51 protein-coding genes are annotated in these 57,671 nt (G+C 44.7%); 21 read left to right on the top strand and 30 right to left on the bottom strand.

The features are described from left to right. Positions 1 to 838 (top strand): tyrosine/phenylalanine carboxypeptidase domain-containing protein (locus tag ABS362_RS12740; protein ID WP_350412867.1); only part of this gene is annotated, 838 nt, incomplete at its 5' end. Between the two features lie 39 nt (positions 839 to 877). After that, positions 878 to 1,927 (top strand): glutathione synthetase, encoded by a 1,050-nt coding sequence (locus tag ABS362_RS12745; RefSeq protein WP_350412868.1) that lies wholly within the window; start codon positions 878 to 880, stop codon positions 1,925 to 1,927. A gap of 94 nt (positions 1,928 to 2,021) precedes the next feature. On the opposite strand, the gene ABS362_RS12750 is transcribed toward ABS362_RS12745, so the two are convergent. From ABS362_RS12750 to ABS362_RS12795, 10 genes are all read right to left on the bottom strand, one after another. Beyond that, entirely contained in the window at positions 2,022 to 2,696 is a 675-nt protein-coding gene (locus ABS362_RS12750; protein ID WP_350412870.1) for a LytR/AlgR family response regulator transcription factor, read from the bottom strand. 155 nt (positions 2,697 to 2,851) lie between these two features. Continuing rightward, the gene (locus tag ABS362_RS12755; protein WP_350412872.1) at positions 2,852 to 4,369 is read right to left on the bottom strand and encodes a sensor histidine kinase; all 1,518 of its coding nucleotides are present in this window, start codon (positions 4,367 to 4,369) and stop codon (positions 2,852 to 2,854) included. 286 nt (positions 4,370 to 4,655) lie between these two features. Then, entirely contained in the window at positions 4,656 to 6,308 is a 1,653-nt protein-coding gene (locus tag ABS362_RS12760; protein ID WP_350412873.1) for a DUF3943 domain-containing protein, read from the bottom strand. A 300-nt stretch (positions 6,309 to 6,608) separates the two neighbouring features. Next, positions 6,609 to 7,421, bottom strand: coding sequence for a TspO-related membrane protein (locus ABS362_RS12765; protein WP_350412875.1), 813 nt, complete (start codon positions 7,419 to 7,421; stop codon positions 6,609 to 6,611). A gap of 147 nt (positions 7,422 to 7,568) precedes the next feature. After that, entirely contained in the window at positions 7,569 to 8,303 is a 735-nt protein-coding gene (locus tag ABS362_RS12770) for a head GIN domain-containing protein (protein WP_350412876.1), read from the bottom strand. A 325-nt stretch (positions 8,304 to 8,628) separates the two neighbouring features. Next, complete coding sequence (locus tag ABS362_RS12775; protein ID WP_350412877.1) at positions 8,629 to 9,396, bottom strand: oxygenase MpaB family protein; 768 nt, start codon at positions 9,394 to 9,396, stop codon at positions 8,629 to 8,631. Positions 9,397 to 9,797: 401 nt separating this feature from the next. Beyond that, positions 9,798 to 10,625 carry a hypothetical protein gene (locus tag ABS362_RS12780; RefSeq protein WP_350412878.1) on the bottom strand — a complete coding sequence of 276 codons (828 nt, stop codon included), beginning with the start codon at positions 10,623 to 10,625 and terminating at the stop codon, positions 9,798 to 9,800. Between the two features lie 340 nt (positions 10,626 to 10,965). Continuing rightward, entirely contained in the window at positions 10,966 to 12,234 is a 1,269-nt protein-coding gene (locus ABS362_RS12785; protein WP_350412879.1) for a putative Ig domain-containing protein, read from the bottom strand. A 42-nt stretch (positions 12,235 to 12,276) separates the two neighbouring features. After that, positions 12,277 to 21,687 carry an Ig-like domain-containing protein gene (locus ABS362_RS12790; RefSeq protein WP_350412880.1) on the bottom strand — a complete coding sequence of 3,137 codons (9,411 nt, stop codon included), beginning with the start codon at positions 21,685 to 21,687 and terminating at the stop codon, positions 12,277 to 12,279. Positions 21,688 to 22,353: 666 nt separating this feature from the next. After that, complete coding sequence (locus tag ABS362_RS12795) at positions 22,354 to 22,902, bottom strand: serine acetyltransferase (protein ID WP_350412881.1); 549 nt, start codon at positions 22,900 to 22,902, stop codon at positions 22,354 to 22,356. 212 nt (positions 22,903 to 23,114) lie between these two features. Here ABS362_RS12795 and ABS362_RS12800 point away from each other — a divergent pair, with 212 nt between their 5' ends. Further along, entirely contained in the window at positions 23,115 to 23,477 is a 363-nt protein-coding gene (locus tag ABS362_RS12800; RefSeq protein ID WP_350412882.1) for a methylglyoxal synthase, read from the top strand. Between the two features lie 144 nt (positions 23,478 to 23,621). On the opposite strand, the gene ABS362_RS12805 is transcribed toward ABS362_RS12800, so the two are convergent. Next, positions 23,622 to 24,137, bottom strand: coding sequence for an ankyrin repeat domain-containing protein (locus tag ABS362_RS12805; protein ID WP_350412883.1), 516 nt, complete (start codon positions 24,135 to 24,137; stop codon positions 23,622 to 23,624). Between the two features lie 171 nt (positions 24,138 to 24,308). On the opposite strand from ABS362_RS12805, the gene ABS362_RS12810 reads away from it, so the two are divergent. Then, entirely contained in the window at positions 24,309 to 24,866 is a 558-nt protein-coding gene (locus tag ABS362_RS12810; RefSeq protein WP_350412884.1) for a 3'-5' exonuclease, read from the top strand. 25 nt (positions 24,867 to 24,891) lie between these two features. On the opposite strand, the gene ABS362_RS12815 is transcribed toward ABS362_RS12810, so the two are convergent. The 7 genes from ABS362_RS12815 to ABS362_RS12845 all read right to left on the bottom strand — a co-directional run bounded on the left by ABS362_RS12815 (position 24,892) and on the right by ABS362_RS12845 (position 31,669). Next, positions 24,892 to 25,353 carry a tellurite resistance TerB family protein gene (locus ABS362_RS12815; protein ID WP_350412886.1) on the bottom strand — a complete coding sequence of 154 codons (462 nt, stop codon included), beginning with the start codon at positions 25,351 to 25,353 and terminating at the stop codon, positions 24,892 to 24,894. A gap of 305 nt (positions 25,354 to 25,658) precedes the next feature. After that, entirely contained in the window at positions 25,659 to 28,310 is a 2,652-nt protein-coding gene (locus ABS362_RS12820) for a cation-translocating P-type ATPase (RefSeq protein WP_350412887.1), read from the bottom strand. A gap of 194 nt (positions 28,311 to 28,504) precedes the next feature. Continuing rightward, the gene (locus ABS362_RS12825; protein ID WP_350412888.1) at positions 28,505 to 28,924 is read right to left on the bottom strand and encodes a response regulator; all 420 of its coding nucleotides are present in this window, start codon (positions 28,922 to 28,924) and stop codon (positions 28,505 to 28,507) included. Positions 28,925 to 28,951: 27 nt separating this feature from the next. Next, positions 28,952 to 29,731 carry a sensor histidine kinase gene (locus ABS362_RS12830; RefSeq protein ID WP_350412889.1) on the bottom strand — a complete coding sequence of 260 codons (780 nt, stop codon included), beginning with the start codon at positions 29,729 to 29,731 and terminating at the stop codon, positions 28,952 to 28,954. Beyond that, the gene (locus ABS362_RS12835; RefSeq protein ID WP_350412890.1) at positions 29,728 to 30,390 is read right to left on the bottom strand and encodes a hypothetical protein; all 663 of its coding nucleotides are present in this window, start codon (positions 30,388 to 30,390) and stop codon (positions 29,728 to 29,730) included. The genes ABS362_RS12830 and ABS362_RS12835 overlap by 4 nt, the downstream gene beginning before the upstream one ends. Next, positions 30,390 to 30,716, bottom strand: coding sequence for a hypothetical protein (locus tag ABS362_RS12840; protein WP_350412891.1), 327 nt, complete (start codon positions 30,714 to 30,716; stop codon positions 30,390 to 30,392). The genes ABS362_RS12835 and ABS362_RS12840 overlap by 1 nt, the downstream gene beginning before the upstream one ends. A gap of 347 nt (positions 30,717 to 31,063) precedes the next feature. Then, positions 31,064 to 31,669 carry a hypothetical protein gene (locus tag ABS362_RS12845; RefSeq protein WP_350412893.1) on the bottom strand — a complete coding sequence of 202 codons (606 nt, stop codon included), beginning with the start codon at positions 31,667 to 31,669 and terminating at the stop codon, positions 31,064 to 31,066. Positions 31,670 to 31,969: 300 nt separating this feature from the next. Here ABS362_RS12845 and ABS362_RS12850 point away from each other — a divergent pair, with 300 nt between their 5' ends. Further along, positions 31,970 to 33,265, top strand: a complete 1,296-nt coding sequence (locus ABS362_RS12850) for a PQQ-dependent sugar dehydrogenase (RefSeq protein ID WP_350412895.1) — start codon at positions 31,970 to 31,972, stop codon at positions 33,263 to 33,265. 74 nt (positions 33,266 to 33,339) lie between these two features. Here ABS362_RS12850 and ABS362_RS12855 read toward each other — a convergent pair whose 3' ends face one another. Further along, positions 33,340 to 34,014, bottom strand: a complete 675-nt coding sequence (locus ABS362_RS12855; protein ID WP_350412896.1) for a YceI family protein — start codon at positions 34,012 to 34,014, stop codon at positions 33,340 to 33,342. Between the two features lie 565 nt (positions 34,015 to 34,579). Here ABS362_RS12855 and ABS362_RS12860 point away from each other — a divergent pair. The 3 genes from ABS362_RS12860 to ABS362_RS12870 all read left to right on the top strand — a co-directional run bounded on the left by ABS362_RS12860 (position 34,580) and on the right by ABS362_RS12870 (position 35,648). Next, positions 34,580 to 34,771 (top strand): cold-shock protein, encoded by a 192-nt coding sequence (locus ABS362_RS12860; RefSeq protein ID WP_162426032.1) that lies wholly within the window; start codon positions 34,580 to 34,582, stop codon positions 34,769 to 34,771. Positions 34,772 to 34,908: 137 nt separating this feature from the next. Further along, positions 34,909 to 35,133 carry a hypothetical protein gene (locus ABS362_RS12865; RefSeq protein ID WP_199110600.1) on the top strand — a complete coding sequence of 75 codons (225 nt, stop codon included), beginning with the start codon at positions 34,909 to 34,911 and terminating at the stop codon, positions 35,131 to 35,133. Between the two features lie 59 nt (positions 35,134 to 35,192). Further along, positions 35,193 to 35,648 carry a cold-shock protein gene (locus tag ABS362_RS12870; protein WP_350412898.1) on the top strand — a complete coding sequence of 152 codons (456 nt, stop codon included), beginning with the start codon at positions 35,193 to 35,195 and terminating at the stop codon, positions 35,646 to 35,648. Positions 35,649 to 35,788: 140 nt separating this feature from the next. On the opposite strand, the gene ABS362_RS12875 is transcribed toward ABS362_RS12870, so the two are convergent. Beyond that, entirely contained in the window at positions 35,789 to 35,941 is a 153-nt protein-coding gene (locus ABS362_RS12875; RefSeq protein ID WP_350412899.1) for a hypothetical protein, read from the bottom strand. Positions 35,942 to 36,019: 78 nt separating this feature from the next. Between ABS362_RS12875 and ABS362_RS12880 the strand changes: the two genes are divergently transcribed. Continuing rightward, positions 36,020 to 37,003 carry an ABC transporter ATP-binding protein gene (locus ABS362_RS12880; RefSeq protein WP_350412900.1) on the top strand — a complete coding sequence of 328 codons (984 nt, stop codon included), beginning with the start codon at positions 36,020 to 36,022 and terminating at the stop codon, positions 37,001 to 37,003. A 385-nt stretch (positions 37,004 to 37,388) separates the two neighbouring features. On the opposite strand, the gene ABS362_RS12885 is transcribed toward ABS362_RS12880, so the two are convergent. Beyond that, entirely contained in the window at positions 37,389 to 37,802 is a 414-nt protein-coding gene (locus ABS362_RS12885) for a DUF4625 domain-containing protein (RefSeq protein WP_350412901.1), read from the bottom strand. Positions 37,803 to 38,169: 367 nt separating this feature from the next. On the opposite strand from ABS362_RS12885, the gene ABS362_RS12890 reads away from it, so the two are divergent. After that, complete coding sequence (locus ABS362_RS12890) at positions 38,170 to 38,541, top strand: endonuclease domain-containing protein (protein WP_350412902.1); 372 nt, start codon at positions 38,170 to 38,172, stop codon at positions 38,539 to 38,541. A gap of 211 nt (positions 38,542 to 38,752) precedes the next feature. Here the strand turns inward: ABS362_RS12890 and hrpB are convergent, their stop codons facing one another. Further along, positions 38,753 to 41,206 (bottom strand): ATP-dependent helicase HrpB, encoded by a 2,454-nt coding sequence (gene hrpB, locus ABS362_RS12895; RefSeq protein ID WP_350412903.1) that lies wholly within the window; start codon positions 41,204 to 41,206, stop codon positions 38,753 to 38,755. 256 nt (positions 41,207 to 41,462) lie between these two features. Between hrpB and ABS362_RS12900 the strand changes: the two genes are divergently transcribed. The 4 genes from ABS362_RS12900 to ABS362_RS12915 all read left to right on the top strand — a co-directional run bounded on the left by ABS362_RS12900 (position 41,463) and on the right by ABS362_RS12915 (position 44,461). After that, a complete protein-coding gene (locus ABS362_RS12900; RefSeq protein WP_350412904.1) occupies positions 41,463 to 42,005 on the top strand; it encodes a hypothetical protein in 543 nt (180 codons plus the stop codon). A 390-nt stretch (positions 42,006 to 42,395) separates the two neighbouring features. Further along, the gene (locus ABS362_RS12905) at positions 42,396 to 43,097 is read left to right on the top strand and encodes a hypothetical protein (RefSeq protein ID WP_350412905.1); all 702 of its coding nucleotides are present in this window, start codon (positions 42,396 to 42,398) and stop codon (positions 43,095 to 43,097) included. Between the two features lie 120 nt (positions 43,098 to 43,217). Then, positions 43,218 to 43,865, top strand: coding sequence for an SHOCT domain-containing protein (locus ABS362_RS12910; RefSeq protein ID WP_350412906.1), 648 nt, complete (start codon positions 43,218 to 43,220; stop codon positions 43,863 to 43,865). Positions 43,866 to 43,867: 2 nt separating this feature from the next. After that, on the top strand, positions 43,868 to 44,461 hold the full coding sequence (locus tag ABS362_RS12915; RefSeq protein WP_350412907.1) for a hypothetical protein: 594 nt from the start codon (positions 43,868 to 43,870) through the stop codon (positions 44,459 to 44,461). Between the two features lie 79 nt (positions 44,462 to 44,540). On the opposite strand, the gene ABS362_RS12920 is transcribed toward ABS362_RS12915, so the two are convergent. After that, a complete protein-coding gene (locus ABS362_RS12920) occupies positions 44,541 to 44,867 on the bottom strand; it encodes a hypothetical protein (RefSeq protein WP_350412908.1) in 327 nt (108 codons plus the stop codon). Between the two features lie 98 nt (positions 44,868 to 44,965). Here ABS362_RS12920 and ABS362_RS12925 point away from each other — a divergent pair, with 98 nt between their 5' ends. Continuing rightward, positions 44,966 to 45,511, top strand: coding sequence for an REP-associated tyrosine transposase (locus ABS362_RS12925; protein WP_350412909.1), 546 nt, complete (start codon positions 44,966 to 44,968; stop codon positions 45,509 to 45,511). 238 nt (positions 45,512 to 45,749) lie between these two features. Then, positions 45,750 to 46,982: a hypothetical protein gene (locus ABS362_RS12930; protein WP_350412910.1), complete on the top strand. Its 1,233-nt coding sequence runs from the start codon at positions 45,750 to 45,752 to the stop codon at positions 46,980 to 46,982. Between the two features lie 214 nt (positions 46,983 to 47,196). On the opposite strand, the gene ABS362_RS12935 is transcribed toward ABS362_RS12930, so the two are convergent. Next, positions 47,197 to 47,706, bottom strand: coding sequence for an SRPBCC family protein (locus ABS362_RS12935; protein ID WP_350412912.1), 510 nt, complete (start codon positions 47,704 to 47,706; stop codon positions 47,197 to 47,199). Continuing rightward, entirely contained in the window at positions 47,703 to 48,023 is a 321-nt protein-coding gene (locus ABS362_RS12940) for an ArsR/SmtB family transcription factor (RefSeq protein WP_340325790.1), read from the bottom strand. Before ABS362_RS12940 ends, ABS362_RS12935 begins: the two co-directional genes overlap by 4 nt. A gap of 332 nt (positions 48,024 to 48,355) precedes the next feature. On the opposite strand from ABS362_RS12940, the gene ABS362_RS12945 reads away from it, so the two are divergent. Both ABS362_RS12945 and ABS362_RS12950 read left to right on the top strand, forming a co-directional pair. Then, a complete protein-coding gene (locus ABS362_RS12945; protein ID WP_350412913.1) occupies positions 48,356 to 49,381 on the top strand; it encodes a pentapeptide repeat-containing protein in 1,026 nt (341 codons plus the stop codon). A 148-nt stretch (positions 49,382 to 49,529) separates the two neighbouring features. Further along, positions 49,530 to 50,297, top strand: coding sequence for a DoxX family membrane protein (locus ABS362_RS12950; RefSeq protein WP_350412914.1), 768 nt, complete (start codon positions 49,530 to 49,532; stop codon positions 50,295 to 50,297). Between the two features lie 347 nt (positions 50,298 to 50,644). On the opposite strand, the gene ABS362_RS12955 is transcribed toward ABS362_RS12950, so the two are convergent. Both ABS362_RS12955 and ABS362_RS12960 read right to left on the bottom strand, forming a co-directional pair. Next, positions 50,645 to 50,998 (bottom strand): DUF3140 domain-containing protein, encoded by a 354-nt coding sequence (locus ABS362_RS12955; RefSeq protein ID WP_350412915.1) that lies wholly within the window; start codon positions 50,996 to 50,998, stop codon positions 50,645 to 50,647. A gap of 112 nt (positions 50,999 to 51,110) precedes the next feature. After that, positions 51,111 to 51,878: a hypothetical protein gene (locus ABS362_RS12960; RefSeq protein ID WP_350412916.1), complete on the bottom strand. Its 768-nt coding sequence runs from the start codon at positions 51,876 to 51,878 to the stop codon at positions 51,111 to 51,113. 368 nt (positions 51,879 to 52,246) lie between these two features. Here ABS362_RS12960 and ABS362_RS12965 point away from each other — a divergent pair, with 368 nt between their 5' ends. Then, positions 52,247 to 53,149 carry a mechanosensitive ion channel family protein gene (locus tag ABS362_RS12965; RefSeq protein ID WP_350412917.1) on the top strand — a complete coding sequence of 301 codons (903 nt, stop codon included), beginning with the start codon at positions 52,247 to 52,249 and terminating at the stop codon, positions 53,147 to 53,149. A gap of 112 nt (positions 53,150 to 53,261) precedes the next feature. Here ABS362_RS12965 and ABS362_RS12970 read toward each other — a convergent pair whose 3' ends face one another. Then, complete coding sequence (locus ABS362_RS12970) at positions 53,262 to 53,945, bottom strand: hypothetical protein (protein ID WP_350412919.1); 684 nt, start codon at positions 53,943 to 53,945, stop codon at positions 53,262 to 53,264. 588 nt (positions 53,946 to 54,533) lie between these two features. Between ABS362_RS12970 and ABS362_RS12975 the strand changes: the two genes are divergently transcribed. After that, positions 54,534 to 55,094, top strand: a complete 561-nt coding sequence (locus ABS362_RS12975) for a hypothetical protein (RefSeq protein WP_350412920.1) — start codon at positions 54,534 to 54,536, stop codon at positions 55,092 to 55,094. A gap of 114 nt (positions 55,095 to 55,208) precedes the next feature. On the opposite strand, the gene ABS362_RS12980 is transcribed toward ABS362_RS12975, so the two are convergent. Together ABS362_RS12980 and ABS362_RS12985 are read right to left on the bottom strand one after the other, a co-directional pair. Further along, a complete protein-coding gene (locus tag ABS362_RS12980) occupies positions 55,209 to 55,832 on the bottom strand; it encodes a DUF4403 family protein (protein ID WP_350412921.1) in 624 nt (207 codons plus the stop codon). 371 nt (positions 55,833 to 56,203) lie between these two features. Continuing rightward, entirely contained in the window at positions 56,204 to 56,677 is a 474-nt protein-coding gene (locus ABS362_RS12985; RefSeq protein WP_350412922.1) for a DinB family protein, read from the bottom strand. Between the two features lie 144 nt (positions 56,678 to 56,821). Here ABS362_RS12985 and ABS362_RS12990 point away from each other — a divergent pair, with 144 nt between their 5' ends. Beyond that, positions 56,822 to 57,622, top strand: coding sequence for a bestrophin-like domain (locus ABS362_RS12990; protein ID WP_350412924.1), 801 nt, complete (start codon positions 56,822 to 56,824; stop codon positions 57,620 to 57,622). The last annotated feature ends 49 nt before the right edge of the window (positions 57,623 to 57,671 follow it).

Genomic DNA, 57,671 nt, shown 5'->3' on the forward strand with positions numbered 1-57,671 from the left:
CAGCAGTATGCAGTTGTTTGGGGCTGTAGATGATGATCTGTTGAAAATAGCGGAACAGTTGCTGGCAGCCTTACCCCACTCAACCCGCGAAAATGATGTAGCGCTTATACCTGTGCCAGAATTTGCAGCCCTGGCCGAGCAGGAAATCGCGTTTCTTAAAAGCCAATATAGTGGCGTAGATTCCGGTGTAGATGTGAGTGATGCTATAGTTGGGCTGATTGTTTCGAAGGGCAGGCTGAATGTAGGAACCGATGCAAAGATTCCCCGCCACCGAGCACAGGCCTTAATACAGCATGAAGTTGGTACGCACATACTTACTTACTATAACGGCAAAGCACAGCCATTGCAGCAACTATATGTAGGCAGCCCCGGCTACGAAGAGTTGCAGGAAGGACTGGCTGTACTTAGTGAATGGTTGGTTGGTGGCCTGGACCATGACAGGATGCGTACCCTGGCAGCAAGGGTAATTACCGTTTACCATTTAACAAAAGGGTGCAGTTTTTCAGATAACTTCTGGCGACTGAAGGAAAACTATAGCTTTGATGATGAGACTGCCTGGGATATAACCATGCGCGTACACCGCGGCGGCGGCTTAACCAAAGACGCCGTTTACCTGCGTGGACTTGTTCATTTGCTGAACTACCTGAAAGAAGGCAACGACCTTGAGCCCCTGCTTATCGGGAAAATACGGCAGGATTATATCCCCATAGTTCAGGAACTGATCTACAGAAATGTGCTGCGGCCAGTACCCTTAAAACCGCGTTACCTGCTTGACCCAGCCATAAAACCCAAACTTGAAAAACTAAAAGAAGGCATATCAGTATTTAACCTACTATAATCTTCTGACCAACCAAAACAAATCATAAAAGCATCACACATGAATATTGGATTCGTAGTAAACGACGTAAATACAGAAAAAGCATCTTACACCACTATTTTCCTGGCACAGCGCATGCACAACCTTGGGCACAATGTGTACCTGATGGGCGTTGGCGACCTGGCCTATTACCCTGACGGCTATATGGGAGCCACAGCCACGCAGGCCGATAGAAAACATAAATACAAATCACCGGCAACATACCTGGAAGCCCTGCATGGCGACAAAGCCATAAAAGTGCGCGTAACTGCCCCGGATCTGGACGTGCTGATGCTCCGCAACGACCCGTCTTCTGAAGGAGAAGGCCGCTCCTGGGCACAGAATGCCGGAATTATATTCGGACAGCTAGCCTTGCGCCACGGCGTTATCGTTTTAAATGACCCTACTTCATTATCGGATGCGGTAAATAAAATGTACTTCCAGCACTTTCCGGAAGCAGTCAGGCCACGCACCCTTATTACCCGCGACAAAGAAGAGATAAAGGAATTTTTTAACGAACAGAAAAATAACATCATCCTAAAGCCATTGCAGGGATCTGGTGGCTCGGGCGTGTTCATGGTTAAAAAAAATGATGCCACCAACCTGAACCAGATCGTTGAAGCGATCAGTAGGGATGGCTATGTAATTGCCCAGGAATATTTAACAGAAGCAACAGAAGGCGATGTGCGTCTTTTTGTGATGAACGGGGAAGCGCTGCAACATAAAGGAAAGTATTGCGCCATTCGCAGAGTTAATAGCAAAGACGATATCCGGAGCAACATGCATGCTGGCGGTTCTGCTGTAGCAGCCAAAGTAGACAAGCGCATGCTGGACCTGGTGGAGCTGGTAAAACCAAAACTAATACAGGATGGCATGTTCCTGGTTGGCCTGGATATAGTGGGTGATAAGCTGATGGAGATAAACGTGTTCAGCCCGGGTGCTTTGCCCGATGCCAGCGAATTGGAAGGCGTAGACTTTTCTGAACCTGTAATTGCTGCGCTGGAGAAGAAGGTACATTATAAGAAAACCTACGGCGTGCAGGTCGATAACAAAACGATCGCGATGATCTGATAAACTATAGTTTTAGCACACAAAAGCCCCGCTGCACTACACAGCGTGGCTTTTGCTTAAAAACACAATCACTAAAATAAACACTAACTAAACTTTATGCTAAATGTAAGCAGGACATATAAGATGACCCGACCGGCACGTCATTTCCTTTTATAGTTACCTGGTGGCGCTCAATTTTGTCGATCCTGTCTTTGGCCACAATGTACGACCGGTGCACCCGGATAAACTTATCAGGAGGCAACTGTTCGCTCAGTTCGTTTATCGTCATCCGCGACAGTAGCTTTTTATCTTCCAGCACAAAAGTCACGTAGTTTCCGGCTGCTTCCATGTACAGAATTTCATCATAGTAAACCTTTACCTGCTCATACCCTGTCTTCAGGAAAACGTAATCTTTGGCTGAGGTTATAGTTCCGCGTAGTTGCAGCAGTTCATGTGCTTTGTTGCATGCTTTTATAAACCTCGGCAGCGAAAACGGTTTTAGCAGGTAGTCTATGGCATCTAACTCAAAACTGGTAACAGCGTGTTCGGTGTAAGCCGTTGTAAAGATCACCATCGGCTTTTTCTGCAGGCTGGTTACAAACTCCAGTCCCGAAATATCAGGCATTTTAATATCCAGGAACAGCAGGTCTACAGGCTCATTTTGCAAGTACTCCAGTGCTTTAAAGGCATCTGTAAAGCTGGCAACTAACTCTAAATAGGGCACTTTGGCAGCGTGCATGCGCACCACTTCCAGCGCCATGGGTTCATCGTCTAGTGCTATTGCTCTCATTATCTACCTGCTTTATTTTACCCTGAAATTACTTAAAACTATAGTTAGGTTTATCTCTATTCGCTACAAAATCAGATTGTAAACTATAGTTGCGACGACCTAAGATATTGAGTCTCTACATCTCTAACACTTTCTAACTTTTTAACTTCATATAGTTACAACTCAAGTGTAAGGTGCACGAAGTATTCTTCAGGCGTTTCGCGTATAATCAGCTCGTGTTTGCTTTGGTAAAGCAGATCAAGACGCTGCTTTACATTGCTTAGCCCAATACCAGATTTATCTTTTTCCGGATCCTGTTCCAACTTCGGGTGCCTGCTGTTATATACGTCGAAATAGAGTTTGCTTTGATCGGTGTGCAGGCTTATTCTGATCCATGATCTCTCTTTCAGGCTGATGCCATGTTTAAATGCGTTCTCAACGAACGGAATAAGCAACATCGGGGCAATATATTTTTCTGCAAGCACGTCTTCTATCCGGGTTTCTATCACAATATCCGGAGACATAGACGTACGTAGTAATTGCAGATCGATATAGTTACGCATGTACTCTACCTCGCGCGAAAGCAGGATCCTGGGCTGATGGTTTTCGTGCAGCATAAAGCGCATCATGTCGCCGAGCATTTGTATGCCTTGTGCGGTACGCTCGCTGTTCTCCTGCAGGGCTGTGCCGTACAGTGTATTCAATGCATTAAAGAGGAAGTGCGGGTTTATTTGCGACCTCAGGAAATCAAGATTGGCGTTCGATCTGCCAAGTTCTTTCTTCAGCACATATACTTCTTCGTTTCCTTTGGCGTGGCGCTTAAACAGCACCCAGGTTACTGGCACCGTTACCGCTAACTGGAAAAGCAGGTTGAAAAAGCTTATGCCAAAAGCTGCATCTTCATGGTAAATAACCATCATGATTATAAAAGCAATAGGCAGAAAAGACAGGGCAAGCAACAGCAGCACACGCAATACATAAGACCTGAGCGGATTTTTAGTTGTTAAAGCCTTCGGGATCAGCGTATAAAATGAGATACAATACAACAGCAAGGCGCTTAAAGAAAACACAGCCCATACTACCGTGATCTCCTCGCCCACATCCATGATAAGTAACAGGAAAACACTCACCATCCAGAACACGAATGCAGTAAGCGCATCGCGGGTTACCATCCGGTATTTAGCCTGTATAATTGTGGAATTTGAGAGCAGGTAAAGCCCTGTGAACTTAATCGCAGAATAGAAACCGAACATCAGCAGTAGCCACAGGGTATGCCTGAAACTGTTTTGGAAAATGTAACTATAGGTTTCGTCTTCGGAATCAAATCTATTGAAAAGGTATCCTTTGGTATACGTATCAATAATACCAATAAACAGGCTCAGCACTACAAAGGAGATCAGCGTGAGGAAGATATTAAGCCAGATTTTTTGTTTAGAAATGAACCTTGGCAATATTTTGAAATTGAACAACAAAAAGGCCATGTACAGCAAACTATAGCGCAGCAGTTGTGGCCAGAAATAGTTCTCGTAGTAATGGAATTCGTAACCGGCATCCCGGAATAGATGCTCGTTCGGACTGTCGGCGGTAATGAGCGAAAACAGCGCGAATACAAAAATGGTGGTGGCTGCCCAGAACTCTACTTTATTCCGTTGTAGCGGTTCAGCGATAAAACTTTTCATTGTCAGATCATTCATGGATCAATGATAAGAGAAAGCTTTGATACAAAACAGCAAATGTGATGAAAACCCGGAAGTTTGTGACGAATGGCTGCTCTCCGGAATATTCCCCTCTTGGAAACAGGCCTGTTGAATGCTTGTAAAATATCTATTATAAAACCCTCGCTTGCCTCTGACGAGTGTGAACTATTTGGTTTCGTCCCGCTACTTATGCTGGAGGCACAGGCTTAAGCGGCCAGAGTCCGCTGGTAACTCACACCCGCCAGAGGCGAGCGAGGGCAAAGTATGTTAATCACAACTATAGTTAATGATAACCTCCACTTCGCTGAGGGGCTTCCAGGAAAAGCTGCAGGAATATTTTCTGTTCTGTTATGACCGATCTCTGATCCGGGTAATCATCCAGCCTCCTGTTAGTAGAGTACCCAAAATGCTCGTATCCCAGACTCAGGTTTTTGTACAGCTGAACAGTAGCTCTAGGCCTTACGATCCCGATCGAATTATTCCCTTCAAGCCCGTCAAAGGTATTAAGCCAGAAATGATAGTATACAAAAGCGATGGAAGCATGGTCGCTTAAAGCCAGGGTACTTTCTATTTTGCCTTGCAGACCAGTATTATAAGTGTACTTGCGGAAATTTGCCAGATCCTGAGCAGAGCGGGTGCTGTTACCGGCCAGCGGAATTATACCCACGTGAGCGTTTGTATATAAGTTGACCCGGTTACCAAACTCAAGCATCGAAAAAACGCCTCCGCCAAAACTCAGCGAGCCCAGCTCAAAATTACGGGTGTTCCAGTAGTCGTAATACTGAAAGGCGCCTGTTAGCAAAGACAATTTTCCTAGCTGCATGTTATGGCCGGCCAGTATGCCGTAGCCAGTTACGTTGTTTATGAGGCTGGCTATCGTGTCTGCTTTTCCTGAACTAAACTCCGCCCTCAGCCTGAAAAAGTCGAATGGCTGGCGCTTCATGATTTCGTAAGGTCTGCCATAGTCGAGTTGCAAACTGAGCATAGCATTGCTTTTGCCTTTCCCGAACAGATCGTTTTCCTCGTTGTTCAGGCGGTGAAGCCCGGCAAAAACCGTGACATTGATCGGTTCCGATTCATACAGGTCCTGATCTGATACCCGGAATGTTTGCCCCTGTAACAGCCTGTTTAAGCCACGAACCGGGTTTATGATTCCTGCCGCCACTTCGCGTATCGCCCGCTCTCTGCCCCTGGTTCTGTCATCCAGTATATTTGAGCTCACACGGTACAATATCTCCCCAAGGGCAGCCCCGTTCAGAGGCGTATAGATCATGTCGTTGTAAGATGGAAGCGTGTTCTCGCCAAAGTATTCCCAGGTTAGGCTGCCTGCTACAGCAAAAGGCAACGACTGCCAGTAGGTATACCCCTGCGAACGGGCCGCATTAAAATATAACGTACCCTGGTATGGATGACCGATAAAGTTTATTCCAAATTCGTCAGTGTCCCATTCCGGTTCAGAGCTGAGGTTATGTTTCCAGGTATCGAAGTTTACATAGCCATATTCTGCCTTAGCAATGTAGCGGTTATAGCCCATAAATAACAGGTTAACGGCTACTACCTGCGCAGCCGGTTTCCAAAGTGGTGCGCGGCTGGAAGCTTCCTTATCCTGCCATAAATCGTTTGGGTTGCTCTGAGCTAAATCGCCAGAATTATTTGTTGTATTTGCGTTGCTGGTTGATGATCTGAAATAAAGCTGCACTAGTTGCCGGCTTCCTGGTTTTGAGTCAGCTTTTTCATCAACTAATTTTATAGTTGAAGGATAAGGCAAAGCAACTACTTCTGCGTGCAGGTGTGCCGAAAATAAGAGGAGGTATAGTATGGTAAAAAGGAATTTCATAAGCAGGGTGCCGGGCGTATCTTTCTTTTTACAGGTACGCGATTGCAGGTTGTTGATTTGTTCTGGCACACATACGAAATCAAGCACGAATAGTGACATGCAACTATAAAACAGAACTAAAATCTGCTTTATTTTGAAACTGAGGCCACGTTTTAAATTTTTTTAAATTATTTTCTAAAACCTTACAACCATCTGAAACTTACTCCCGTATACAAGGGTGGCTAAAAGTTGAAAAGTTTTTATAAACTTATCATAAAAAAAGGCTCCCAGACGGGGAGCCTTTTTTTATTTATGCCTGCCTCACTTTTGTCTCAGACTATAAATGGTAATAGGTCATACTATACCCCCACTACCCATTTAGCAACTATTAGCTTCAGACTTAAACTATAGTTTTACTACTTAAACACTGAAGACCCTTTTACTGTGCGTTATGTTTCGGTAAACTATAAACAGTACAAGCAGCGCGACCAAAGCCAGGCAAAGCCATGCCGTTGTGATAATATCCGGGCTGGAGGTCAGCTTCAGTTCTTTATGCTTTAGGATGATACCGTAAAACGCCCAGATCGTGACCAGGCCTACGAAGGCGTTTCGTCCTTTATAAACTACAAAAAGCGTTATAGCTGTAGCAACAGTAATCATGAACATGGTCCAGAATTCGGGTGATAAACCGAAGCCATGCCAGTTATAACCGACCAGCATGGCACTGATGTTGGCTACGGTAGCAATACAGATCCAGCCAAAAAAGATACTCAGCGGAAATTGCGTAAACCACCTGGATGCCAGCGAACGCTCCGGGTTATAGATTCCTACCCTCAGCTGAATTAAGACAAGCGTAACGAGCTGTAACAGTATCAAGCCCACCGAAACCAACAGTAATTCATGCACCCAGACAATTGTCCATAGCCCTGTAGCCAGGTTATTTAACATGAACAGGTAGCCCATACGCGAAATGGCCCGGTTTGCTTCGTGAGAAGCATCTTCTTTAAACGCCCTTACAAGGTGATAAATAGAAAATGCCGACAGCGCCAGGTAGATCACGCCCCAGATAGCAAAAGTTACTCCGGCTGGCGTAAACAATGTAAAGTACTTATCTGACACTTCGCCGATGGTCTGGCCGCTCAGTAGTTTTAATTGCGTTAGCTGTGCCGGCACCAGGTGCAACAGGAAAAAGAAGGCATTTAGTATCGCAAGGGTCCTGATCCGCTTCATCATTATTTTGTTTCTGTTACACGCGGTTTACGCAGCCATGCGATTTGAGGTATAAGATGCTCCTCATTTAACCAAAACAGTTATATGAACTATAGCTGAATGTTAGCACAAAACACTGTCAATCAAAACTGCAACCTTGCTAAGTCTCAGTTATCTTTTCAATACTTTGCCAGATCCGGATATATGCTGCGTTATAGTTGGGTTGCCTTTATAGTACAGATTCCCGCTACCCGAGATCGTCACATCAAGTGCATTTATAGCCGTTACTTCGCCAGTACCCGAACCCGAAATATTTACTTTTACATTCTCAGAACTAAGATTAAACGCTTCGGTGCGGCCAGAACCGGAAATGTTAACAGTATGGACAGGCGACTCGCCCTGCAGTACTATTTTTCCAGAGCCGGTTAGTTGAGTAATGATCTTATTGGCCAGCACATCCAGTGCAATTTTGCCGGACCCATTAACTGCCACGGGCAGGTCGGTTGCTGTAATGGTGTTTTGCCCTTCTATGTGCCCGGATCCGTTCAGGAAAAGCGACTCTACTTCCGGTATGGTGATGTACACTTCTACATCGTCACTTTTTCGCACACATTCCCGGTGCGTGATCTTCCAGGTGCTGTTAGAAACGTTGGTTTCAAGCTGGCTCAGAATGTTTGGTTCACCTTTTACTTCCACTCTCTGGTTGGGCCCCTGGGTCAGGTAAACTTTAAAATTTCCGTTGGCTTCTATCCTGGAGAAAGGCTCCAGGTTCAAAATGCGTGTTTCGATGGCGCCATCGCCTTTAATACAGTTCGTATCTTCGCAGGCGCTTAACGATGTTACAGATAATACTAGTAGTAAAAGCCTCCCCTTTCCTAACCACACTTTCAGGTAATTCATTTTCATAGTTTTAATCGAGTTATGCCTATAGGATACCCGGCGGAGCAAATGGGTTGCATACACATTCGATAAAACCAGAAAAAAATAACATATAAAAGCCTGAATATTTGCCAGTTACAACTGTATCAGAATTCAAAACCCTCTCTCATGCCGGGCAAACGGGCAAAGCAAACCGGGCTGCTATAGTTTGCTTGTTCATCGTTTTTTAAAGAAGAAATACTGTTGCGTTTATAGACAGGAATAAGCTTCAAAGCCTCCTTCCGGAAGGTTTTATCAAATCTAATACGAGTTATAAGAAGTAAGCAGACCATATCAGGTACATAAACTATAGTCAGGATGATGTTACACTATCCAATGCTTTTATCTCCGACTTATATGCCGAAGGCATGATCAGCTCTTTCAACAACTTATCAGCATTGATAAAACGGCTGAGTTTATATACGCCAAGCACCGGTTTAAGCAACGACATTTTCCTGAACTCCAGTAAGGTACGCACCCTGTCCGGAACTATAAGCGTTTGAGCCTCCAGCAAAATCCGGTACCTGATTATTCCCAGATGCTTACGGTACTGTTTGAAAAGATCAATGGTGAAGTGGCTTTTTTGCAGGTTGTGCTGCAGGTGATCTTCGCGCATCGTAACCCAGTCTTTATAGTTGTCGGGCAAGTCTTTTACGCCCATCCGGTAACCAACCCGATAAAAAACCTGGAACACTTCGGCCTTTTCTGCTTCGGTTAATTTACGTTCCAGCACTTCAAAAGAGCGGATAGAGTAATCGATGAGCATAAATAGCACATCTCGGTAAGCCCAGTCCGGAATGCTGGTGCCGCGCTTTGTCTCTACGTTTGCATGTATGGCAGCCATGGCATCAATCGCGCGCCATGCAGCCTGCTTCTCCGAAAAAACAATTTTGCGGGCATATTCTACTGTAGAGAAAAGCCTGCCCAACGGGTCAGCGGGAAGCCGGCCGGTAAAGTAGAGCCAGTCCACTGCTTTATTCAGCGCGAATTCAGCAGAGGCCCCGGCAAATATAAAAAGGATCGTATCGCCTTTGCCCCAGATCTGTCGCACCACAGAGTTCTCATTTACAAAATGTTCCATATCAGTTTAACAAACTATAAGTGGTAAATGTGCGATGCTTTAATGGTATTACGGCTCTCTCCGTAAACAAAGCTATAGTTGTTTCGCAACTATGGGAAGTTACCAGTTTTTGTGAATTATCGTCGAAAAATAAAGGATGGCTGTTTCTGTAAAAAAAATTACGTTTTTTTTGAATAACCTGTAACCTTCCTGAAAACAGTACCGTAAAAGAACATGGCTAAAAGTTGAAAAGTTTTTATAAACTTATCACAAGGAAAGGCTTCCAGACGGGAAGCCTTTCTTTTTTTGTACCTGTTTTGCAGGTAATGCATATACTCCCTGAAACAAACCAAACTAAAAAAAAGGCCGCTTTACGAATTGTGAAGCGGCCTTTTGATTTTATAAAGCAGTCTGGTAACTGTTTATTTCATTTTATAGTAATGCAGGTTGATCTCATTCTTAAAACCTTTCTCGCTTAATGTAAAATAGCCGTTGTTTTTAACTGAATAAGTAACTGCCTCGCCCTGCGGCTCTGTTATGTAAGGTAATTTATGGTAGCTTTTCTGAAGTGCCTGCTCTATAGTTTCAGAGGCAGCCCGGCTATAGTACCACAGACCGGCATAGGTTTTTACGATAATGCTTTTACCATCATCAGCCAGGGTCGCGCTTACAACGCCACCATAAGCCAATGTACCAACCAGCTCGGCAGTGTTGAGTCCTGTAGTCTTGGGACTGCTTATTTTGTAGATGCGGGATGGATTTTCGCGTTTTGTGATAATGTAGATAGCTTTGGTTTCAGGGTCTACCAGCATGGCTTCGGCATCGTGAGCGCCATCTGCATATCTGAACTTTATCTTTTCGTAGCTGATAACTTTCTCAATGCCTGCCACCGGCTCCGGAAATTTATAGATCGTATAGTTCTCGTAAGCCTTGTTATTGTCGCCAATATCAGCCACGTAAAGATCATTGCCTGCCCGGGCCATATCTTCCCAGTCGCGGTTTGTGGCACCAACTATAGCTACCTGTGTGGCGGCCTCGCCATTGTGACCCAGCAAATGAAGTTGAGCAGGGTTTCCACCATCTTCGTGCACCCATAAATACCCGGGGTTTGTTTTACTGTCAGCTATGCCAGATGCCTCGGTTATGGCCGGAACTACAAGCTTGCTGACAGGCTCTGTCTCAAAAAAAGGGATTTCGGCTGGCGATTCAATTTTCTCACAGCTCAGTAAAAGCGGAGAAATAAGCAGCACAATAAATTTCGGTGTATTTTGTAAAAAAAGACTGCGTATAAAAGTAAAATCTGTAACCATACCAACTCTCCAAACTTAAATTTACCAGACCAGCGAACGTCCGCCCTTCCGAAACACTTACTCTGCTACAAAATCAAATTTAAGAAAGTTCTGCAACAATCAATATTACATTACTTTTCCGGGAAACATAAATTATAGACCAGTTTATTTATTTAACCAAAATCTGATTTAAAGTCTATTTTCAGGTATAGATGCAAATTAAAAAAGCCAACTGCTTTACCTGGGTGGTATGCAGCTGGCTTTTAATAAGTGGTTTTAAAATTAACTATAAGGCCTTACTTTATTTATCGATGATCACTTTAATAGTACTGCCTCCTGTCTTGTGCTCCAACCGGATAAGGTATAAGCCTTTAGCCAGTTTAGAACCATCTAGTTCTAACGTCCTGGATTTACCAGCTTCGGCGGTACCTTGCTCCAGCACAGAAACCATCTTGCCCATGTCATCAAACAAACTGATCCTGTAGTTTCCGCTCTCCTGCAACGTGAGGTTTATAGTTGCTTTATCAATGATAGGATTCGGATAAACCTCTATTTCCTGTATTGATTTCTCAGGAGCATTAAGCGTGGTTACTCGGTTGTATTTTGATTTATTGTAAGGCGACGTTACGATGAACTGCTCTTTACTGGTAGCGGTTCCTGCCGAAGTGGTAACTGAGATGTACATACTGGCAGGCAACGAAACACTAACCTGAGGCACATACGTTGTAATTACACCGTTTACATCAACTTTATAATTAGCTACCGAAGATCCGAACTTAACCATAGTTGTATTTTTCAGGTTCAATCCCTTAATCACAACTTTACTACCAACACCTCCCCTGCCTGGTGTAAATCCGTTTATAACCGGCGGGAAAGTGTTTTCAGTTAACACAGTAAAGTTAGTTGAACTGACAGCCTTGCCACCTGCTGCTACAACACTTACCTTACCTGTTTTAGCACCAACAGGCACTTTTGCCATGATGTGTGTGGAGTTGACAAGCGTGAAACTTGCAGACACATTATTAAAATAAACTGCCGTTACGCCTACAAAGTTTGTTCCTCTTATCACTACATCCTGGCCGACTTTACCGATGGCAGGCTGGAAGTAAGTTATAGTTGGTGCAGCAACTTGTTGTTTGGTAACAGTTATAGTTGTTTGCTGTGTGGTCTGTGCTACTCCGTCACTTACTTTAAAGATTATCTTATAACTATCTTCCTGCCCTGAAGCTGGCTTCCATGAGAACTCCCCGGTAGACGCATTCAGTACGGCACCTGTTGGCAACTTATTAGCCGAATACGTAAGTTTCTGAACTGGAATATCAGCGTCTGAAGCAGTCAGCTTAAATTGCAATGTACTGCCGAGCTTCACTTCGTAGTTACCTATAGTTGCCAGCAAAGGAGCCTGGTTCACTTCATTTACTTTTATTTGAAACTCCTCTTCATCGGTCAGGCTTCCGTCTGATACCTTGACTTTAAAAGTGTACGTTCCGGGTCCGTGCAATTCTGTAGGAGTCCAGGAGAATATACCGGTTGCAGCATCTATCTTAGCATCAGCTACTGTAGTTACCAATGAGTATGTAAGTACGTTGGCTGGAATATCTGTATCAGTGGCCTATACTGGGAAAGCTAATTTACTTTGCTCGTTTATGGATAATGTACCTATCTCGGCCAGTACCGGGGCAGTATTCACGGCATTCACTTTAACAGTTACACTTTCCACATCTCTTACCAGGCCATCGCTCACAACTACGTTAAAGCTATGCTCACCAGCGTGGCTGTTGGTTGGAGTCCAGGTAAAGGCACCGGTCTCAGCATTTATAGTTGCGCCTGAAGGAGCACCCGCTAAACCATACACCAGTTTATTTGCCGGCAGGTCAGCATCGGTTGCAGATGCCCTGAACGTTAAGGCACTACCGGCATTCACTGTTTTATTACTGATTGCAGCAAGTACAGGCGCAACGTTAACTTCTCTCACAATTACTGTAAACGTCTCTGCATCCGACAATACTCCATCTGATACCTGCACTGTAAACTCGTAGCTGCTTCCATTGCCCTGTGCTTCTGTAGGTGTCCAGGTTAGTAATCCGGATGTGGCATTTATAGTTGCGCCAGCCGGTGCTTTTACTAAAGCGAAAGCAAGGGTGTTGGCTGGTACGTCTGCATCTGTTGCCGATGCCTGCAAACTGAAAGCAACCAGTTCGTTTACAGATGCCGGAGCGACTGCCAGGCGAAGTACCGGAGCTGTATTTGTCTCGGTTACAGTAACAGTTATGGTTTCTTCGTCAGAGAGTGCAGGAGTACCATTATCAGTAACTTTAACTTTAAAAGTATGCTTCCCGCTCTGGTTTTCCCCGGGTGTCCAGGCAAACGCTCCGCTTGCTGCATTTATAGCTGCACCCGCGGGCGCATCTGTCAATGTAAAGGTCAGCGTATTTGCCGGCACATCAGGGTCTGAGGCTTTGGCTGTAAAGCTTAGGGTGCTGCCTTCTGCCACCTGTTTTTCCCCGATAGCTTGCAGCACTGGTGCCTGGTTAGCCGGCTTACTGATGTTTAGGGTAAAGCCATCACTTACACTTCCTCCTCTTCCATCTGAAGCTGTAACGCTTATCAGCAGGGATGCCGGCGCACCTACAGGTGGTGTACCGCTGAATGTTCGGGTTGCTGCCGTAAAACTTAACCAAGCCGGCAATGCCGATCTGTCTGCTAAAGCGGCACTGTAGGTCAGGGCGTCGCCGTCAGGGTCAGAGAACGTATTGGCTGCAAAAGTATAGTTGAATGAGGTGCCCACTGTTGCATTTTGGTCTGGTATGGCATTACTAACCACCGGTACTTTATTCACAGGCACAGTCACTTCAATGTTTACTACAGCAGATGTGCTCACACCACCATCATTATCAGTAGCTTTTACAGTTAGGGCGTAGGTACCTGCATCCACATTTGACCAGTTAAAGCTCCAGTTCTCAGCTACTTTTGTTCCTTCACCTAACTTTCTGGTACTGCCTTCATAAAACTCAACCTTCGAGATCGTACCGTCAGCATCTGATGCCGAAGCAGCAATAGCTATAGTTGCCGGTGCTATAAAAGTTGCCCCATTTGCAGGTGAGCTAATACTTACAACAGGTAGTTCATTAACCGGGTCAGCAACCCTTAAATTTACCGCAGCCGATGTTGTTTCTCCACCTTTGTTATCAATAGCTTTTGCCATGATAGTATAACTACCTGATACAACTCCGGACCAGCTGTAAGCATAAGGAGAGGTTGCATCTTCCCCGAGTTTTGTCTCTCCGTTATAGAATTCGACTTTACTGATAGTACCATCGTCATCAGATGCCTGTGCAGCGATAGCTATAGTTGCAGGCGCTGTAAAAGTACTACCCGTAGCAGGTGAACTGATGCTGACAACAGGCAATTTGTTAACCGCCTCATTAACGGCAGCATTAACCACTTCTGAGGTGGTAACGCCACCTTTATTGTCTGTCGCTTTGGCAGTGATTTTATAGTTACCCGCTGCAACATTTGTCCAGCTAAATTCATACGGACTGGTCACATCCTCCCCAAGATAATTCTCTCCATTATAGAACTCTACTTTACTGATTGAACCATCTTCGTCAGTCGCAATAGCTGTAATGGCTATAGTTGCCGGTGCTGTAAAGGTGCTGCCGTCAGTTGGTGCGCTAATGCTTATAGCAGGAAGTTTATTAGCAGCTTCGTTCACACTAACATCTACTTTAGCAGAGACTGTAACGCCGTTTTTGTCATCTGTCGCTTTTGCGGTTATACTATAATTACCAGCTATTACACTAGTCATGGTATACTCATAAGGAGCTGCAGTATCTTCCCCTAACTTTGTATTACCGTTAAAGAATTCCACCTTGCTGATCTCACCATCTTCGTCAGTTGCAGTAGCTGTAATGGCTATAGTTGCCGGTACTGTAAAGGTGCTGCCGTCAGTTGGTGCGCTAATGCTTATGGCAGGAAGTTTATTAACGGCAGCAGTTACGGTTACATTAATTATGGCCGAGGCTGTAACTGCATTCTGATCATCGGTAGCTTTGGCAGTAAGTTGGTACGTTCCTGCCGCAACTCCTGACCAACTATATTCATAAGGCGCAGTAGCATCCTCACCTATTTTACTTTCACCGTTATAGAACTCTACTTTAGTTACAGAACTGTTGTCGGAGGCGTTAGCAGCCATGTTTATAGTTGCCGGTGCCACAAACGACTGGTTATCTGCAGGTGCAGTTAATGCTACGGTTGGAGGCGTATTAATCGGGGCATTCACGGTAAAGCTTACAGCATCCGATGCAGTAACAGCATCTTTATTATCAGTAGCTTTTGCAATGATGCTGTAATTTCCGGCAGTTACACTAGGCCAGCTAAACTCGTAAGGAGATGTCGCATCTTCACCTAATTTGGTTTCCCCGTTGAAGAATTCCACTTTAACTATAGTACCATCGTCGTCAGTTGCGTTAGCCGTAATAGCTACAGTAGCCGGAGCTGTGAAAGTTGCCCCATTTACAGGCGCACTAATACTGACAACAGGCAGTTGATTTGCCACTGCATTTACAAGTACATCAACTTTAGCTGAGGTGGTAGTAGCATTTTTATCGTCAGTAGCTATGGCTGTAATGCTATAGTTACCCGCTGCAACGTTAGTCCAGCTAAACTCATACGGGCTGGTTAGGTCCTCTCCTAATTTAACCTCTCCGTTATAGAATTCAACTTTAGCTACAGAACCATTATCAGATGCAGTTGCAGCTATGTTTATAGTTGCAGGCGCTGTAAAAGTCGCGTTGTTTGCCGGAGTTGTTATAGCTATAGTTGGCGGCGTATTTTCGGTCGGTGCACCTGTCGTGTTAAATACAACATCTACCCAATAATTAGCACTTCCAAAAGTCTCTGTCGGGTAAGCTGGTTGCGCAGTATACAAATATACCCCGTTTGCTCCGTCAGTTTTATCAGCCAGGCCAATAAGCGGGTTTCTTTCGATAGCTGTAGATAAACCTCCACCGGTAGCAGTGTAATATCCTGCGCTGCTGTGGTATGAGATGACGTATGTTGTACCTGCTTTAATAGCAACCGGCGTGGCAAACTGCGCTTCCTGCCAGCCCGATGCAGTCTCGTTCACGTACGAAACCTCTGCCAGTATTTCTCCGGTCGTGCTATACAAGAATCCTTTATGAGAACCTATATCTGCTGCATTCTTATAGAACCGCACGCCAGTTACAAAGCCATCTACTACTGACCTGAACTTCATACCTAGTTGTATACCAGTGTCATTATCTTTTTCCGGTTTAGAATCCACACCTTCTGTTGGCAGGAATATAGTACATGGGCAGGCTATTGGGCCAGGTTCACCTATAGTAACATTAAGTGTTACAGGCGTACTTAAATTTCCGGAGTCGTCAAATGATCTTACACTGATCACCGCGGGGCCTTGTATTGTTGGGGTCCAGGCAAATGCCCAGCTGGCTGTTCCGGTTGCCAGTCTCCACGTAGTGCCACCGTCTGTAGATACTTCAACACCAGCCACTGTACCAGCATCGGTAGCAGTTCCGGTTATAGTTGCTGCCTTACCAACCGGTAACGTAGCATTCGCTGCCGGACTGGAAATAGCTGCCACAGGTGCCTGTGAATCTGTAGTAGCTGTTGCAGGAACAAGGCCTGACTGTAAGTTTTCGGGCTGCACGCCCATATCAGCAAACAGGTTTACGGTAGCCTGCTGCATCACAGGGCTTGCCGGAGCGCTACCTCGGTCGTGATTGCTGTCAAGGCCCCATGACCATTGAACAGTACCTGCCCCGAACACAAATGCCCCGCTGCTATGCTTGTACAATGACAGGTGATGCACTTTACCATCCACTATAGTTTTAGAAAGCAGAATTCTGCCAGCTGGGTATGTCGCACGGAATTGTTCCTGTTCGGGGTTCCATTCGTAGCCTATAGTTCCCTGGGTTAAGGTTACACTTCCACCGGCTCCTAACGATGCAACACTTGTATTTCTCCAGAAACGCAGGTTCTTATAATCGCTTGATACCTGTATCGGAGCTGTATTTTCAGCCCAGCTTATCTGGCCGGTCAACTCATTTTCAGGGCTGCAGGCATCTGTGGATGAGGTTCCGCAACCACTTCTCCATAGACCTGTCCACTCGCTGCTTGGGTCGCATTCTCCCTGGCAGGTGTTTTCGCCGGTTCCACCTTCTTTGTAGCAAACCAAGGTACGGTGCGATACACCATTTCCATCGATACTGTTTTCCCAGCGGGTTTTCCAGTACACTTCGTTGCCGCTAAAAAAGGCGAGGTTCGTACCATTGTTTCGCGCATCTGTTACGTGCTTACGATGTGCCCCGGACCAGTATTCGTCGTGGCCTACAGACAGGAAAACTTTATGGTTCGCGATCAGTTCGCCACGTCGGTCGCTGTCAACGTTCGTGGTATAGCTTACATCATATCCATTCGCTTCCAGCCACCGGATCATCGGATATTCCGCATTGAACAACCAATCTTCTTCAGGGCCACCTCCGCCGCCACCGCTACGTGTAACAAACGGGCGGTTATAACTTACTTTCACCGCTTTGCCCCCAGCACCAGCATACAAACTTCTGCCATTGTTATTATCACCATAAACATTGTAGGCTTGCCAGGTAGCATCAGATGTCTGGAAAAAAAGATCAGAACGGCTGGCATCGTCTCTAACTATAAATACAATATGACTCGAACCACCGCCTGCTTTGTTTAGCTTTGCAATGTAAACTCCCGATACCGCATTTGCCGGTATGGCCCAGGTAGCAGACTCGTTCCAGTTACCACAGTCTACTAACCCGGTTGCAGGATCAGTTTTACAAGCTGGTTGCGATTGTGGCAAGGTAGCAGTTATAGTTGCCGTGCCCTGCAGCCTGGCCCCGTTTCCCTGGTAATAACCAAGGCGGTAAATATTGATACTATAAGCGCTTGCATCGGTCTTTATTTTAAAACGGGCTGTTTCGCCACGGTTGTAACTCATATCCGTAGCAAAACCCTGTATCGACATATCGCCTGCCTGATTTATCTGCCACTCTGAGGCAGGGTTACCCGGCAGGTCATTTTCTGCTTTTATGCTGAGCGTTGTTCCAGGGTTGGTAACAGCAGTTACGTTTATAGTTACAGCCTGAGACTGGGTTACGGCTCCTTCATTGTCAGTAGCTTTGGCGGTAATGCTATAGTTACCGGCTGCTACATTTGTCCAGCTGTATTCGTATGGGCTTGTTGCATCTTCCCCTATTAAATTATCTCCGTTAAAGAACTCTACTTTAGCTACAGAACCATTATCTGAAGCAGTAGCAGCCAGGTTTATAGTTGCCGGAGCTGTAAAATTTGCATTGTTTGTTGGTGCTGTTATAGTTACAGTTGGCGGTGTATTTTCTGACGGCGCAACGGTCGTATTGAAAACCACATCAACAAAGTAATTACCTCCATTATAGTTTCGAGTCGGGAAAGTTGGGTTGGTAGTGTACCCAAATACTCCATTAGGTCCGTCTTCATTATTTGCCAAAGCTTTTAACGGACTGCGCACTTTTGCTGTATTCAGGTCTTCACCTTTAGCAGTGTAATACCCGGATGCAGTGTGGTAAGAGATGACATAGGTTGTAGCAGCTTTTATAGCCACCGGAGTAGCAAATTTAGCTTCCTGCCAGCCTGATGCCGTTTCGTTTGCAAATGTTACGCGGGCTAATTCTTCTCCTGCATTGGAGTACAGCAACCCAGTATTGCCACCTGTATTCTGCGCATCTTTATAGTATCTAACACCTGTCACATAGCCATCTACTTCCGACCGGAAACGCATACCCAATTGTGTCGGTCCTGCATTATCATTTAAACCAGTCAGCGTCGGAACATCAGCAGAAGTGAACACAGAGCATGGGCATTCGGCAGAAACCTTTATAGTTACAGCTGCTGAGGTGGTTACACCAGCCGAATTGTCGGTAGCTTTAGCGGTAATGCTATAGTTTCCGGCTGTTACATTGGTCCAGTTAAATTCATACGGGCTGGTGGCATCTTCTCCCAGTTTGGTATCACCGTTAAAAAACTCAACTTTCGTAATAGTACCGTCAGTATCGGCGGCATTAGCTTTTAAAACGATAGAGGCCGGCGCTTTGTAGGTCGCGTTATTGGCAGGTTCGGTTATAGCTATAGTTGGCGGGGTATTGCCGCCTGGTGGAGTTGTTCCGTTATCAAATACCACATCAACCCAATAGTTAGTTTCCTTAAAGCTTTGCGTAGGAAAAGCAGGAGTAGCACTTTCAATGTACACACCATTGGCGCCATCTGTACCTAAAGCTAAGGCTGTTAAAGGTCCCCTGCTGATTGATGTGTTAAAAAAAGCAAAATTTGTACCTGCATAATCACCTGACGCAGTGTGGTAAGATATGACATAAGTAGTTCCTGCTTTAATAGCTACCGGCGTAGTAAAGTTAGCCTGTTGCCAACCTGTTGCTGTTACGTTTGCAAAAGTTACGCGGGCTAACTCCTCGCCTGTATTCGAGTACAACAATCCTGTATTCGTGCCGGTATTATCTGCATGTTTGTAGAACCTTACACCTGTAACCATGCCATCTTCGCTTGCCCTGAAACGCATGCCTAATTGTATAGGATTGCCATTTTTAAAGAAATTCTCAGCAGAAGCAGGTGCAGCTGAAGCGCTGAAAACAGTACAAGGGCAGGTTGCTGTTACGGTAATAGTTACAACTTCCGAAGTAGATGTACTTCCCGAGTTGTCGGTGGCTTTTGCAGTGAGACTATAGCTGGCTGCATCTACATTGTTCCAGGCAAAGCTCCAGCCATCGGATTCATCTGTATCAACACCAATGCTTTTCGATCCCTGGAAAAATTCTACCTGGCTAACAGTTCCATCCGCATCCGATGCATCAGCAACTATAGTTATATTACCTGGTGCCTGAATCTTATCGTTGTTTTGAGGAGACGTGATACTAACCAGTGGCGCTTTATTTGGCTCTGCTGCTGCATCGTAAGTTGCTACATACGTACCAGGTGTAGTTCTGAAAACAGCGTATTCTATCCCTTTTATAGTTTCATTCCGGAAGGATACATTGCTACCATTCACTGTTAGGCTGATCAAACGTCCTGTGCGTTCGGTTACAGGAAGCATTCCTTCCAGGCTTTTAGCCCCGCCGCCAACACTTACCTCAAAATTCAATACACTTCCATTCCAGGTCATGTTGCTAAAGGCTGAGCCGTTACGGCCATCGAGCCAGGTAAGCAGTTGTTTCGAAGAAATTACAGGAACATTACTTGCTTTGGCCGAAGCAATAATAGCATCCGAGCCAGATGAGCTTATAGCATCTGTATGCATGTTGGCACAAAAAGTACCATAGTAGCCTTCAGGGCCGAGAGCATTTTGTATAAGGGCGTCAATGTGTTTTGACATAGTTTGCCCGGACTCGTCAGTCATCTGGGTTGCAACCTGGTAGCAATCTATAGTTTCGCCGTTAACTGTTGCAAAACGCATAGGCATACCAGAGCCGGTAAACAATCCCGGGCGGTCCTGTATCCAGGCTTCAGGCCAGTAATAGTAGTTCGCATCCAGTCTGATCCCGTTCGCTGACTCTACTTTCGGGTTAGAATCCCAGTCGCTCCAGGCAATACAGTGGTTACGGTTTGTTTCCGGTTTAGCTATACTCGGAAACTCAGTCTTGAAATCAGCTAACTGTGTTGAAAAATTTCCTGAAAGAGAGGCGTGTGTAAAATTGTTGCATCCTGTATTAAGGTGAAGCGCAATTTCAAAACCCTGGTCCTGAAACGCTTTTGCTTCAGCATCAGAGAGTGGCGTATTAGAATAGATATACGATGTACCGCGTATGGCCCGCCAGTCTGCAACCGCTTCAGCAGAGTTATCTGCACTTTCCGCTATATATTGGTTAAATCGCCCTCTTGTACCACCATTTCCATGGTCGTCACCGGTCATGATAACAGCAGCCTTTAAACCTCTTGGCAGATACCAGAAACGTGGTAGCGGCTTTTTAGAATTCGTTAAGATGATATTGGCTAATAGGCGCTGCTGCTCATCAGCCTGCGGAATTGCTACTTTGCTTAGGTCAAGCCAGTTTTGGTAATACAGGTCGTTTGACCGGATTGGGCTTGTTCCATCGTTCTCTACGCCAGCCATAGCAGGGTTTCCCTGTCGGAGATAAACCACAGAGCGGGCAAGGTCATAGGTAAAAGCAGTAGCTGTTCCTCCAAGGTCGCCAACACTGCGCATTGTTACAGCAGGATAGTTTGTTGCCGCAGATGCGCTTGTGTAGAGCGTAGCAATTTTTGTAGTTGCGCCTTCTACTGTATAAAGATCAGCTTCGCCTTTGTATTGGATGGTTTGGTTAACGATTCCTTTGCCCGGGCCATTCGCGTGTACCAGCAAATACTGATTGGTCTGGCTGCTGCCTGTAGGAGTTAAGCCCAGCAGTGGGGCCAGTTTAGCATCAGGACTTAATGCTATAAGCGCACCACCGGCGTTTGTCCAGGTGGTCAGCAATCCTACCTGACCATCAGTTAGCGGAATATCGCCAACTATAACCACGGTGTAACTGTTTAGCAGATCGGAAGTTAGTGAAGAAGCATCTGCTTTCACAAATCCGTTAAATCCTTCTGCCAGCAAAATCTCTGAAACATAATCGCTGAACGGGTTTGCTGAAGATGTTACCAGCAGGATAGAACCGTTGCCGGTAGCCGCAGTCTGCGCATTCAATTTTACTACACCAGATGTTATAGCTTTACTAATCCGGTCGCCAACGAGCATCTCTGTCTCAGAAGTTTTCACCTTTTCATGGGTAACTTCTAGTTCATTCGCTCCTGCCGCATCAATAGTAATATTAGTTGAAATGCCGACTGTTGGCAAAAGCTGTGCTAGTAACTCCTGGGTAGGTGGACTAACAAGCAGGTGGGCGTAAGCAAAATATACAAACAGGGATGGAATTAGGGTTAAAAATAATTTTCTGAATACAGTCTTGAAAAAAGTAGTTTTCGTACTCATGACACACTAATTAGGGTTAAGTGGTGTTTTTACTGGTCAGATATTAACTTAGGCTAGCTAAGGCAGAGGAATAACTTTACACAAAAAGATTCACCGCACAAATCACTTCTGAAGTGCGTGCAGTAGGTAAAAAGGATACAATTATTTTGTATGGAGTAATAGCGAAGTGTTATTAATTGAGAACAAATACTCAACTACTACATTTAAGATAAATGGGAATAATTTAGATTGAAATACTACACAATACTTATATTAAATATAATTTTTACATAAATAATATTAACTTATAGTACGAATCGAATGATTTATGGACGTCTGTTATTCCCAGATTTCATTTAGATGGACAGGTTTTGTAAGTAAACGACCTCTCATAAAAAGTTAAATATTTATACAATTTTTATATATAGTTAAACTATTTCAACTATATAGAATTCCTTGATCTTTAGTTGATGCCTGTAAACAGGAAGGAGATGAGAGCGCAATAGGCTATAGTAATTGCACTGAAAAGCAGGTTTGATATGAAGCTGAAACTATGAACTAAATGAAATAAGCTCAGTCATTTATTTACATTAAATCGAACTATAAAAACCAGAATGCAGAAGTTTAAAAACAAAAAAGCCGCCCCATTTACTGGAGCGGCTTATCTAAAAGTAAAGTATAACTGTATCAGACCAGAACTTCTGGTTGGTATGCGAGTTTAGGTTGAACAGCTATTGGTTTAAGCGTTTTAATCACTCGCGCGGGATTTCCTACCGCCACGCTGTTATCAGGTATGTCTTTTACTACTACAGAGCCGGCGCCAATTTTTACATTATTCCCGATCCTCACTTCACCGATGATACAGACATTACTACCCAACTCTACATTGTTACCGAGTATTGGGGAGCCGGTATAAGAACCATCGTCCAGCCGGATATTACCCAGCGTAGTAGAGTGCCTTATAAAACAGTTGTCGCCGATAATGCTGCAGCCGTTTACAACCAGCGCATGACCATGACCAATGTAAAGCCCCTTCCCTACTTTTGTCCAGTGGGGCAGCTCGATGCACATAAACCACTCCACCAGCAGCTTGTAAAATATGAGGTAGGGCAACCAGAGTACCCTGAAAAATTTGTTGATAGAGGCAGGACGGGCTAACCGGAAAAGAACCATTACCAGCCTACCTTTTAGGTTACCTTTGTTCGTTTCCCAATCCTGAAATATATATGAGATCATAAATGTAAGATGTTTTGAGTTCGGCAATACGAGATCCGCTTACCTGCTGTTACGCCACTCTGCAAAGTATATTTTAACTCCTTGCCCAACTCCCTTTTAGAAAATAAGATTTAGTTTACCATACGTTTTTAAATCTGCTGCACAACAACTATACTTAGCCAGGTTTTAGCGGGAGCGCATTGCTGGCCACTATAAACTTTAAATAACATACCATGAAAACGATTGCACTAATTGCACACAACAACCGCAAAACAGACCTGCTGAACTGGGTAAAAGAGAACCAGGAGTCGCTGCGGGGTTACAGCCTGATCGGGACTACCAACACAGCCAAACTGATAAACGACCTGCTGGATCTGAATGTAGAACCTTTCGGACACGGCCCAAGCGGTGGCGATATTCTGCTGGCAGCCCGTATTCTACAGGGAGAGATACACAAGGTCATCTTTTTTATTGATGCCGAAACACCGCATGGCCACGAACACGACATCCAGACGCTTATCCGTACGGCAGTTCTCAACAACATTCCGATAGCCTTGAACCGGGCCTCTGCAGACCTGATTGTACTGAATAAGTAATAAACTATAGTTGCTTTTACAACCAGTAATGGTCGTAGAAGTTTCTTGGAGGTTTTTTGCCGCCGTTGAACCGGTATAGTATGTAGATGAGTACACCTAAAAGCAACAGCAAAAAAACCAGCACTTCCATAACCCAACTATAGTTTAACTTTCTCCTGCTTTGTTAACTGCTGAATCCTGCTGCAGCAAAGGAATTGCTTCTTCGTTACCCTGTTGGTAGGCCAGGTCCAGGGCCGATAGGCCGCGCGCATCGCGTATTGTTTTATCTGCACCGGCCTCTACCAGTAGCTTAACCAGAGCATTACGACCAAACAAGGTTGCAAACATGAGAGCGGTGCCACCGTTTCCATTTTGCAGGTTAAGGTTTGCGCCGTGTGCTATCAGTAGTTTGGCTATCTCCGGGTATCCTTTAAAACTCACCCCCATTAAGGCTGTGTTACCACCGCTGTCCTGCGCGTTAGGGTCGGCGCCTGCTTCTAAAAGCAATCGCGTCGCTTCCAGGTGCTCGTCGTAACTGGCAATGATCAGAGGTGTAAATCCACGGCCGTTGGTTATGCTCAGGTCTTCGCCACTTGCAATGCATTGTTTCAGGTACTCCAGGTCACCGTTTCGGGCGGCATCAAATAACAGGTGTTCTTTACTAGTTGAGTAGAATGTCATAAAGGTGTAGGGTTAGGTTGATGTATATAAGCACGTACGGAACAGGTGCCAAAAAAGCTGCTGTGTTTACTTATTCGGCATGCAACTATAGCTCGGGAGGTAACTATAAAAGGAATGATAAAACTATAGTTTAGGTTATCTTTGTCGCAACTTTAGCCTGATTTGTTACCTATGGATTTTGTAACCTTAGATTTTGAAACTGCCACAGCGCAACGCGACAGCCCCTGCGAGATTGGGCTAACTATAGTTCGGGACCGGCAGATCGTGGAAACAAAGTCATGGCTGATAAAACCGCTGTATTACCCGAATTTTAACCATATCAATATTTCCGTGCATGGCATCAGACCAGCCGATGTAGCCAACCAGCCTACCTTTGAGCAACTTTGGCCGGTCATAAAACCATATATGGAAGGGCAATTACTGATCGCGCACAATGCCAGTTTCGACTTCAGTGTACTGCGTAAAACATTAGCTACCTACAACTTACCTCTGCCGCAAGCGCGTTTCGCCTGCAGCCTTAAGTTCTCGCGCAGCATCTGGAAAGGACTGACCGCTTACGACCTTAAAACACTCTGCAACATGCACCGCATCCATTTTCAGCACCACAGGGCCGCTTCGGATGCCCACGCCTGCGCAGCACTTACCTTAAAGGCATTAGACCATACCGGCACCCGGCACGAAACAGAGTTTCCGGAAAAGATGCTGAGCCCGATCACCCTGCTGCGTTAAGTCTAAACTATAGTTCAACTATAGATCATTTGGCGCTTTTACCTAAATCTGCGATCAGTTTATCGAGCATCTCTTTGCTGTAGCCAATACGTCGGGTATAATCCAGGCATAGCTGGTATTCTTTGTCATCCACGTTTCCGTCCTGCAGCACCATCATCACCAAAGTCTGTAGTTCCATTGTTTTCTGCATACCTTCTTCCGGAACTATAAACGAAAGGGTGGACAGGTTTTCGGCTATCGGGCTTGTATCTTCTTCACTTAAACCCAGCTGGTCCCCGATCATCACCAGGAAATCACTTTCCATGCTATCCACGAACCCATCCGAGATAGCGACCAGTATCAGGTTCTGAAAAAAAGAAAGCTTCTTTTGTTTTGTGTTAAGGAGGTTATCGATTGATGTTCCGGTTGCCATACGCGTTAACTTAAGTTTGTTTTCTGTAGTTTGGGTCTGCTGCAGGTTGCTATAGTTGATATGCTTAATCATCATTGAAAATAATGACTATCGACAACCTCAGCTTTTTACTAAACGTCCAAACCCGGCTATTGTTTATTCCGCATCAAACTATAAAAGTACCTTTTACTCTTCGCATTGCTCTCTGAAGTGCAGTGTATCTATAGTTCCTGACCCTATGCCGTCAACCTCAGCGAAATTTGTCTTCTCGACGTAAGGAGAGATCTATTTAGATCAAAGTTGAATACATCTTAAATAGATTTCTCACGCTGTTCGAAATGACACTTAGGAAATAAAACTTTTTAAGTTGAAGTCCTCGTTCATGACATGAACAGCCTGCTTCATGTAGCTTGCCGGGCCCGGAGGATCAGCTTATACAGTTCATTCACTAACAAAGGCACAAGCCCCAGCAGCACTACTGTTATCCAGCCATTCCGGTCGGGCATGCTTAGCCTGAAGGCATCTTGTGTGAATGGGATGCTGACCAAAAGCAACTGCAGGATGAGACCCAGCCCAATGGCACCTATTAAGTACAGGTTAGTGAATACACCTACCTGGAAAATGGATTTGATGGGACTACGCAAAGCAAGGGCATAATATAACTGGCAGGCTACCAGCGTCAGGAAGGCCATGGTCCGGGCATTTTGCAGTGTCTCTGTGGGCACGCTTTTATCAAACGGACTATAGCCGTGTTCATAATACCCGTACCAGAATGCAAATATCGTTAAGGCCCCGATCAGGATACCGCCAAATACTGCCCTGCCTCCGTCACCACCTGCAAAAAAGCTTTCACTGGGGTCTCTTGGCTTTTCTTTCATCACATCGGGGTCGCCGGGGTCCATGCCCAGCGCTACAGCCGGCAAAGAGTCTGTCATCAGGTTAATCCAGAGCAACTGGGTAGCAATAAGCGGCGCCTCCCACCCGATCAGTAAGGTAACGACCATGGCTACCACCTCGCCCAGGTTACAGGTAAGCAGAAAAATAACCGCTTTTTTTATGTTATTGTAAATGTTGCGCCCCTGCTCTATGGCGGTAACTATAGTTGCAAAATTATCATCGGTCAGGATCATGTCTGAAGCGCCTTTGGCCACATCAGTTCCGGTTATCCCCATGGCCACGCCAATATCTGCTGTGTTAAGCGAGGGCGCATCGTTCACACCGTCGCCGGTCATCGATACAATGTTTCCGTGGTCTTTCAGGGCGCGCACGATCTTTACCTTATGCTCCGGCGACACGCGCGCAAATACACGGTAATTATTCACATGTCTATCCAGTTCTTCCTGGGTAAGTTCTTCCAGTTCCTGCCCTGTTATGGCCTGCTCTATGGTGTCGGCTATGCCCAGTTCGTGGGCAATAGCAAAGGCGGTTGTCTTATGGTCGCCGGTTATCATGACAGATGTTATACCGGCCTGCCTTGCTTTTTCGACGGATGCCTTTACCTCTAACCGCGGGGGATCGATCATGCCGACCAGACCGATCAGAACCAGGTCTTTCTCCATTTCTTCAGCCGGCACAACAGCATCTACCGGTTTATAGGCAACCCCCAAAGTCCGCAGCGCCTTATCCGACATGTTTTCAGTAGCCTCCAGGAATTGCTGTTTGTGCGCATCTGTTATTGGTACAGCAAAGCCATCTGCCAGCACATGTGTGGCAAGGTTCAGCAGGTTATCGATGGCGCCTTTGGTGTAAACCTTATAGTTGCCGCTTTCTTCCACCAGCGTCGACATCAGTTTGCGATCCGAGTCAAAGGCATACTCTCCTACCCGTTTGTTGTTTTTTTGTAAGACTGTGCGGTCTAGTCCCAGGTCATCCCCTAAAACAAGCAAGGCAATTTCGGTAGGGTCACCGGTTCCCTCTCCATTATGGTAAGTGGCATCAGAGCACAGGATCATGGCTTTGGCCAGTAACGCACCGGTTTCAGTAGGTTGGGTTTTATTTTGCCTGTCTATCGTTACTTCACCTTCCAGGGTAAAATATTTCTGCACCGTCATTTTATTCTGGGTGAGCGTACCGGTCTTATCAGAACAGATGATGTTGACAGAGCCCAGTGTTTCGACGGCGGGAAGGCGCCGGATGATAGCGTTGTGCCGCGACATGTTGGTTACGCCAACAGAAAGCACAATGGCAACTATAGCCGCTAGCCCTTCCGGGATAGAAGCCACAGCCAGTGATACCGAAAGCAAAAACATTTCAGCCAGGTCGCGGCCCTGCAGTGTGGCTACACCAAATATCATCACACAAATTCCAATGGCCAGCTTACCAATGGTTTTTCCCAGTTCATCCAGCCTGATCTCAAGTGGTGTTTTAGCTTCTTCGGTTTGCAAAATGTCGGCTATCTTGCCTACTTCTGTTTGCATGCCGGTACCTACTGCTACACCTGCACCACGCCCATAAGTAATCAACGTAGACATAAAAGCAGAATTAGCACGATCACCGATCGGTGTCTGCTCATCGGTGCTAACCTGTTCGGCGTGCTTGCTGCTCGGAACAGATTCACCGGTCAGCGCAGACTCTTCTACCTGCAGGTTTACCGTTTCTATCAGGCGCAGGTCGGCTGCAATGTACCTGCCGGTTTCCAGTATCAGTATATCGCCGGGCACTACCTGTTCCGAATCTATCTCTTTTACAATGCCCTCACGGCGCACAAGTGCTTTAGGCGATGCAATTTTCTGAAGTGCTTCGATGGCATTACCGGCCTTTACTTCCTGCACTACGCCCAGCACCGCATTCAGAACAATAACTATAATAATGATGACCGCATCGATGTACTCGCCCATAAAAAGGGTGATAAGTACTGCTGCAAGAAGCACATAGATCAGCCAGTCGTTGAGTTGTTCTATAAAGAGCTGCAGCACGCTCTTCTTCTTGTGGCCTTTCAGTTTGTTTGGGCCGTATTTTATCAGCCTTTCTTTTGCTTCTGCCTCAGAGAGCCCTTTTGCAGGATCAACCTTAAATTCCTGGAGTACATCTTCTACTGATCGGGTAAACCACATGGTTTGGAGGTTACAGTTGCCAAAAGGACTGAAAATATACCTGTTATACTTGGAGTTACTCCGGAAAGGTTCTGATAGTGTTTAAGCCGGAATTATGGTTAAGGAATTGGCATTTTAAAGCAATGTGAAGAGGCTTAAAACACAAAAGCCACAGCGTGATGGCTATGGCTCTGTTTATACATTCTTATACTTAATTATAAGGCGATCTTTAATGTATTGTAGAAATATTTCTTGTCTTGTTTCAGGTACTGCAGGGCTTCGCGTAACTCGTCGGGTTCGGCACATTTAAGCAGGTAACCGTGTACACCCTCGTTTAACAACTTTTCTACCAGAGATTCTTCTCCATACATCGATACGATCAGAATTTTAACTGCAGGGTACTTACTTAAGATATAGCGTGCGGTAGCAATTCCATCCATCTCGGGCATCTCCAGGTCCAGCAGTACGATTTCAGGTAAGGCTGGTGCGGCTTCGATCTTTTCTATCAGTTCAGCTCCGTTATTTGCATCAGCCATAACGGTTATTTCTTTGTATGCTTTCAGTATTTCCAGCACTCCCTTCCTGAAAAGTGTGTGGTCATCGGCAATGGCAAGTGTAAGTGACTGAAAGTCCATACGTTAACATTTAATCGTTTTACTAATTTACGAAATCGGAACAGAAATAGTAGCTTTTGTACCAGAATTTCGTGCAGAGAAGAAATCAAACCTCCCATTCAGCAATTCAAGGCGTGCCTGCAGGTTCATTAAACCAAGTCCCCCGCCGGTATCTGGTTGTTTCGACAGGTTCTCGTAATCAAACCCGTTACCATTATCCTGGTAAATAAGCTGCAGGGCTTTATCAGAAAACTGAAGGTTTACCAGTACCTCAGAAGCCTGGGCATGTTTAAAAGTGTTATTCAGCAACTCCTGCACAGCGCGGTAAAGGAACAACTCTGTCTTAGGTTCTACCCGTTTTTCCGGTTGGTTGCAGTACAGCTTCATTTCTACACCCGATGCCGCAGGGATGGAACGCCGCATGGCTTCCAGGGCTTGCGGCAAGCCCATTTTCTCCAATACAACAGGCATCAGGTTATGGGAGATCTGCCTGACACTGCCCATTACTTCATCCAGCATCTTTTTAACCTGCTGCCCCGCCTCTTTATTCTCTGCCTGGGCTGTAAGCTGATGAACATTTAATTTCACCAATGCCAGCATAGCTCCAACTTCATCGTGCAGGTCGCGGGCAACACGGCGGCGCTCGTCTTCCTGGGCTTGTATGGTGGCATCGAGTAACTGGCGCTGTTTGGCCTCCTGCAGCTGGCGCAAATGCTCCTGGTGCTGCAACATGCGCCGCTGGTACTTAAACACAAATAGTATAATGCCAATGGCAAGCACCAAAAGCACCGGCGTAATAATGATCACTGGCTTCAGTATCTCAATCATGACGTAGCCCTCTTCAGGATAAATATTAAAGCAGTATAATAAAGTATATTCAGGACTAGTGTTATGGCAATGCAAATGCGGGCAGCATCATAAGAGGCAGCAAGCGCCTGGTTAAACATGGCATACGACATGGTAGTACCTGCCTTTAAAATCAGGAGGCTACAGCTTAATAAAAAAACCGGATCCCGGTCCAGGTAAGTAACGGTAAGGTCGTTGGCAACTTTATAGAAGTATAAAATGGCCATCAGCATAAGCATCGCGTTACCCGAAGCTTTTGTAAGGGAATTCATCTGGGTTATTCCCTGCAGCAGAAAGGCATCTATCAGTGAAATTCCAATAAAAAGCACAGCAGCCAGAATGATGCCTTTCCGGAACACCGGCCTTCTGAAGCTATTGAAGAAAATGGCAGATAAGATCAGGAACTCCATTAAGGTGTATATATGAACCACCCAGATGTTATTTTTTGCGCCCAGGTAAACCACTAGTTGCCCTACTCCCTCTGAAAGTAGAGAAACTATAACCAACAGGTACAGCAACCAGAACTGTTTACTTTTATGTGGTTTACGAATGAGCAGAAGCCCGGCAATAAACGGCACAATTACCCATATCGTACCTAGCTCGATCAGCCAAGGATAGATCTGCCTTAAAAAAAATTCCATTAACCGTTCAGATTACCTCCTTCATCGCAATCCGGCGGACATATTTTACTATTATCTACAACTATGTCTTCCATGTCATTCCCTTCCGCATCAGCGCCAACCAGCACCAGCTGCTTTTGTCCTTTCTCGTCGCGGGCATAGTACATCCTGATGCCCATGCAGCCTTCCTGGTCCAGTAACTTTTGCAGAATCTCCCGGCCATAGAAATGGGCTTTTGTTACCATTCCGTTGGGATCTGCTATAGCTTCTTTCCTGTAATTTGCTGTCCATGCAGCTGCTTGTTCCAGTTCTATAGCTGAACCTTCAGTACCATTAAATGTGGCCATATCTTTTTTGCAAAGTTAAGTAAACGATACTTTAAATATAGGAAATATTATATCTAATAAATACAGAATCAAGAGCTAACCTATAAAAAAGTATAATTAGCTATAAAGCAGGAATTTATACAGGACTTAGTTTATGAAGTAGAAAACACGCAACCAGGGAACAGACTTTAGCCAGATAGGCCCGGAACAGATCCATAGCGTTAAGAACTGCCAGTTACCATAACCAACGGAACTATAGTTTTAACATGAACTATAGTTTGCGGCGGTACCAATTTAAAACAAAAAGCTCTGCTACTTAACTAAATGTAACAGAGCTTTTTTACTGGTTTAATTACCTATGGTGTAACCTATTGTTTGTCTTTGGTTGGTGGCGGAGGCGTGATCATGATGTGGGCGCCATGCGTACCGGGAAACATGATCCAGGGCATTCCTGGTGCTTCTGGTTTTAGTGGCAGGCCAGTGCTTTCGGCAGTAGCATACGGAATATAAACTACATAGCGCAAGTAGCCATTTTTAACTTCTCCGGTTGTCGTATTAAAGTCTTCGTCAGTGGCAGTGTACACAAACAGGGAGGTTGGTTGCTCGGGCATTTTCAGCTTGCCGCTTTTTGCCTCCGCTTCTCGCATGTCAAATATCTCCTGGTGCGCTTTTCCTTGTTTCTTTAGTTCGCGGCCACGCGCCATAAAAGGGTCCAGGTCTTTGTAGTAGCACGACACGGAAAAGCCTTTCTGCTTCGGATCATCGGCAAGGCAAACCATTTCATTGGTACCTTTTCGCAGCAATGCCAGCTCACCTTTTTGGTTATACCCATATACTGCAGCACCAGCGCGCTTATCGGCAGGCGCGGATAGGACAGCCGCCTTTATCTGTACTTCAGCTGCCGGAATAGCTGACTGGCCCATTGCACAAAGGCCAACTATAGAAAACAAGAAAGTAGCTAACGTAAATTTCATAACGATGCTCGGGTTAAGTTTATACTATACAAGTTGCTCATTAATAGCTCTTTTGCCTATACGCGTTACACAAAAAAACAGCAAATTATAGTTGGCGCATAACATTATAGTACCCACTGTGTTTTGTAATCAAAGGCCCTGTATTTAAAGTCCGGACAAACTATAACCGGTATAATAACGGGCACTGCGCTAGTATAAACCTTATCATATAATATGTAGTACTATTATTTTCAGCATTTTAAGAAATTAGACTGATAAGCGCCGGGCATCGTCCGGAAAGAAATTAAAGCGACATAAACTATGAAAAAAACTACACTTTCAGTAGCAGCAGCTATTGTACTGGGGTTAACCGTAACAGCCTGCAACGAGCGCACCACCACTCCTGAAGAAAGCACACAAACCTCCACCGCAGATACCACTGATACCCCGACACCAGACGCACCAACCGCCCAGGCCAATACCCAACCCCTCGAGACAAGGGAGCCTAACGTACCCGAACAACAGCCAACTTTCCCGGAACAGAACCGGGCACCAGCCATTACCACTAATGCCGCCTTTGATGTAGTAGTACTGGCGAAGAACCTGCAACAGCCCTGGGCTGTTGAGCCACTTCCGAACGGGGACCTGCTGGTTACTGAAAAGCCGGGAACAATGCGCATAATAACAGCTACCGGGCAGGTAGGACAACCCATTTCCGGTGTACCACAAGTTATGTCAAGAGGCCAGGGTGGCTTACTGGATGTAGCGCTTAGCCCTAATTTTGCATCCGACCGAACGATATACTGGAGCTTTTCGGAACCACGCGGAAATGCCAATGCTACCAGTGTGGCCAAAGGCGTACTTTCTGCAGATAACAAAAGCCTGAGCCAGGTAAAAGTTATTTTGCAGGCCAAGCCGGATTATAACGGCGACAAGCACTTTGGTTCGCGCCTGGCTTTCGGTCCGGATGGGATGCTGTATGTAACCCTGGGCGAACGGTCTGACTTAGAGATAAGACCACAGGCCCAGCAAATGAACAGCCACATGGGCAAACTGCTCCGCATTACAACTGATGGCAAACCTGCACCCGACAACCCGTTTATAAATCAGCAGGGCGCCAAGCCTGAGATCTGGACTTTAGGCCACCGCAACGTACAGTCTGCGGCATTTGATAACCAGGGAAGATTATGGATAGTGGAACATGGGCCTAAGGGCGGCGACGAAGTAAACCTGATCGAAAAAGGAAAGAACTACGGCTGGCCGGTTGTTACCTTCGGCGAAGAGTACTCAGGCAAACCGATTCCGAATTCTGTTACCACCAAGGAGGGCTTTGTTGATCCGGTATATTACTGGGATCCTGTTATAGCGCCATCAGGTGCACAGTTCTACTCGGGCAGCGCTTTCCCGGAGTGGCAGGGTAATTTGTTTGTAGGCGGCTTAAAAGATAAAGTGCTGGTAAGATTGCAGCTGGAAAACGACCGCGTTACCGGCGAAGAGCATTTGCTTGGCGACCGTAATCAGCGTATCCGGGATGTGCGCCAGGGACCGGACGGAGCACTCTATATAGTTACCGACGAACAGAACGGCGAACTATGGAAGATAACTCCTAAGAAGTAAACTATAGTTTAAATCATAAAAAGGCCTCTCAGCTAATAACTAGCTGAGAGGCCTTTTTAGTAGTGCATATTTGCTTACCTGCTTTGAGTTGTTTTCGCGCCTGCATCGGCTACCAGTTTCAGGTCTATGGTAAAGTTATCGTAAATGATCTTATCGGCAGCTGTGCCCATCATCCCCGATCTGTATTTAATGTCGTATTTGGTACGGTCCACTTCTATCAGCGCTTTCGCCTCCACCGATTTACCATTTATCTGTACAGTAGCCGGAAACGTGATCGGGTTAGTGATGCCTTTTATGGTCAGGTTGCCGGTAATGTTATAGTTAGGCTCCCCTGCCTTCACTTTTGTAAGGCGGCTTACTTTAGTTATGGTAAACGTAGCAGTCGGATGACTCTCAACAGAGAAAAAGTCATCAGATTTCAGGTGGTCGGTCAGCTTTTTGTTTGATTCTGCTCTTTTGATATCCTCCACAACTATAGATCGCATGTCTATTGTAAAGTTACCACCGGTTAATTTATTCCCGCTCAGTTGCAGGTCGCCGTCGGCCAGGTTTATTTTCCCATAGTGTTCCCCTCCTACTTTCCTGGCATTCCACTTCATGGTGCTTGCCTGTGTATTAACTTTCAGGGTTGCCACTGCTACAGCAGTTACAGCAGGTTTTACAGCAACAGGATTATGGGCCGGCACAAAAGAGAACGAAAGCAGCGTAGCCAGCGATAAGGCTCCCAACAGAACAGGATACTTCTTCATAGTTATGGTTTTATAGTTGATGTTTTAATTTTCAGTTCGGTAACTATAGTTTGCAACACTTCGCTGTTGTTGGGGTTTTCACCAACTATACTCAATGCTCTTTCAGACTTTCAAGTCCGAAAGCTCTCTGCTGGGGGCTTCCAAGTCCCCGTAGAACAGCCTTGCTTTACGCGGACGTGGACGTCCGCAGCAGACAAAGTTTCGGACATCTATGTCCGAAACAGCAAAACAACACTTGCTATAGTTTAAACTACAACAAGAGCATCGGTACTATAAGTTTACAAAATTACCCACACAATCTGGTAAGCAACTTGTTAATTATCAGCAGTTATATAACTATTCCGGACAAGTGTTTCGGGCTTCAGATTTTGTATTTGCCCGTGTTTTAACGCCTATAGTTGAAAATAATTGAAGTTATTTAAAAATATTCTTCTTTTTAGTGGCATTATTCATCTATTTAGATGAGATATTAGTTTATTGTAAACTTTTTATTGTACATTGTAAGAAATAATGAACGTATATGCCACTAAACTTGTAGTAGGTATATAATAAATCAAATCACAACATGAATAACGGAACAGTAAAATTCTTCAATGACACTAAAGGTTTTGGTTTCATCAAGGAAGAAAATTCAAATCAGGAGTACTTTGTACACGTAACTGGTTTAGTGAACGAAATCAGAGAGAACGACAAAGTTACTTTTGATCTTCAGGAAGGCAAGAGAGGACTGAACGCAGTCAATGTAAAGTTAGCTTAAGCTGGCTTAATACCTTATTATAAAAAAGCCTTACGTTTAGTAAGGCTTTTTTATTTGTTTGCTCAAGTGCGTTTGGCACTTCCCTCTTTTCGCGGCCCTGGCTGCTTCATTGTTATCCAACTTAACCCACCATTATCATGAACAGAAAATACTTAGTTGACACTACCACGCGCGAGTACATATGTGTAGCCCTGAAAAAAGGCCAGGACTGGATACCGAATAATCAGGATTCATTACCTGGATTCATGGATTCCCGTACAAATAAAGACGTGGCCGACTTTGAACTGGTAACAGGCGAGTTTAGCGACAATAACTTCTTCGAGAAGTGGATACGCAATGGCACTAATTTCCTGGCTAAGTAAATAGCCAGGCTTGCGCCAACGATCACAGGAATAGAATAATAGAAATCAAAAATCAATTTATGGGTAGATCACAGGAAACTTTTAGTAAAAAAGAAAAAGAAAAAAAGAAGTTAAGAAAGAGACAGGACAAAGAAGCGAAGAAAGAAGATCGTAAAGCCAATTCCAACAAAGGAAAAGAGCTGGACGAGATGATGGCTTATGTGGATGAGAATGGCAACATTACCGAAACACCGCCAGATCCTACCAAAAAGAAGAAGGTAATTAAGCAGGAAGACATACAGATAGGCGTTTCGAGACAGGCAGAAGCTGACCCGGCTGACCTGATCAGAAAAGGCACTGTAACGATGTTTAATGGCTCAAAGGGCTATGGTTTTATTAAAGACCATGAAACCCAGGAAAGTATATTTGTGCACCAGAACGGCGTATCTGGCACTATAAAAGAGAACGACAAAGTTACTTTTGAAGTAGAAAAAGGCTTAAAAGGCCTGAATGCCGTTAAAGTAAAACTTGTATAAAATCTCCGCTGTGCTTACTGTATACTCCCTTTAACAGAAGTATACCAGCTAAGCCACGCACCCTGACATAAAAACTAAAGGTACTGGTAAGCGTGTACTGATGACGCGTTTACCATTACCTTCTGTAATACCATCAAAATTTATGGTTGCTGTAAAGCACATAACAAGCCTCTCTTTCCAGGAGCGGCTTTTTCTGTTTCTAACCAATCATTAACTATAGTTTTCAGGATCACTACTATAGCTTTCAAAAGCAATTCAAATCTATAGTTCAGCTGCTTCTTATAATTTATCATGCAACCAGGTCACTGGTATTCTACATTGCTTTAGAGTACTTTTGGGATTATAGTTTATAGTAAAGCAAACCTGCTGCCATGGCCTTTTTAGATGTTTCCGGAATTAGTGTAGTGGAAGAAGGTGTCACCATATTAGAGGATATCACCTTCGGATTGCGGGCGCACCAGAAAATTGCCGTTTCCGGTGAGACAGGTTCCGGTAAAAGTACGCTGCTGCAAACGATAGCCGGGCTGGTGCAGCCAAGTGCCGGCAAGGTAACGTTCCAGGGTAAAAAAGTGATAGGGCCGCATGATAAACTGGTGCCCGGCCACCCCGACATAGCTTACCTGTCGCAGCAGTTCGAGTTGCCCCAGTTTTTGCGTGTAGAGCAGGTGCTGAGTTATTCAAATACATTATCGGAAGAAGAAGCCCAGATGCTGTATGAAGTCTGCCGCATCAGGCATTTAGCCAAACGCAGAACCAACCAGCTTTCCGGTGGCGAAAGACAGCGCATCGCACTTGCCCGCCTGCTCAGTTCGTGGCCCGGCCTCCTGCTCCTAGACGAGCCTTTCTCTAATCTCGACATGGGTCACAAGAGCATCCTGAAGTCTGTCATTCACGACATCAGCGACGAGCTTGGTATAACCTGTATCCTTATTTCCCATGACCCGCTGGACACCCTTTCGTGGGCTGATGAGATACTGGTGATGCAGAACGGAAAAATGATACAACAAGGTACGCCACAGCATATCTATAAAGAACCTGTAAACGAATACACCGCCTCGCTTTTCGGAAAATACAATCTTATTCCGGATGGCAAAACAACAGCCTTCTCAGGTATTATTGGCAAACAACCAAAAGGCAAAGACCTGCTTATTCGTCCGGAAAGTTTTATAGTTTCCAGCCAGGATAGCAGTTCCGTTACGGGTGTAGTTACCGCCATACATTATTTTGGGAGCCACTATGAAATGGAGGTTTTGCTAGATGAGGTCAGTGTTTCTGTTAGAACCAACGAGGACAGGTTTAAGGTTGGTGACAGTATCGGTATTTCTGTTTCGGGGAACGCTGCCTGGTTTGTGTAAAGAACTATAGTTAGTGAGAACTCAGTGCCCACAAAAAACAAAAACGGACTTCTTTTCAGAAGCCCGTTTTCTATATCGAACGGTCAATCATTACAATTGAACCATCTTCAACTTTTAGCCACCCTCTTTTACGGGCATTGTTACGCAGGGGTTACAACTTCTTAAAAATTTGTGCAATTATTTTTCACTCATTTCATCATTTCCCTCTCAAATGGCTTTAAATGCAGTTTTCTTGATGAAAATAATTTTAAAGTATTTTAAAAAAAGCAGTGCAATTATGAAAGGTCCATTGTTTACCCGTAAGCAGCTTTCGAAATTCATCTAAAACAGAAGGCCCTGCTAGTTGCAGGGCCTTCTGTTTAAAATACGTTATAAGTCCTCAGACCTATTCAGTCAAAGTAACCATTACAGACTTTGTCGCTTCATTTCCGGCATCGTCCATCGCTGTTACATTTACCATCCAGTCACCCGGAGCTGCATTAGCATCAACGGTAATGTCAATGTCAAAATCAGCTTCTCTGTCGTCGTTCAGGAAATCTCTGATGGTCTCATCTGAAAGCTCTGTTTCTGTTCCGTCCGGGTCAGTCATACTAATAGTAATCTCTTCCAGCCCCTCGTTATCTGTAACAGAACCTTCCAGGTTAATTACCCCGCCAGCTGTAACTGTAGCACCATCTGTAGGAGAAGTGATCGTAATCACCGGATCAGTAGTGTCAAGTGTTACATCATCATCGTCATCATCACAGGCAACGAATGCAAAAGAGAAAAGAATCAGGAATGCCCAATTAAGTTTTTTCATAGTAATTAGAGTTTATTAAGAAATATTTCATGCTTCCTTTATGACAATTGCCATTTGGTAAGCGCATTCATTTCCTATTTAACGGCAGGAATTGTGCAATGTTGTTTAGGCGATACAAAGTAGTTGAAGAAAATGCGCCCCTTTCGGTCTTAACTGAGCAATATCAAGGCCGTTCTTGCTATAGTCATATAATTGCTGAAATCCCCCTAACATCAGAGTTACACTCACTTTTTTCTAACTCGCGTTCTCAATAGTCTTAGGAGGTGGGATTTTAATAAACTTGTAGAAGTAGTTTAAGGACTTATTCATTCTACATGGGAACAATCCTCCTCCTCGGAGGGTTAGGGGTGGGCCAACCTAGCACAGAATGAAGCGCATTGTCATCCCCTACAAGCCATACTTAAAAGAACTTGCTAAACAACTCCGGCAGAACAGCACTTTATCCGAAGTGTTGCTTTGGAATGAATTAAAGAATAGAAAACTCATCGGCAGAGACTTTGACAGGCAAAAGCCACTTGGCAACTACATTGTTGACTTCTATAGCAAAAAATTGTTACTGGCTATTGAAATAGATGGTGATAGCCATGATTACATATATAACGCAGATGTGCATCGGCAGCAGGAACTAGAAAAGTTAGGTATACGATTTCTTAGGTTTGAAGACCTGGAGGTGAAGAAAGACATTCAAAATGTAGTTCGGGCAATTGAGTCTTGGGTGTTGGAGAACCGGCAATTGTAGGAACCCATCCCTTACCCCTCCGAGGAGGGGTATTATCACCTAACGTAATTTTAACAATTGATATTGAATATCTCGTTATAGTCCTTCAATAAACTATAACTATAGAACAATTATCAATCCTCCATCATGAGCATAAATTCCCCTCCTCGGAGGGGCAGGGGTGGGTTAATCGTGCACGAATACTTCCTAAATTCTCTAACTCCCAAACTCTCTAACTTCCTCCCCTCTCCCAATCCACCTCCGGAAACACCACTTCCAACTGCCGTTTGATCACTCTATAGTTACCTTTCCAGAAACTACCCAGGTCAGATACAGTAGTAATAGGCTTCAACTCCGGCGACAGCAAAGCCAGCTCCACGGTCATCTCTCCCTCATCTACTGTCGGGCTTTCTTCCCAGCCAAGTATATCCTGCAGTCGTATCTCCAGCTTTGGCTGGCTGCCATCAGGTTTATAATCTAATTCTATAGTTGAGCTATCCGGCAGGTTTATAGTTGCCGGAGCCAGCACCTCCAGTCTTGCGCGCTGCTCGTCATTTAAAAACTTCTCCAGTATCGGCAACAGTTCCAGTTCCATCAGCTCATCCGGGTGCTCGATGTCAAACAAATATGACTTCAGCCAATCCCAGTTGGTCATGAGTAGCGTGGCGGTGCTTACGTCGGGCCAGAACTCGGAGGGGCGCCATTTACGCAGGCTCATCACGCGGTTTTGCCATTGGGTTACGTCGTGGTTGAAGTCCAGCAGGTGCTCGCCTTCGTGTTTGATGGCTTCGGAGATGGCAGGTACGCGGTGCTTCTCGTCGGGTGGTGGCAGTGGTTTGCTTTGCAGAACTATACTTCCGATGCGGGTGTCCATAGAGGCAGTCAGTTCGCCGTCGTTTACATCCCAGGTATAAACTTCCTGCTGTTTTACGAGCGGGGCCAAATCTCTCGGGTTGAGCGGCGATGCCAGGAAAATGCGGCCGGGGTTGTCGCCGGTGCCAGCGTGCAGGTGCGCGATGGCAAGCCAGGGCTCGTGCGCCAGGTCGTCGCGGTGACCGGCAGATGCGTATTGACCGCTGGCCAGTTGGAACTGTGCGTTGTTGCCGGGACGGGCGTAAGCAATACGCTCGGGGTAGCAATGCGTCAGTAGTACACCAGTTTCGTACTCATCAAATTTATCGTTTTCAGGCTCTATACTAAACAGCTGGCGGTACGAGCGGGCTATCTTCTCGATCTTGCCGAAACGCTTGCCCTGCCCCTGCTCTTTTCTATACCTTCTGAGGGCTTCTATTCTCAAATTAATGTCGATACCGGCATTGCGGTCCAGTGGGTCGCGCTCTTCCAGGATGGCGGCAATATCACTTGCCAAGGCTACCTGGTCGGTTTCCTCGGCTTTGAGCAGCATGTGCGCGATGCGCGGGTGGCACGGCAGCGTGTGCATTTTCTTGCCATGCTCGGTTATGCGGCCATGCTCCAGCGCCTGCAGCTGGTGCAGCATTTCGGTGGCCGATTGCAGGGCAGCGCGCGGCGGCGGGTTCAGCCAGGTCAGGCCACGGATATCAGTAATGCCCCATTGCGCCATGTCGAGCACCAGGTTGGCCAGGTCGGCTTCCATGATCTCGGGCGTGCGGTGCGGGGCCATGCGCTCCTGCGTGGTCTTGCTCCACATGCGGTAAGCCGTACCTGGGCCCAAACGACCGGCACGACCGGCACGCTGGTCGGCGGCGTCTTTGGAAATGCGCACTGTTTCGAGCCTAGACAATCCGGACTTTGGATCGAAGCGGGAGGTTTTGCCGAAGCCCGTATCCACCACCACCGAAATGCCTTCTATGGTTAAGCTGGTCTCGGCTATACTTGTGGCCAGCACCACTTTGCGTTTGCCTTCGCGGTTGGGCATAATGGCGGCGTACTGCTTGTTAAAAGGCAGCATACCGAACAGCGAGTGTATCTTAAAATCGCGCAGCTGCCTGCGGAGTAATTCTTCTACTTTCCGGATGTCGTTTTCGCCGGGCAGGAACACGAGGATATCCCCTTCCTGCTCCTTGGCAGCCTGCTGCACTACGCGGGCCGTCATTTCAGGCAGCATACGGTCGTCGGCGTCGCCGGTATAAATGGTCTCTACGGGGTATTGCCGCCCCATACTTTGCGCCACCGGGGCCTTCAATATACTGGTGAGCTGGGGCATATCCAGGGTGGCCGACATCACCATAATGCGCAGGTCCGGGCGAAGCGTGTGCTGCGCTTCCCGGCTCAGGGCCATGGCCACGTCGGCATGGATGCTGCGCTCATGAAACTCGTCGAAGATCACGATACCTATACCTGTGAGCGAACGGTCGCTGTGGATCATGCGGGTGAGGATGCCTTCGGTTACGACCTCGATGCGGGTTTGCTCGGAGATGCGGGTCTCGAAACGGATGCGGTAACCGACGGTCTGGCCTACCTCCTCGCCAAGTAGCTGCGCAAGGCGCTCGGCAATGGTTTTGGCCGCCAGGCGCCGGGGCTCCAGCATGATGATCTTCTGATCTTTCAGCCATACTTCATCCAGTATAGCCAGTGGCAGCAAGGTGCTTTTACCGGCTCCGGGAGGGGCGTTTACGATCAGCGTGTTCTGCGCCGCTAGGTGCTCTCTTACGGCAGGTATGATTTCCCGGACAGGGAGGTCTATGGTAAAAGGGTTGAAGGGCAAGGGGGAATGAATAATTATAATTAATAAAAAACTAGTACGTTATTTACAAAATATAAAATTATATCTTTACTAAAAATAATCCATTAATAACTCAAAATAATAACTGTTTAACAGTTAATACAAAACTAAGAAATAGTTTTTATTGTAAGATAAATATGAAGTTAAGATTACAAATCTCGGGTTTATGATATTAATGTATCACGTTATATAATCACAAGCCTTTGTCTTAATTACTTAAAAATATTATAAATCAATAATGAAAAAGCTCACCTTAATCATATTCTGTATTTTCAGCGTTTTCACAACATCTTGTGATGAAAAGTTTGATAATACAGAATTCATAGGTGAATGGAAAGCAAACGAGCAAATTCCAGAAGATGAAATCTTTGTCCAGTTTGGTAAAATACCAGAGACTGGTGAGGTTAAAGGAAGAATTGTATCAGAATTACAACTTATGGGAAATGGCAGGTTTACGCATAACATAAGGGTAATTTATACAATGCTTAACAAGCAAGGTAGTGTTTTTAGAACAGGAGAATACATTGTTGAGACCAGAAGTACTGGTGAATGGGATATATCCTTTGGCAAATTACGCCTTGAACCTAGTAGTCTTGAAGTATCTCCTATTTCGGAATCCGCTAAAGATTACTTTAATAAAAATCCTGAAATACCTGAACAATTGGAAAAGGAATTTTTAGCTGAAAATTTCGCACTAAAAATAATTGATTTTACATCTAACAAATTTGTTACGGAAGGTTCATGGGGGTATGGGACTGTTACACATTATAGGGTTCAATAATATTGTTTGATCACTATAAATCAAGCACTATTAACTAAGTAGACTAGTAATTTCATAATAAACGTAATTACCACAAAACCATTATCAGATCTATTATATAACAGAGAAATAATTATTATCATGAAAATAAAAAGAACAGCAGGAACAATATTGCGTTTTTTAGGTGGCAGTTGGATGTTTCTTTGGTTTTTTATCTACTTTATAAATGGGTTGAACGGTACCAGCATTAATTTCAAAAGTCTAGGTTTTTTACTTTTAATTGGATTTGTAATTGTTGTTATAGGCGAAGCACTGAGAACAAAGTCCGAAAAATAGTTAATCTTATAATAACTAAACAACCAAGATTTTATACTAATGTAGTTGTAATGATTTCACTATTCTCGTTTTATAATGCATCCCGAAGAAATCAAGGCGAAAATTTATAAATCAATAGATGATTTAAATATTGATTTAAAAAGTATGTCTGATCCGTCCAGATATTACTTGCAAGAATTTATTGACTCACTTACACTACATAATAATGGATCTCTTGCAAATCATATTAGAGATAGGGAATCAAAAGAATTGTCATTAACTGTTTGTGTGTTTATACTTTCCATCTTAGGACTTTATTTATTTCAAGATGCTGCAAGGAGTTTTCAAAATATACTAAGTCTAAAATGGTACATAGGAATTGTTATTGTTGCTGTTACGGGAGGTGGATTTGTTGTTGCATCACTACAATTCATTTTAGAAAATAATTTCTTAAAAAGACAAAATAATATTGAGTTTGTTCCAAACTGGCTGTCAGGACTAATAACTGGTTATTTAGAACGTACATTTTTTGGTGTATGCGTTGCTATAGACTTAGGAGGAGTTATTGGTGGAATGATAGCGTGGACGGTACTAAAGGATACAGCCTTATGGTCTCAGTTTTTTAAAAATCCAGATGCTAAACCAAAAAATAGGCTTAAAGACTTTAAACGTGCTTATACAGCACTTATCCTTGGCTTCACCTCAATGTTTTTTGCTCTTATTGGAGGTATAGTTTGCTCCAATAAGCATGCTGACTTGGGAGAAAAACTAGTAAATTTAATTCATAGCTTGTATTAAAAAAGTCTTTATTTTACAAAGTAGGCACATAAAATAACAGCTTTACTTTACTCATTTTTTGTTTTTAACTTTTGCTAAAGACTGAAATAATATAACAATGTGAAATAAAAATTTAATTAAATGATACAACACGAATATTGTAGCATAGAAATTAGAAAAACAGATAAAGAATATTATTCAGATCTAGTTGCTTATAAATACACACCAAGCGGTTTGGTTGAAATAAAGTCCACTGGTCCTCACGATAATAATTCTTTAACAAAGAATATAGATAATTTTGGAAACCAACTTCTTACAGAAGGTTGGAGTAAGATAGGATTCACAGCCTTCTCACGTCCAACTACTGAGGCAAATTTTGATGAAATATATGAATATTGTGTTGTTGAATTAGATAGTAATACAGTTAAAGGATCCGGATTCTTTTCGAAAGAAAAAAAAACTTACAGACATACAGCTTACAAGCTATCACCTCAAGAACTTGTACCTATCGAAACATCTCCCCTTTATGATAATTTAGTTGATTCTCTTTACCATGATTTAAAGGATCGCTTAATGAATAATAATTGGGAAGTAATGAATGGTCAAACTGACATCTTTATACGAAAGATTGATAACCAAGAAAGTGCTGATTCAGAAACTCAATCTAATTTTACTCAGCAGAAAGACCCCATTGTACTATTAAAGCAACTTGCAGAGTTACGTGACTCGGGTGTTCTTACAGAAGAAGAATTCGAAAAGAAAAAAAGTGAGATTCTGGATAAAATGTAGCTATGATAATGGATCATGTTAAACCTTTTTTATTTGTTGTTAATTTTTCTGTATTCCTATTACTTCTAACTGGATGCAATTCCTCTGAAAAACGAAAATTCACAAAGGATCTTCAAAAGGATCTTCAAATAGAGCCGAAACATATTGTTGGCCTATGGGAAACTAGACTTGTAGGAGAACGAAATGGAGAGCTTGTGTCCGGTGGGAATATATATGTCGCATTCACTAAACCAAACAGATATGGAAAAGGAAAATTGATATACTTGTTAGAAGAGAATGAAAGTTTATATGCTGAAGAAAATTTCTATCAAATTACTGATACTTATAATGACGGAAAATTTATTGAATTTGATCATTTGACAGATGTCACGAGCTTTGAAGAAACTTTTGAAATTATAGATAAATACGGTGCGTCTGCAGTTTGGACGGAAGATAATCGTGAGGTAAACAAATTAATCACAGAACTAAGTACAGAAGAATTGGGAGCAGCAGATGTACCTGCGGATGATTTCCCAAAAACGCATTATTATCGTGTGCTTGACCAAGATTTGATTGATAAAGCTGCAATTGCAATTGATCAACAGAACAATGAATAAGAAAACAAGTGATATCTCCTGCTTGCAGCTCGTGCCTTTTCAACTAAGCCCGCACTATTAGAATTCAGCTTTATATATTTCAAGGTTTCCGATGCATAATAATTGGTCCATTCACTCCCTCTGTAACTATCCTATCATCTGTTATATCATCTACTTTAAGCATCATCTCTGATTGATTATCATATAAAAACTCCTGCTCCATTTTCTTAAGAATATCATTAGTAAAAATGATTTCACTATAAGCAGAAGCTGGTACAATATTTATAGTTCTTACTTCTACATATATAATATTTGAAGAAACGTCCCACTCGCCTGTCATCTTCATCTCTATTCCAAATGGCACCCCCCGCTGGCGCGAGCTTGTAGCTCGTGCCTTTTCTTTTCCATGCAGCCAAACCTTCAGCACGAGTAACAGTACTAGCTGCAAGCTCGCACCAGCACATTTACTCGCACTAGCGTACAAATTCCTAAACCCGCAAATTGCTAATTAAAGTATAAGCTTTCATGAGCAGGAAGTATAAATTTCATAACAAGGAAGGGCTATACTTTGTGAGTTTTGCGGTGGTGTATTGGATAGACGTTTTTACGCGGGAGGAGTACTTTGACATACTCACAGACAGCCTGGATTATTGCAGTAAAAACAAAGGCATGGAAATCTATGCCTGGTGTATCATGCCCAGTCACGTACATCTCATCTTCCAAGCCAAAGACAACAACCCCAGCGTACTACTAAAGGAACTGAAAACTTATACTTCCAAACAGCTGCAAAAAGCCATTACCGAACACAACCAGGAGAGCAGGAAAGAATGGATGCTATGGCTGATGGAGAGAGCCGGACAGAAAAACAGCAACGTGAAACACCGTCAGTTCTGGCAACAGCACAACAAACCTATCGAGCTGTGGAGCGCAGCCGTAATAGACCAGAAGATCGACTACATCCATAACAACCCGGTAGAAGCCGGCTTTGTGTCGGAATCGCACCATTGGAAGTATAGCAGTGCGATAAACTATAGTGGAGGTAAAGGTTTATTGGAAATTGATCTGGTTTGAAGTAAGGAGTCACGAGCTACAAGTTCGCGCCAGCTAAGGGCAACTGCAGTACCCGGCATTTAATTTCACCACTTTCCGGCTATCACGAACTTGAAGCCAAATGGTATAAACTCTACCACATTACACCTACAATGAGCACAGTTCACATGTTTGAGTACATTAATATAAGTTAACGTTTTAACGAAAGTAAAGAGTTTTATTTATATTTGAATATTAGAATATTACTTAACTTAAACCTATGCGCAAACTTATACTTTCAAGCCTACTCTTTATAGTAACTCTTTCAAGCTGTGAGACAGAAAAAGATGAATTACCACAACCTTCTTCTCATGATTATGATATCAACTTCCAGTACGACACCCCCTCCAAAGATATTAAAGACATAGAACTTATCTTATCACAGGAGAACGGTACAATTTTACTGGACACCATACTTGCCTCCACCAAAAAACATTCGCTGAAAGTCAGGACTACAGATACTAAAATTTATCTTACAACTATTCATTACAATGCATCAAGTAACGAGTATTTTATAAGAACTTATGTGAAAGTTAAAGCTCCTACAGACTGGCATATCGATGAATTTGCAGATCCCAGTACAGCCACGAGTCAATATGAAAGAGCTAAAATAATTTACAATAACCTTCCTCCTTACGATGCTGGTTTTCATTACATGACAAGAGACCCAGGCAGTACCAGGACATCTTGGAGCGGAAGCACCTTATCGATCGATTATGACAAGTTGTTACCGACAGATGTTGCTTATTTATTATTGCCAAAGTATGGTAAGTACATCCTTACTGAATTAACATCAGCTCAAACAACTATAGATTTTTCTGGTTCCTCTAATACTATTAAACAAAAGTACAACAGGCCTGCAGGCGCATCAAATTATATGATTTTTTTAAATGGGTTTTTAACTGCAGGTAATTATAGTAAGCCCTTAAATCTTTACTGGCCAGCAATAGCGGCAAGCAATGAATACGATTTACAGTATCCATCAAAGGGTATTGCAGAATTTGACCTTCAGGTACAGTATACAGCTGCTGATAACAGCAGACACACTTATTTATATTCTGGATCGACTGTACCCGATGACATAGACTTAGCTCCTAAAGCAGAATCTTCTGTTATTAAATCAGGTTATGATGCCTTCAGCATAGCATTTGGTCAAGACAAACCTAGTGTCTACAGTACACTTTGGTCTTTCAAAAACCCAGAATTCAACGCCAAATGGATAGTTTACTTTTCTCCCGATGAAACAAACTTTGCTCCAGAAGCATTTTTAGCTAATCTGAAGAGTCAAAAATTACAAGGAAAAGTTTTATCACCAGGCAGGCTCGCTAACACATTTACTCAAAAAGCTCCTGGCTATAGTTATCAGGCATTTCTTGACTATCAGGCTAATCCTGATGCACAAAAGAAAAAGGAAATGAAACAAATAAGGAAAATCGGTACGTATTTCAATTGATAACTGATTCCAGATGCCGCGAGCTTGTAGCTCGTGCCTTTTCTTATCTACGAAACTATAGCTACAGCACGAGTAACAGTACGAGCGACACGCTCGCACTAGCAGACGATAAATGAGTACTATAAACTATAAAAGCAGGGCTCTTTGGTTATGCACCAGCCCCGCTTTTATGGTATGCTATTAAATGTGATTTCTTTTCTGCAGCTTACAGACCTTAAGCCTCCTGTTTCTGAGCAGCCAGTATTTGATCGAGATTTTCCATTGCCATAGTCAGGCCTTCTTTAAAGCCCATCTGGATGGTAGTTTCGAGCTGTGCCAGGTCATCGAATGTGATCAGGTTCACTACTAAGGTAACCTCCTCTTTAGGTGTAAAGCTTACCTCCCACTTCGATTGCGGCATTTCTGTGTTTACCACTCCTTCGGCATCTGCAAAACCATCCAGCGCGGTATAGCGCTTTTTAGGATCAATGGTCTTGTAATTAGTTAATCCCCAATGCTCTTCCCCTTCCGGACCAACCATGGCATAGTGCCAGTAGCCACCTTCTCTGAAGTCCATCGATTTGGTGCGCGATTTCCATGGTTTAGGCGCCCACCACTGGTCCAGTATCTCGCTTTTTGTGTAAGCATCCCACACAAGCGGGAGCTCAGCTGCAAACTCTCTTTTAACGGTGATCGTTTTGTTATCCTTGTTCACGGAGAACTCAAATGCAAGGTCGTGTTTCATGGCTTATTTTGTTTTATGTTAGAAAATATAGTGTCGAGTTGGTTAAAGCGGTCTTCCCAGATCTTACGGAACTGTTCCAGCCATTTGTCAATCTCTTTCATTTTAGCAACCTCCAGCTGGTAGTAAATTTCGCGCCCCTGCTGTTCCTGTTTTACAAGCTCGCACTCTACAAGTATCTGCAGGTGCTTTGAAACAGCTTGCCTGCTGGTGTCAAAATGTTCGGCTATGGCATTCGGCGTCATCGCCTGCAAGGCAATCAACCCAATAATGGCTCTTCGGGTAGGGTCTGCTATCGCTTGGAAAACATCTCTTCTCATTTCTGTATTAAAATGTGCAACCGTTTGTTTGCCAATATACGTGCAACTAATCGGTTGCGTATAATATTTTTGATTAATTTTTTCCTAACTCACTGAAACAGGAGCTTTAAGGTGTAAATAGTATGGAGTTGTTTTGATTTACCAAACCATCCGCTGGCACGGTCTTACAGCTCGTGCCTTAGCTCCCACCCAGCTGTACTATTAACATACGAGCGGTTCAAGTTACTGCCTTTCCCTATCAGCCCAAATCCCCCAATCAATATTATATACTTCTATAACAACTGTCTCTCTATCAGGAAGTATACATACTATAAGCAAACTGCTTCTCCCCTATGAGCAATAAGATCCAGAAGCCTTCCAAACCAGTAACTGGTTCTATGTTGAAAGCTCCGTTTCTGTGGATGGAGTGGGGAATGAACTGGCTCACTTACTGGATGAGCCACCTGGCTGTATTTAAGCTTCTGAAGTATGTGGGCAAGCTGGCTATATTGGTAGCTATTATTGGCTGGTTTTGGGAGGCACCCACACGCCGGAATGCCTCCATTCGCGAGAACTGGGCTGTACTTTACGAAAAAGGGGGCGGCCGCATGGAGGCTTTGCTGTTCCTGCGCCAGGAAGGCGTTGATCTCAGGGGCTTTAACGGGGAGTATGGCTTTTTTGAGGGTATTGACCTGCAAGGGGCTAACTTATACGGAGCCGACCTATCGAATGCAAAGCTGGCAAAGGCAAACCTGAGCCACACCACTCTCACCAATTCCGAACTGAACAAAGCCGTGCTGGACAGCGCCAATTTTACAGCCGCAAAACTAGCTAACTCAGACCTGGAAGGTGCCTGGCTCCGAAACAGCAAACTAGACAGGGCCGACCTAACTTTCACTAATTTAAGTCGTGCGTTCGTGAACGGAGCCAGCCTGCGTAGAGCCAACTTAAATGAGGCCAGGTTAAGCCATGCCTTTTTCCCTGCGGCAGACCTGAGCGGTGCTACCTTCCAGTTTGCCAAGTTAGACAGTACCGACCTGAATGGGGCAAAGCTAAGAGACGCCGATCTGTCGCTGGCCGACATGCGGGGTGTGAAGTTATTTGATGCCGATCTTACAAACGCCAGGTTCACGTTTACCATTTTAGTAGGTGCCGACTTAAGCGGTGCTGTGCTACGCGGTGCAGACCTGCAAAATACCATCCTGATAAACGCTAACTTCGAAGACGCTGTGCTGGACAGCACTGATCTAAGAGGTGCCAACCTGCGTGGCGTAAACCTGAAAAATGCCAGCCTGCGCGGCGCAGATCTGCGAAGCGTCCGCTTCCTGAGCGACTCTGCTTTTATAGATGCAGATACGACTGGAATACGGCTGCGTTAATGGCAGGAGCAAAATCTCTCAAACTATCTGATTCATCTTGTGTTAGCAGTGTTCTTCCGGGTGTTGGTCTAATTTATTTTTATGTGCAGGTAAAAATGTTTGTTTGCCTACATATATAAAATACACACGCTACCAACACTATAAAACTATGCTGAAGAATAAAGACCTGCTCGCACTCCTGATCCGTATTTTTTTAGGCTACATTTTTCTCTCTGCCGGTATCTGCAAACTTACCCACGGCAACTTCGGACAAATAATAGGGCCGCCCTGGCTGGAGGAACGGCTGGCAGAATACGGTTTGGGCCTGTTTGCGCAGGTAGTAGCCGTAAGCCAGGTGGTGTGTGGTGCGCTGCTGCTCTCGCAGCGGTTTAGTTTGCTGGGTGCCGTTATGCTGGTGCCCATGAACATATCCATACTTGCTGTAACGATCTCGCAGCAATGGGCGGGCACACCAAGCATCAACGCTGTACTGTTGCTGCTCAACCTTTCACTGCTGGCCATGGAGTACCCCAAATTCAGGTTTTTGCTGCAGGCCAACACAGCTTTCAAAATCAAACCGACACGAATAGACCAGATCGGGCAGAATATGTTCAGTTGGCTGGGCTTAGCCTTTTGTTTCCTCGCGATGGCAGCTGCTTCCTTTAACCTGGTGCTCACCAATCTGTTTGCCGTACTAGCCTTCTCAACGTTTGCCCTAACTATTATCCGTAAAGGCGTTCAGGATAAGCTTGATGTGGTACTACTGACCTTGCCCTTTGTGACGATGATTGTTCTGACGCTTGGGAGAGTAATAATTTTTGCCGAACCCCTTCTGGCTTTGCTGGTACTGGTTGAGGCGCTGCTCCTGGTTGTAAGGCTTTTCTTGGGGGCAAGAAGAAAAAGAGAAACTACACAGCCTGAAGCCGCTTTGTCCTGATAGCAGGAGGTCTTTGCAGGTGTAGAATGTCCGCAGGTGTAAGTCATGCCCTACCCCCAAGAGGGACATTTTTTCTGCTATTGGTAATTTATACTTTCTGCTTTGTAGGGAGTCAAGTAGCAAGTGTATCTATAGTTTAAAGTACTCGCGCTGTGCATGTCCCCCTTTGAAGGGGGTAGGGGGATGTTTTACACCAACGAACACTTTATCTCTTCCGAAAAGCTCCCATCATGTAGATGATACTATATAGTTCAGACATTGGCTACCTGATTGACAAGTGTGTGCAGATAAAAGAATACATCAAGCAAATGAAAAGCTAAGTTTAGTTTTCGCTAACTGTAATCTACTTACTGCTTTTTGGGTTCGTGGCCCCAGTTTTTAAGGGAATAGCGCCAGGGCGTATCGTCTATGTTGCCGGAAGGGCGCTGTGCGGTGTGCCGGTGCACGTAACCCACTACCTTCCGCATGTGGGCGTAATCCTGATCGGTTAAGTCGGCTTTCTTCTTGTGCAGTATCTGTATGATCTTCCTCCCCGACTCATGCCCTACCGACTCGCTGTCATCATCTTCCTTGTAACCTACTTCTTTGGACTCGTCGGTTTTCAGCCATTTCTCCAGCTCCGAAGGCGTCATGTTAACGGCTTCTTTAAAATCCTTATAAATCTGTTCGCGCGCTTCTTTATCAAAGTCTGTCTGTGCCATAGCATTTGTTTTAAAGTTAGATTCAGTATGCTTACCAGCAACTCAGGGTATTTGTTTATAGGCTACACCTTTTGCTTAGCGTGTTTAGTTGGGGAGTTTAACTAACTGGCCGTTACTCGTTTCCAAGTGTAAACTCATACAATACCCTGAGCGATGCATCCCAGTCGGGGCGGTTAAGGCTGCGACGTACACCGGCTATTATTTCCCAGCCACGTAAATGATTAATGGCAATTCCGGTACCTGCATACCAGTCTGCGGATTCCTGGTAGGTGCCTGTTATCTCTATAAGCGGGTGCCAGCGCCCGGTTCCGTATACCGCAGCAGCACTATAAAACCAGCTCGTTTCATCTGCCTGTAATTCGGTGCCGCCACTCAGGTGCAGCTGTGTATTGCCAAACTGCCGGGCATAGCGCAACGAAGGCGAATATGACAATTCGTCCTCTTCTACTCCTTCTACAACTATGTCAGGTTTATTGAGCGGAAATTCAACTTCCAATGCAAAGGTTGCTGCCTGCCGGGGAGAGTTAAAGATCCGAACCATGGTGCCCATTTCCAGGCGGTGCGAAGTATAATTTCTGTCTGTGCCTTGTAGCAGGTTGTTCTCTAACTCCGCAGACACCTGTATCCAATCTGTGATGCCGTACTCCAGGTCCAGGCTCAGCGAGTTACCCACCTGTATATCAAATTCAGTCCGGAAATAACTTAACGTAGCCTGTACTTCGCGGCGCTCCTGCAGATACACAGCTTCCGTAAACGAGAATTCCTGTATCAGCTGCTGCAACCCCGGCTCGTCTTCTTCCTCTTCCTGGGCAAAGACGATAGTAGTACTGCCAACATAGAAAAACAGGAAAAGCAACAGGAACAGGTGGTAGGTCTTCATGGTATCGTAGCGTTTGCTAAACTTGTACCTGAACACTGTTCCTGAAGTTACTTTGTACTGCTGCCATGATTTAACAGCACTTGACTTTCTACGCAGCTACACTTTCTGCACAAGTAATGCTTCAGCATTAAGCCTGCATCAGCAAACGCTAAAACAACAAAGAGCTATAGTTTGTAATTGTTATACCAGTGCAACAGGTGATCAGGCCAAAGCAGATGGAAAACCAACGTGCTAACCTAAAACCAATGTAATACACCTGCTGCAACTGTAAGCACATGCTGCCGTTAATGGAAAACAGGTACACACGCACGCAAACCACAAAATTGCATAGCCTACAGTATCTGCATCTCAAACCAAATACCCTGTATATGCAAGAAAGCATTAGCAACTCCACAACTGACCTGATCACGGTCCTCAACCACTACTGGGAAAGGTTCCTGTTCCTGATACCGAACATCCTGATCACCATCGTCATTTTTATTCTGGCCGTGTGGCTGGCCGGTAAGATTAAAAACCTGCTCGAAGGCAGACTAACTTCCAAATCGCATGACGCAATAACTGGCAGGTACATTGCCATGGTTGCCCGGTGGGTCATCATTTTTATTGGTTTATTGCTGGGCTTACAGGCACTGGGGCTGAGCGGAGTAGCGGGCGGCTTGCTGGCGAGCGCAGGTTTATCGGCATTTGTGATCGGCTTTGCTTTCAAGGACATTGCCGAAAATTTCCTGGCCGGTCTTATACTTGCCTTTAACAGGCCTTTCGAGATAAACGATACGATAGAAATAGAAGATACCATTGGCAAGGTAAAAGACCTGCAACTGCGCACGACCCACCTCCTCACCTTCGATAGCCGCGATGTGTTCATTCCTAATGCCAAAGTGCTAAGCTCAACAGTAACGAACCTTACCAAAAACGGCCGTATCCGGATGGATTTTATAGTTGGCATCGATTACAACGACAATGCACAGGACGCCATCGACCTGATAGAAAGAACAGCGCTGGGTGTAGAAGGCGTTTTACGTGAAGACCCTCCCTATGCCACTGTAAATGAGCTTGGGACAAACACATTAAATATCAAGGTATTTTTCTGGGCCGAAACCGATGATTATAAAAAAGGAGTTGTGCTATTAAAAGGCAGTATCATGCAGGCCGTTACCAAAGCGCTACTGGAGCATGGCTTCGGACTTCCGGCCAATATACAGGAGATCAAACTATACGATTACCAGAAAGACCTTCCTATCCGGATGGTAGAGAGGTCGGCGCAGGAGTAAATCCTATAATTACATCAAAGCTAATTTCTCGCTGGCGAGAGCTTGTAATGCATACCTTTCCAGTTGCATGCAGCTCTACCTACAGCAATAATAACTTTCTGCTGAAACTAACCTACTGCTTTACGGCCGCATTAATAAACGACTGCACGATCAGGGTATCTCCTGCGTTAAGTTCAGTCAGGCCCGCAGCATCGAAAACGTTTGATGTAGCCGATGTTATAGTACTGCCGTTGGTACTTTTGAGGGTGATGAACATGCGGGGTAATTGCAGCTCTTTGTTCTTCAGGTGTGCGTAGAACCTGTTCTTTGTTTTGTACGTGTAGGCATACCCGGTTGCCGGTGCAAGTTGCTGCCATTCTGTTATAACAGGCTTGTACTTTGAAACAGCAAACTGCACATCCCTGAAGTGCGCGCTGCCTGTAGTTACGGTTACCGTACCTTCTGTTTTAGAGGTAAACACAAACAGGTCGCCTTCCTTGTGCACATCCAAACTATTGGTTGTACCATTGCTGCTACTTTCCGCTTCTTCAGCCGACAGCAATTTAAGATATTGCTCAGAGGATGGCGCCTGTTCCTTATTTTCCAGGAAGTACCAGTCACTGTACCTGTCTGCAAAAGCATTTACCCTGGCCTGATCTTTCACTTGCCCCCCACTGGTATACATAATAACGGGAGTGGTGTTATAAAACCTGATGGTCTTGTAAGTAGATGGATACGTAATATCCGGAGACACATTTTCTTTATCACAGCTTACAAACAAGCCGGCACTCAACAACAAAAAGTATAACTTCTTCATATAAGGGTCACTGATCCAAAATACAATTATACTAAAAAAGCTATACTTACACAGGTGTTGTTTTGATGAATTTCAGGCACAATTAAAGCCTCATTCCTACTATGTTTTTGTGTCTCGTTTCTTATAAGCAGTTTTTAAATATGAACGATAAGTTTAGACCAGGCAAATGTGGGAGAGTGTAATGGAGGTGTCAGGAGAAGTCGTTGATTTCACCGGCAACTATAGTTCACGCAATTTTTGGCTGTTCCAAATACTAAGGCCAATTAATAAAGGCATAGTAAAATGCATTAAATCAACAATAATTTGTCTTTTTATTCATCCATTATTAAAATAACAGCGTAGAATTTCTAATATACTTCCTGAAGTAACCCTTTCTAACTTCTTGTACCCGATCTATTGCTGCAGCATATACCCTGTTTGCAGCTAAATCCTGGATATCCCTCTGATTAAATCCTGTTCCGGACAGTTTTCGCAGAAGCATTACATCCGGCTTGCTGCCACTTTGCTCTTCAGCCATCTTTCACCCCGCACCTGGCTGATACAGTTCGCTACAATTATTTCAATTTATATCCACTTAATAGTAAAACTATGAAAGAACAGATGTTACAATTTATGAAGCCAACTATAGCTTGTATGTTGGTTTTGATTACTTTCCTGATGGGTTGCGACATGCAGCAGGACGAAGTAGAGCCACAGGGATTAATGGCTGATGAACAGGTATCTGAAGCCCGGCACGGAATGTCGCATGTTACGCTACAGGAAATAGCAATGCTACGGGCAGCTGTTGCCCGTTATCATGACATAGATAAAGCCATAGCAGACGGGTATTATGATGAGTTTACAGGGTATCGTAGCCGCATGGGATATCACTATCTGTATCCTGAGCTGTTGGACTACGAGTTTGAGCTGACCCGTCCGGAAGTTTTGGTGTACGCACCATCACCAAATGGTGGCCTGCGCCTGGTAGCAGTTGAGTATGCCATGAAAGTTGATGATCTGAAAAACCCTCCGCCTGCCCCGGAAGGCTATACCGGAGATGCGGATGTCTGGGCACTAAACTCTGAATTCAGCGTATGGACCTTACACGTTTGGATAGGCCTGAACAACCCGGATGGTATTTTTGCACCACGCAATCCGCGGCTTCCGTAAGTTGCTGACAACTAAAGTTGGGAAAAGGGCACGGGCTTATAGTTCGTGCCTTTTTTGTGAGTAGTAATTTGGGCTGTAACTGGCGCCAGCCTAACCAAAGTGAAGTATGATTGATTATATTACTACCGAAGGCAAAAATCCGGAGACATCTTCTACTTTAATTTCCAGGTTACCTTGTGCCAGCACTCGTAATGTAAGCCGGTCTGGTTTAGGGTCAATATCCTGCACGGTTACCGCCTCAACGGCACCCTTTAGTTTCAGTCCTTTCAGCTCCAGGCCCTGCTCCAACTGGCTGTTCACTTTTTCCAGCTCTTTCGCGATAATATCCTTAACATCCACTCTGGCTTTTTCAATGATCTGGTTATAGGCAACTTTGTTTACCAGTACCTCCAGGGCCGTGTTGTAAAACCCACTTGTAGTAGCTGACTCCATCGAGAACTGCTGCACATATACCTGTTGGGTGGCATTGTCGTAAGCCAGCGACACCGAAGCGTAAAGGTCTACATTGTCCCGTTTCAGGACCGTGCGCAGTATATTAAGCTGTACCCGTAATTGTAAGTTGTGCACTCCTGCCCTGCTCCCCGTTATTCCAACATCCTGCACCTGCGCATAGGGGTTTGTAGTGACACCTTCTTCGGGTTGAGGAATATACATACCGACCAGCTGTTGTTGCAGTACACTCTCCAGGGCAGCGTAAGAAATGGTAAGGGGTATGTTCAGTTGTACAGAGTTTTCCATAGTGTAATGTTCAGGAGCTTTAGCACGCAGTATCGGGCGATATAGTTACATCCTAACGGGCAATCAGCATAATTGCTTTGCCGGTATGTTGCCTAAAGGTAAGCAGAGATGTGTGGCAGGGCAAGTTATAGTTCCTTCTTTGTCATTACAGGCATTAGCCCATGGATTGTCTGTAGTTTATAGTTCAGGATTTACACAACTGGAAATTGACGCAAAAAATTGCGTCTCTACATTCTGTAACCCAATGGACAGGACCTTACTATAGAACGATACTTACAACTATAGCTGTTGCAGAACTGTCACTTAAAGGACAGCGTCGTTTCATATTGAGTCAGTAGACCCGGGCCAGCGTAAATTTCTTACTATGCCAACTATAGTTTATGAAACAACCTACGTAGCAGGACAATCTGACCGAGGTGGTAGGCATTGTGTTCGGCAACCAGCATGGCTTCGCGCAATAAGGTTTGTCCTGTGCCGTGCGGAAATGGTCTGAACAGATCGTTGGCTGGGTCCTGTACCAGTTGTATCATTTCTTCCAGGTCAGTGGCGAGGCTGTCAAGCGTTTGCTGCAGGTGGGCTTCGTCTTCAGGCGATGTTGCTTCAGGCCAGTAGTCATCGGGCCAGGCGGGTTCCTGGTAATCCGGATTCCGGCTAAAATCAAGGATATCATGTTGTGTAAAACGCAGGTGGTCCAGTAACTGCCATATTGTGTAAGGTAAGCCTTCTACTTTTCTTCCGGCTTCTTCTGCTGTCAGTCCTTCCAGCAACTCCTGCTGCGTCCGGAAAGCCTGCCCTCCGCACATCATTTTTATCAAATGTTCCCTCAATTGTTTGTCCTGTTCCATAGTTTCATTTACTACTTATAATGATGGCTTATAGTTAACGCATAAAGAACAATTCAACAGGGTATTACTCTAAATACTTTCGCTATCGTATACAGCAAAAGCCTTTGGGCAATAGTAGCTTACGACGTTTATAGTGTAGTGTTAATGGACTTTTCACGAGAGATCATGTATGACCAGAACAGTATCCTGATTGTTGCTATTTTGTTTGTGATGATCTTGCTTGCGAACGAGGCAGGCTACCGGCTGGGCCATTATTACCAAACCAAAACAGACCCGGACGTAAAGACACACACCAACACCATACAGGCCGGCACTCTTGGCTTGCTGGCGCTTATACTGGGCTTCACGTTTAACATGGCGGTGCAGCGTTTTAATAACCGCAGCGAAGCCGTGATAACAGAATCGAATACGATAGGCACAGCCCTGCTGCGCACCAACCTCCTCCCCGAGCCTTACGACTCGATCACCTACGACCAGTTACAGCAATACATCATTCTCCGGCTACAGGTTAGCAACACCCAAAATGCCCTGATATCGGAACAGGAAAGCCTGGATAAAGCAACCCGGAAACTGCAGACGGATATCTGGATAAATGCCGTGAAAGCAGCCCGCATAGACCCGAGATCTGTTACGACAGGATATTTTATAAGTGCCCTGAATGAAATGATAGATGCTTATGGAAAACGGAATGCCTTGTTGTCGCTGCACGTGCCGGAAGTTATCCTTTACTTGCTGTTCATAGTTTTTATAATGTCGGGGGCAATGATGGGATACGCCAGCGGACTGGGGAAGAAACGAACTACCTTACCTGCCATGATGATGACCTTCCTGATATGCCTGGTCGTGTTTATTGTAATAGACCTGGACAGGCCAAAGCGTGGCATTATAAAAGTGAAGCAGGATAGTATGCTGCTCCTGCGGGGAGATGATTACGAGAAGAAATAAAAACAGCCGCTACCAATTGGCAGCGGCTGTTTCTTTTACAGTTACTTAT

Source organism: Pontibacter populi (genome assembly GCF_040278685.1).
Taxonomy (GTDB): domain Bacteria; phylum Bacteroidota; class Bacteroidia; order Cytophagales; family Hymenobacteraceae; genus Pontibacter; species Pontibacter populi.

What these genes read in the sequence shown, in the direction of transcription:
- ABS362_RS12745 (WP_350412868.1), top strand. Translation starts at nt 878, where the DNA reads ATGAATATTGGATTCGTAGTAAACGACGTAAATACAGAAAAAGCATCT.
- ABS362_RS12750 (WP_350412870.1), bottom strand. Translation starts at nt 2,696, where the DNA reads ATGAGAGCAATAGCACTAGACGATGAACCCATGGCGCTGGAAGTGGTG.
- ABS362_RS12755 (WP_350412872.1), bottom strand. Translation starts at nt 4,369, where the DNA reads ATGAATGATCTGACAATGAAAAGTTTTATCGCTGAACCGCTACAACGG.
- ABS362_RS12760 (WP_350412873.1), bottom strand. Translation starts at nt 6,308, where the DNA reads ATGTCACTATTCGTGCTTGATTTCGTATGTGTGCCAGAACAAATCAAC.
- ABS362_RS12765 (WP_350412875.1), bottom strand. Translation starts at nt 7,421, where the DNA reads ATGATGAAGCGGATCAGGACCCTTGCGATACTAAATGCCTTCTTTTTC.
- ABS362_RS12770 (WP_350412876.1), bottom strand. Translation starts at nt 8,303, where the DNA reads ATGAAAATGAATTACCTGAAAGTGTGGTTAGGAAAGGGGAGGCTTTTA.
- ABS362_RS12775 (WP_350412877.1), bottom strand. Translation starts at nt 9,396, where the DNA reads ATGGAACATTTTGTAAATGAGAACTCTGTGGTGCGACAGATCTGGGGC.
- ABS362_RS12790 (WP_350412880.1), bottom strand. Translation starts at nt 21,687, where the DNA reads ATGAGTACGAAAACTACTTTTTTCAAGACTGTATTCAGAAAATTATTT.
- ABS362_RS12795 (WP_350412881.1), bottom strand. Translation starts at nt 22,902, where the DNA reads ATGATCTCATATATATTTCAGGATTGGGAAACGAACAAAGGTAACCTA.
- ABS362_RS12800 (WP_350412882.1), top strand. Translation starts at nt 23,115, where the DNA reads ATGAAAACGATTGCACTAATTGCACACAACAACCGCAAAACAGACCTG.
- ABS362_RS12805 (WP_350412883.1), bottom strand. Translation starts at nt 24,137, where the DNA reads ATGACATTCTACTCAACTAGTAAAGAACACCTGTTATTTGATGCCGCC.
- ABS362_RS12810 (WP_350412884.1), top strand. Translation starts at nt 24,309, where the DNA reads ATGGATTTTGTAACCTTAGATTTTGAAACTGCCACAGCGCAACGCGAC.
- ABS362_RS12815 (WP_350412886.1), bottom strand. Translation starts at nt 25,353, where the DNA reads ATGATGATTAAGCATATCAACTATAGCAACCTGCAGCAGACCCAAACT.
- ABS362_RS12820 (WP_350412887.1), bottom strand. Translation starts at nt 28,310, where the DNA reads ATGTGGTTTACCCGATCAGTAGAAGATGTACTCCAGGAATTTAAGGTT.
- ABS362_RS12825 (WP_350412888.1), bottom strand. Translation starts at nt 28,924, where the DNA reads ATGGACTTTCAGTCACTTACACTTGCCATTGCCGATGACCACACACTT.
- ABS362_RS12830 (WP_350412889.1), bottom strand. Translation starts at nt 29,731, where the DNA reads ATGATTGAGATACTGAAGCCAGTGATCATTATTACGCCGGTGCTTTTG.
- ABS362_RS12835 (WP_350412890.1), bottom strand. Translation starts at nt 30,390, where the DNA reads ATGGAATTTTTTTTAAGGCAGATCTATCCTTGGCTGATCGAGCTAGGT.
- ABS362_RS12840 (WP_350412891.1), bottom strand. Translation starts at nt 30,716, where the DNA reads ATGGCCACATTTAATGGTACTGAAGGTTCAGCTATAGAACTGGAACAA.
- ABS362_RS12845 (WP_350412893.1), bottom strand. Translation starts at nt 31,669, where the DNA reads ATGAAATTTACGTTAGCTACTTTCTTGTTTTCTATAGTTGGCCTTTGT.
- ABS362_RS12850 (WP_350412895.1), top strand. Translation starts at nt 31,970, where the DNA reads ATGAAAAAAACTACACTTTCAGTAGCAGCAGCTATTGTACTGGGGTTA.
- ABS362_RS12855 (WP_350412896.1), bottom strand. Translation starts at nt 34,014, where the DNA reads ATGAAGAAGTATCCTGTTCTGTTGGGAGCCTTATCGCTGGCTACGCTG.
- ABS362_RS12860 (WP_162426032.1), top strand. Translation starts at nt 34,580, where the DNA reads ATGAATAACGGAACAGTAAAATTCTTCAATGACACTAAAGGTTTTGGT.
- ABS362_RS12865 (WP_199110600.1), top strand. Translation starts at nt 34,909, where the DNA reads ATGAACAGAAAATACTTAGTTGACACTACCACGCGCGAGTACATATGT.
- ABS362_RS12870 (WP_350412898.1), top strand. Translation starts at nt 35,193, where the DNA reads ATGGGTAGATCACAGGAAACTTTTAGTAAAAAAGAAAAAGAAAAAAAG.
- ABS362_RS12875 (WP_350412899.1), bottom strand. Translation starts at nt 35,941, where the DNA reads ATGATAAATTATAAGAAGCAGCTGAACTATAGATTTGAATTGCTTTTG.
- ABS362_RS12880 (WP_350412900.1), top strand. Translation starts at nt 36,020, where the DNA reads ATGGCCTTTTTAGATGTTTCCGGAATTAGTGTAGTGGAAGAAGGTGTC.
- ABS362_RS12885 (WP_350412901.1), bottom strand. Translation starts at nt 37,802, where the DNA reads ATGAAAAAACTTAATTGGGCATTCCTGATTCTTTTCTCTTTTGCATTC.
- ABS362_RS12890 (WP_350412902.1), top strand. Translation starts at nt 38,170, where the DNA reads ATGAAGCGCATTGTCATCCCCTACAAGCCATACTTAAAAGAACTTGCT.
- ABS362_RS12900 (WP_350412904.1), top strand. Translation starts at nt 41,463, where the DNA reads ATGAAAAAGCTCACCTTAATCATATTCTGTATTTTCAGCGTTTTCACA.
- ABS362_RS12905 (WP_350412905.1), top strand. Translation starts at nt 42,396, where the DNA reads ATGCATCCCGAAGAAATCAAGGCGAAAATTTATAAATCAATAGATGAT.
- ABS362_RS12910 (WP_350412906.1), top strand. Translation starts at nt 43,218, where the DNA reads ATGATACAACACGAATATTGTAGCATAGAAATTAGAAAAACAGATAAA.
- ABS362_RS12915 (WP_350412907.1), top strand. Translation starts at nt 43,868, where the DNA reads ATGATAATGGATCATGTTAAACCTTTTTTATTTGTTGTTAATTTTTCT.
- ABS362_RS12925 (WP_350412909.1), top strand. Translation starts at nt 44,966, where the DNA reads ATGAGCAGGAAGTATAAATTTCATAACAAGGAAGGGCTATACTTTGTG.
- ABS362_RS12930 (WP_350412910.1), top strand. Translation starts at nt 45,750, where the DNA reads ATGCGCAAACTTATACTTTCAAGCCTACTCTTTATAGTAACTCTTTCA.
- ABS362_RS12935 (WP_350412912.1), bottom strand. Translation starts at nt 47,706, where the DNA reads ATGAAACACGACCTTGCATTTGAGTTCTCCGTGAACAAGGATAACAAA.
- ABS362_RS12940 (WP_340325790.1), bottom strand. Translation starts at nt 48,023, where the DNA reads ATGAGAAGAGATGTTTTCCAAGCGATAGCAGACCCTACCCGAAGAGCC.
- ABS362_RS12945 (WP_350412913.1), top strand. Translation starts at nt 48,356, where the DNA reads ATGAGCAATAAGATCCAGAAGCCTTCCAAACCAGTAACTGGTTCTATG.
- ABS362_RS12950 (WP_350412914.1), top strand. Translation starts at nt 49,530, where the DNA reads ATGCTGAAGAATAAAGACCTGCTCGCACTCCTGATCCGTATTTTTTTA.
- ABS362_RS12955 (WP_350412915.1), bottom strand. Translation starts at nt 50,998, where the DNA reads ATGGCACAGACAGACTTTGATAAAGAAGCGCGCGAACAGATTTATAAG.
- ABS362_RS12960 (WP_350412916.1), bottom strand. Translation starts at nt 51,878, where the DNA reads ATGAAGACCTACCACCTGTTCCTGTTGCTTTTCCTGTTTTTCTATGTT.
- ABS362_RS12965 (WP_350412917.1), top strand. Translation starts at nt 52,247, where the DNA reads ATGCAAGAAAGCATTAGCAACTCCACAACTGACCTGATCACGGTCCTC.
- ABS362_RS12970 (WP_350412919.1), bottom strand. Translation starts at nt 53,945, where the DNA reads ATGAAGAAGTTATACTTTTTGTTGTTGAGTGCCGGCTTGTTTGTAAGC.
- ABS362_RS12975 (WP_350412920.1), top strand. Translation starts at nt 54,534, where the DNA reads ATGAAAGAACAGATGTTACAATTTATGAAGCCAACTATAGCTTGTATG.
- ABS362_RS12980 (WP_350412921.1), bottom strand. Translation starts at nt 55,832, where the DNA reads ATGGAAAACTCTGTACAACTGAACATACCCCTTACCATTTCTTACGCT.
- ABS362_RS12985 (WP_350412922.1), bottom strand. Translation starts at nt 56,677, where the DNA reads ATGGAACAGGACAAACAATTGAGGGAACATTTGATAAAAATGATGTGC.
- ABS362_RS12990 (WP_350412924.1), top strand. Translation starts at nt 56,822, where the DNA reads ATGGACTTTTCACGAGAGATCATGTATGACCAGAACAGTATCCTGATT.